The organism is Evansella sp. AB-P1, assembly GCF_029688925.1.
In the GTDB taxonomy this organism is placed as follows: Bacteria; Bacillota; Bacilli; order Bacillales; family Salisediminibacteriaceae; genus Evansella.
Genome location: NZ_JARUKY010000026.1, coordinates 1 through 57,671, shown reverse-complemented (window position 1 = coordinate 57,671; position 57,671 = coordinate 1). Strand labels below are relative to the sequence as shown.

51 protein-coding genes, 2 pseudogenes and 1 other annotated feature (1 of these 54 running past the window's edge) are annotated in these 57,671 nt (G+C 34.0%); of the genes and pseudogenes, 12 read left to right on the top strand and 41 right to left on the bottom strand.

From position 1 onward, the window contains the following. Positions 1-257, bottom strand: partial view of a class I SAM-dependent methyltransferase gene (locus QA612_RS20375; RefSeq protein ID WP_278285672.1) — the start only. It extends 448 nt beyond the left edge of the window; only the first 257 of its 705 coding nucleotides appear in the window; the start codon lies at positions 255-257; its stop codon lies beyond the left edge, outside the window. Between the two features lie 413 nt (positions 258-670). After that, entirely contained in the window at positions 671-1,684 is a 1,014-nt protein-coding gene (locus QA612_RS20370; RefSeq protein ID WP_278285671.1) for an LLM class flavin-dependent oxidoreductase, read from the bottom strand. Positions 1,685-2,037: 353 nt separating this feature from the next. On the opposite strand from QA612_RS20370, the gene QA612_RS20365 reads away from it, so the two are divergent. Beyond that, complete coding sequence (locus tag QA612_RS20365) at positions 2,038-2,628, top strand: molybdopterin-dependent oxidoreductase (RefSeq protein ID WP_278285670.1); 591 nt, start codon at positions 2,038-2,040, stop codon at positions 2,626-2,628. A 29-nt stretch (positions 2,629-2,657) separates the two neighbouring features. Continuing rightward, complete coding sequence (locus QA612_RS20360) at positions 2,658-3,617, top strand: LLM class flavin-dependent oxidoreductase (RefSeq protein ID WP_278285669.1); 960 nt, start codon at positions 2,658-2,660, stop codon at positions 3,615-3,617. Between the two features lie 79 nt (positions 3,618-3,696). On the opposite strand, the gene QA612_RS20355 is transcribed toward QA612_RS20360, so the two are convergent. The 7 genes from QA612_RS20355 to araD form a co-directional block, all read right to left on the bottom strand. Continuing rightward, positions 3,697-3,999, bottom strand: coding sequence for a hypothetical protein (locus QA612_RS20355; protein ID WP_278285668.1), 303 nt, complete (start codon positions 3,997-3,999; stop codon positions 3,697-3,699). Positions 4,000-4,546: 547 nt separating this feature from the next. After that, the gene (locus QA612_RS20350; protein WP_278285667.1) at positions 4,547-5,206 is read right to left on the bottom strand and encodes a phosphatase PAP2 family protein; all 660 of its coding nucleotides are present in this window, start codon (positions 5,204-5,206) and stop codon (positions 4,547-4,549) included. Between the two features lie 715 nt (positions 5,207-5,921). Next, on the bottom strand, positions 5,922-7,166 hold the full coding sequence (tyrS, locus tag QA612_RS20345; protein ID WP_278285666.1) for a tyrosine--tRNA ligase: 1,245 nt from the start codon (positions 7,164-7,166) through the stop codon (positions 5,922-5,924). A 41-nt stretch (positions 7,167-7,207) separates the two neighbouring features. Next, positions 7,208-7,418: a binding site (T-box leader), on the bottom strand. A 17-nt stretch (positions 7,419-7,435) separates the two neighbouring features. After that, positions 7,436-7,879, bottom strand: coding sequence for a MarR family transcriptional regulator (locus tag QA612_RS20340; RefSeq protein ID WP_278285677.1), 444 nt, complete (start codon positions 7,877-7,879; stop codon positions 7,436-7,438). A 369-nt stretch (positions 7,880-8,248) separates the two neighbouring features. Then, a complete protein-coding gene (locus QA612_RS20335) occupies positions 8,249-9,847 on the bottom strand; it encodes a xylulokinase (RefSeq protein WP_278285676.1) in 1,599 nt (532 codons plus the stop codon). A 94-nt stretch (positions 9,848-9,941) separates the two neighbouring features. After that, positions 9,942-11,426 carry an L-arabinose isomerase gene (araA, locus tag QA612_RS20330; RefSeq protein WP_278285665.1) on the bottom strand — a complete coding sequence of 495 codons (1,485 nt, stop codon included), beginning with the start codon at positions 11,424-11,426 and terminating at the stop codon, positions 9,942-9,944. Positions 11,427-11,548: 122 nt separating this feature from the next. After that, on the bottom strand, positions 11,549-12,244 hold the full coding sequence (araD, locus tag QA612_RS20325) for an L-ribulose-5-phosphate 4-epimerase (protein ID WP_278285664.1): 696 nt from the start codon (positions 12,242-12,244) through the stop codon (positions 11,549-11,551). 505 nt (positions 12,245-12,749) lie between these two features. Between araD and QA612_RS20320 the strand changes: the two genes are divergently transcribed. Continuing rightward, positions 12,750-13,871: a GntR family transcriptional regulator gene (locus QA612_RS20320; protein ID WP_278285663.1), complete on the top strand. Its 1,122-nt coding sequence runs from the start codon at positions 12,750-12,752 to the stop codon at positions 13,869-13,871. A gap of 475 nt (positions 13,872-14,346) precedes the next feature. Here the strand turns inward: QA612_RS20320 and QA612_RS20315 are convergent, their stop codons facing one another. The 3 genes from QA612_RS20315 to QA612_RS20305 all read right to left on the bottom strand — a co-directional run bounded on the left by QA612_RS20315 (position 14,347) and on the right by QA612_RS20305 (position 15,690). After that, positions 14,347-15,021: a hypothetical protein gene (locus QA612_RS20315; RefSeq protein ID WP_278285662.1), complete on the bottom strand. Its 675-nt coding sequence runs from the start codon at positions 15,019-15,021 to the stop codon at positions 14,347-14,349. Positions 15,022-15,156: 135 nt separating this feature from the next. Continuing rightward, the gene (locus tag QA612_RS20310; RefSeq protein WP_278285661.1) at positions 15,157-15,486 is read right to left on the bottom strand and encodes a hypothetical protein; all 330 of its coding nucleotides are present in this window, start codon (positions 15,484-15,486) and stop codon (positions 15,157-15,159) included. A 48-nt stretch (positions 15,487-15,534) separates the two neighbouring features. Then, positions 15,535-15,690 (bottom strand): hypothetical protein, encoded by a 156-nt coding sequence (locus QA612_RS20305; RefSeq protein ID WP_278285660.1) that lies wholly within the window; start codon positions 15,688-15,690, stop codon positions 15,535-15,537. A gap of 365 nt (positions 15,691-16,055) precedes the next feature. Here QA612_RS20305 and QA612_RS20300 point away from each other — a divergent pair. Together QA612_RS20300 and QA612_RS20295 are read left to right on the top strand one after the other, a co-directional pair. Continuing rightward, positions 16,056-16,490, top strand: a pseudogene (locus QA612_RS20300) (aldo/keto reductase); the annotation flags it as partial. 394 nt (positions 16,491-16,884) lie between these two features. Beyond that, the gene (locus tag QA612_RS20295) at positions 16,885-18,201 is read left to right on the top strand and encodes an SH3 domain-containing protein (RefSeq protein ID WP_278285659.1); all 1,317 of its coding nucleotides are present in this window, start codon (positions 16,885-16,887) and stop codon (positions 18,199-18,201) included. Between the two features lie 507 nt (positions 18,202-18,708). On the opposite strand, the gene QA612_RS20290 is transcribed toward QA612_RS20295, so the two are convergent. The 4 genes from QA612_RS20290 to QA612_RS20275 all read right to left on the bottom strand — a co-directional run bounded on the left by QA612_RS20290 (position 18,709) and on the right by QA612_RS20275 (position 24,125). Beyond that, positions 18,709-19,473 carry a class I SAM-dependent methyltransferase gene (locus QA612_RS20290; protein ID WP_278285658.1) on the bottom strand — a complete coding sequence of 255 codons (765 nt, stop codon included), beginning with the start codon at positions 19,471-19,473 and terminating at the stop codon, positions 18,709-18,711. A 390-nt stretch (positions 19,474-19,863) separates the two neighbouring features. Beyond that, a complete protein-coding gene (locus tag QA612_RS20285; protein ID WP_278285657.1) occupies positions 19,864-20,949 on the bottom strand; it encodes a hypothetical protein in 1,086 nt (361 codons plus the stop codon). Between the two features lie 309 nt (positions 20,950-21,258). Further along, positions 21,259-22,701: a serine hydrolase domain-containing protein gene (locus QA612_RS20280; protein ID WP_278285656.1), complete on the bottom strand. Its 1,443-nt coding sequence runs from the start codon at positions 22,699-22,701 to the stop codon at positions 21,259-21,261. A gap of 1,202 nt (positions 22,702-23,903) precedes the next feature. Further along, positions 23,904-24,125, bottom strand: coding sequence for a hypothetical protein (locus tag QA612_RS20275; RefSeq protein WP_278285655.1), 222 nt, complete (start codon positions 24,123-24,125; stop codon positions 23,904-23,906). Positions 24,126-24,350: 225 nt separating this feature from the next. Here QA612_RS20275 and QA612_RS20270 point away from each other — a divergent pair, with 225 nt between their 5' ends. Further along, entirely contained in the window at positions 24,351-25,115 is a 765-nt protein-coding gene (locus QA612_RS20270; protein WP_278285654.1) for a type II toxin-antitoxin system SpoIISA family toxin, read from the top strand. A gap of 489 nt (positions 25,116-25,604) precedes the next feature. Here the strand turns inward: QA612_RS20270 and QA612_RS20265 are convergent, their stop codons facing one another. The 5 genes from QA612_RS20265 to QA612_RS20245 all read right to left on the bottom strand — a co-directional run bounded on the left by QA612_RS20265 (position 25,605) and on the right by QA612_RS20245 (position 32,731). Further along, positions 25,605-25,892, bottom strand: coding sequence for a PhzF family phenazine biosynthesis protein (locus QA612_RS20265; protein WP_278285653.1), 288 nt, complete (start codon positions 25,890-25,892; stop codon positions 25,605-25,607). Between the two features lie 79 nt (positions 25,893-25,971). Then, positions 25,972-26,277 carry a hypothetical protein gene (locus QA612_RS20260; RefSeq protein WP_278285652.1) on the bottom strand — a complete coding sequence of 102 codons (306 nt, stop codon included), beginning with the start codon at positions 26,275-26,277 and terminating at the stop codon, positions 25,972-25,974. A 190-nt stretch (positions 26,278-26,467) separates the two neighbouring features. Continuing rightward, a complete protein-coding gene (locus QA612_RS20255; RefSeq protein ID WP_278285651.1) occupies positions 26,468-31,096 on the bottom strand; it encodes an AAA domain-containing protein in 4,629 nt (1,542 codons plus the stop codon). Between the two features lie 129 nt (positions 31,097-31,225). Then, a complete protein-coding gene (locus tag QA612_RS20250; RefSeq protein ID WP_278285650.1) occupies positions 31,226-32,206 on the bottom strand; it encodes a hypothetical protein in 981 nt (326 codons plus the stop codon). Positions 32,207-32,413: 207 nt separating this feature from the next. Further along, the gene (locus QA612_RS20245) at positions 32,414-32,731 is read right to left on the bottom strand and encodes a hypothetical protein (protein ID WP_278285649.1); all 318 of its coding nucleotides are present in this window, start codon (positions 32,729-32,731) and stop codon (positions 32,414-32,416) included. 746 nt (positions 32,732-33,477) lie between these two features. On the opposite strand from QA612_RS20245, the pseudogene QA612_RS20240 reads away from it, so the two are divergent. Together QA612_RS20240 and QA612_RS20235 are read left to right on the top strand one after the other, a co-directional pair. After that, positions 33,478-33,734, top strand: a pseudogene (locus tag QA612_RS20240) (HNH endonuclease). A 155-nt stretch (positions 33,735-33,889) separates the two neighbouring features. After that, positions 33,890-34,483 (top strand): GGDEF domain-containing protein, encoded by a 594-nt coding sequence (locus tag QA612_RS20235; protein WP_278285648.1) that lies wholly within the window; start codon positions 33,890-33,892, stop codon positions 34,481-34,483. Positions 34,484-34,861: 378 nt separating this feature from the next. On the opposite strand, the gene QA612_RS20230 is transcribed toward QA612_RS20235, so the two are convergent. Together QA612_RS20230 and QA612_RS20225 are read right to left on the bottom strand one after the other, a co-directional pair. Beyond that, positions 34,862-35,248: a globin domain-containing protein gene (locus QA612_RS20230; protein WP_278285647.1), complete on the bottom strand. Its 387-nt coding sequence runs from the start codon at positions 35,246-35,248 to the stop codon at positions 34,862-34,864. A gap of 39 nt (positions 35,249-35,287) precedes the next feature. After that, complete coding sequence (locus tag QA612_RS20225) at positions 35,288-35,488, bottom strand: hypothetical protein (RefSeq protein ID WP_278285646.1); 201 nt, start codon at positions 35,486-35,488, stop codon at positions 35,288-35,290. Positions 35,489-35,760: 272 nt separating this feature from the next. Between QA612_RS20225 and QA612_RS20220 the strand changes: the two genes are divergently transcribed. After that, entirely contained in the window at positions 35,761-35,979 is a 219-nt protein-coding gene (locus QA612_RS20220; protein ID WP_278285645.1) for a hypothetical protein, read from the top strand. A 59-nt stretch (positions 35,980-36,038) separates the two neighbouring features. Here the strand turns inward: QA612_RS20220 and QA612_RS20215 are convergent, their stop codons facing one another. The 3 genes from QA612_RS20215 to QA612_RS20210 all read right to left on the bottom strand — a co-directional run bounded on the left by QA612_RS20215 (position 36,039) and on the right by QA612_RS20210 (position 37,273). Beyond that, positions 36,039-36,452, bottom strand: a complete 414-nt coding sequence (locus QA612_RS20215; protein WP_278285644.1) for a hypothetical protein — start codon at positions 36,450-36,452, stop codon at positions 36,039-36,041. Positions 36,453-36,562: 110 nt separating this feature from the next. Next, complete coding sequence (locus QA612_RS22535; RefSeq protein ID WP_481804459.1) at positions 36,563-36,862, bottom strand: TIGR04104 family putative zinc finger protein; 300 nt, start codon at positions 36,860-36,862, stop codon at positions 36,563-36,565. A gap of 162 nt (positions 36,863-37,024) precedes the next feature. Beyond that, on the bottom strand, positions 37,025-37,273 hold the full coding sequence (locus QA612_RS20210; protein ID WP_278285643.1) for a hypothetical protein: 249 nt from the start codon (positions 37,271-37,273) through the stop codon (positions 37,025-37,027). 542 nt (positions 37,274-37,815) lie between these two features. On the opposite strand from QA612_RS20210, the gene QA612_RS20205 reads away from it, so the two are divergent. After that, positions 37,816-38,622 (top strand): hypothetical protein, encoded by an 807-nt coding sequence (locus QA612_RS20205; protein WP_278285642.1) that lies wholly within the window; start codon positions 37,816-37,818, stop codon positions 38,620-38,622. Positions 38,623-39,044: 422 nt separating this feature from the next. Here QA612_RS20205 and QA612_RS20195 read toward each other — a convergent pair whose 3' ends face one another. The 5 genes from QA612_RS20195 to QA612_RS20175 all read right to left on the bottom strand — a co-directional run bounded on the left by QA612_RS20195 (position 39,045) and on the right by QA612_RS20175 (position 46,466). After that, entirely contained in the window at positions 39,045-39,326 is a 282-nt protein-coding gene (locus QA612_RS20195; protein WP_278285675.1) for a spore coat protein, read from the bottom strand. 1,023 nt (positions 39,327-40,349) lie between these two features. After that, entirely contained in the window at positions 40,350-41,660 is a 1,311-nt protein-coding gene (locus QA612_RS20190) for a 5-methylcytosine restriction system specificity protein McrC (protein ID WP_278285641.1), read from the bottom strand. After that, a complete protein-coding gene (locus QA612_RS20185; protein ID WP_278285640.1) occupies positions 41,657-43,381 on the bottom strand; it encodes an AAA family ATPase in 1,725 nt (574 codons plus the stop codon). The genes QA612_RS20190 and QA612_RS20185 overlap by 4 nt, the downstream gene beginning before the upstream one ends. A gap of 99 nt (positions 43,382-43,480) precedes the next feature. Further along, a complete protein-coding gene (locus tag QA612_RS20180) occupies positions 43,481-44,563 on the bottom strand; it encodes a DNA adenine methylase (protein WP_278285639.1) in 1,083 nt (360 codons plus the stop codon). 10 nt (positions 44,564-44,573) lie between these two features. Beyond that, the gene (locus QA612_RS20175; protein ID WP_278285638.1) at positions 44,574-46,466 is read right to left on the bottom strand and encodes a TaqI-like C-terminal specificity domain-containing protein; all 1,893 of its coding nucleotides are present in this window, start codon (positions 46,464-46,466) and stop codon (positions 44,574-44,576) included. Between the two features lie 813 nt (positions 46,467-47,279). Between QA612_RS20175 and QA612_RS20170 the strand changes: the two genes are divergently transcribed. Then, positions 47,280-47,870 (top strand): hypothetical protein, encoded by a 591-nt coding sequence (locus QA612_RS20170; RefSeq protein ID WP_278285637.1) that lies wholly within the window; start codon positions 47,280-47,282, stop codon positions 47,868-47,870. A gap of 682 nt (positions 47,871-48,552) precedes the next feature. Here the strand turns inward: QA612_RS20170 and QA612_RS20165 are convergent. The 10 genes from QA612_RS20165 to QA612_RS20120 all read right to left on the bottom strand — a co-directional run bounded on the left by QA612_RS20165 (position 48,553) and on the right by QA612_RS20120 (position 56,119). Continuing rightward, positions 48,553-49,029, bottom strand: a complete 477-nt coding sequence (locus tag QA612_RS20165; protein WP_278285636.1) for a Panacea domain-containing protein — start codon at positions 49,027-49,029, stop codon at positions 48,553-48,555. 5 nt (positions 49,030-49,034) lie between these two features. Continuing rightward, positions 49,035-49,826, bottom strand: a complete 792-nt coding sequence (locus QA612_RS20160) for a hypothetical protein (RefSeq protein ID WP_278285635.1) — start codon at positions 49,824-49,826, stop codon at positions 49,035-49,037. Between the two features lie 656 nt (positions 49,827-50,482). Next, positions 50,483-51,187 carry a hypothetical protein gene (locus QA612_RS20155; RefSeq protein WP_278285634.1) on the bottom strand — a complete coding sequence of 235 codons (705 nt, stop codon included), beginning with the start codon at positions 51,185-51,187 and terminating at the stop codon, positions 50,483-50,485. 26 nt (positions 51,188-51,213) lie between these two features. Next, entirely contained in the window at positions 51,214-51,588 is a 375-nt protein-coding gene (locus QA612_RS20150) for a ubiquitination-like system serine protease family protein (protein WP_278285633.1), read from the bottom strand. Then, positions 51,539-52,741, bottom strand: a complete 1,203-nt coding sequence (locus QA612_RS20145) for a ThiF family adenylyltransferase (protein ID WP_278285632.1) — start codon at positions 52,739-52,741, stop codon at positions 51,539-51,541. Before QA612_RS20145 ends, QA612_RS20150 begins: the two co-directional genes overlap by 50 nt. Then, on the bottom strand, positions 52,716-52,961 hold the full coding sequence (locus tag QA612_RS20140) for a multiubiquitin domain-containing protein (RefSeq protein ID WP_278285631.1): 246 nt from the start codon (positions 52,959-52,961) through the stop codon (positions 52,716-52,718). Before QA612_RS20140 ends, QA612_RS20145 begins: the two co-directional genes overlap by 26 nt. Positions 52,962-53,270: 309 nt before the next feature. Next, positions 53,271-53,852, bottom strand: coding sequence for a hypothetical protein (locus tag QA612_RS20135; RefSeq protein WP_278285630.1), 582 nt, complete (start codon positions 53,850-53,852; stop codon positions 53,271-53,273). 71 nt (positions 53,853-53,923) lie between these two features. After that, a complete protein-coding gene (locus QA612_RS20130; RefSeq protein WP_278285629.1) occupies positions 53,924-54,805 on the bottom strand; it encodes a hypothetical protein in 882 nt (293 codons plus the stop codon). A gap of 378 nt (positions 54,806-55,183) precedes the next feature. Continuing rightward, the gene (locus QA612_RS20125; RefSeq protein WP_278285628.1) at positions 55,184-55,456 is read right to left on the bottom strand and encodes a hypothetical protein; all 273 of its coding nucleotides are present in this window, start codon (positions 55,454-55,456) and stop codon (positions 55,184-55,186) included. Between the two features lie 84 nt (positions 55,457-55,540). Next, the gene (locus QA612_RS20120) at positions 55,541-56,119 is read right to left on the bottom strand and encodes a recombinase family protein (protein WP_278285627.1); all 579 of its coding nucleotides are present in this window, start codon (positions 56,117-56,119) and stop codon (positions 55,541-55,543) included. 976 nt (positions 56,120-57,095) lie between these two features. Between QA612_RS20120 and QA612_RS20115 the strand changes: the two genes are divergently transcribed. After that, positions 57,096-57,335 carry a hypothetical protein gene (locus QA612_RS20115; protein WP_278285626.1) on the top strand — a complete coding sequence of 80 codons (240 nt, stop codon included), beginning with the start codon at positions 57,096-57,098 and terminating at the stop codon, positions 57,333-57,335. The last annotated feature ends 336 nt before the right edge of the window (positions 57,336-57,671 follow it).

The following is a 57,671-nucleotide window of genomic DNA, read 5'->3' as shown; positions in this document are numbered from 1 at the left end:
GAATCCAATAAATCTACACAAACAACTTTTCCTTTTTTATTTTTAATTTCTTGTGCAACTGGGATACTATTTCTCCCCACTCCTGAGCCTAAATCCAGCACTTTAGGACTCGGTTTTCCTATGAGTATTGGTAATAAATCAATTACTGTTTTAACTGGTTTATATAGCCATGAACCTTCCTCAAATAACTTGTAGTTTTCATAACAATAATCATGGTATTTCTTTTCTTCTTTACGAATAAATTCAAGTTTACTCATTAATTATCACCTCTTATGACTTCACTTCTTTTCAATTTTTTGTAAAATTCTGCTTGAACCCTTCCCGTTATTTCAGGTTTAAATCATTCACTGCACCTATTAATATATAACCAAATTTTAACATATAAACCTATCAATGTTTACATTACTTGATGATTCCTGACATCATGAAGTCAACTAAGAAAGACGATCACTTATAATGTAATCGTCCCACCTCGTCGGTTATTCGCTTGTATAATAGTACTACGAAACTATCTGCTGTTAGCAATGTTATTTATATATTATGCTTCGAATCAAAAAATTTTAAGCTCTATCATTTTCGTCTTACTAGTTGACCATTCTTATAATGCTAGAGAAAGGTCCGTTACAGACACACTATTAGGTGGAAATCAACTGGGACAAGGTCCCTGTCCCTAGTGGCCCACCCATGTCCCCCCCACAAGTTTGTGGGAGTGCAGTCGGGCATTGTGGTCATAGACCATTGTACTCACCATGATCTCATCCGCCTTCGTCTCATCTAAGAAGGATTGCAGCTTTGTCTTTACAGTGATAGGACTTCCGATGATCGTGGAACTTAATTGTTTTTCTAGAACTGCCTTTTCATATGGGGTCATGAGTTCATCCAAATTATTTACTGGTGGTTGTAACTGAGATGGAGTATTCCTCATCATATTCAGAAAGCTTTGTTTGATGGAAGTTGCTAAAAATTCTGCTTCCTCATCTGTATCCGCTGCGATGACGTTAACCGCTACCATTGCATAAGGCTCTTTATATTCCTCCGACGGTTGGAAGTTATCGTAATACAATTCCAACGCTGGAATGGTGTTTTCAGGTGAAAAATGACTAGCGAAAGCAAACGGCATCCCGAGCTGTGCCGATAAGCGGGCACTAAACCCACTAGAACCTAGTAGCCAAATAGGGATATTTGCCCCTTCACCAGGGATAGCTTTTACCGCTTCCGACCCTTGGAAATAGCCTTGAAGTAGTTCTAATTGCTCTGGGAAATCATCGCCATTGGTGTAGTTAGCCCCACGTAAGGCATGGGCTGTTCGTTGATCCGTTCCTGGCGCACGCCCTAATCCTAAATCAATTCGACCTGGAAACATCGCTTCGAGAGTTCCGAATTGCTCCGCGATAACCAGTGGCGAATGGTTGGGAAGCATGATTCCACCAGATCCTACACGAATAGTAGACGTATGTGCCGCTACATGACCGATGACGACAGATGTTGCAGAGCTTGCTATACCAGGCATATTATGGTGCTCTGCTAACCAGTATCGTTTAAACCCTAGTTTCTCTGTTAACTGGGCTAAATCTATGGAATGTTGAAAGGATTGTCTTGGCGTCCCCCCTTGTACGATGGATGCAAGATCAAGGACGGAAAAGGATATTTCATTGATGGACTTTGTCGGTCTATTTATTGGCATGGAATCTCCACTTCTTTCTTTTTAATTTACTTCGTTGGATAGGCCTTGGATATGTTTGTGATAGTAGTACCCTTACAAAAAGTTATTACATAACAATTTGTTTTATCATAACAGGAAGAAGAACGGAATTAAAATGAAATGACTTAGTTATAGACGTACGTTCGTACACTTCTTTTTTTTTGAATAGATCATTCATTCATCATGTAGTCTTCCGATGGATACTGTGAATCCTTCCCAATTATCTACCACACTAATAGAATTTCAGTTAGTTGCGAAAAAATCCTTAAATCTGTATCCTTTTTACTAAAGATAAGGATCCATACTATTTTTTTACATAGAAAGGATAAAAAATCATGACAAAATTACCTCCCGGACAATTTGAAACAGAGAAATGGCCTGTTTTGCATCAAGGTGAAGTATATGAGTTTAACGAAGAAACATGGAGATTTAAACTGTTTGGCGAAGTGGCAGAAGAGAAAACATTCAAATATTCCGAAATAATGGATTTACCTAAAACGATTTCTACGGTTGATATGCATTGTGTGACGACCTGGTCCAAATTCGGAACATCCTTTGAAGGGATTGCTTTGCGAGAATTAGTAAACAAAGTAAAGCTTCGTCCGGATGTCCATTATGTGAAAATATTCGGCTACTATAATGGAGATCCCTTTGGTTACTCCGCAAATTTACCGTTGAAGGAATTAATGGGGGATGATGCGTTGTTCGTGTATCGCTATAAGGATGTCAATGAGGAACAATGGTCGGAGATAACTCCAAAGCATGGGTATCCACTTAGGTTTATTCCCCCTGCCTCTTTTTACTTATGGAAGGGATCGAAATGGGCTACTGGCATTCAATTCTTGAAGGAAGATGAAGCGGGATTTTGGGAGGAGTTGGGTTATTCTATGACGGCGAATCCATTTAAAGAAGAACGGTATCGTTGATTTGAATAAGACAAGAAAGGATATATTCCATGAAGCTTAGCATTTTGGACCAATCTCCCATTACTCCTGGAAAAACTGCGCAACAGGCGCTAAAAGAATCCTTGAAACTAGCGCAAGTAGGTGAGTCCCTCGGCTATACGCGCTATTGGATTGCGGAACACCACAGCATGGATGGCCTTGCTTGTCCAGCTCCTGAAGTCATGCTCGGTTATATTGGTGGCCAAACTAACACAATACGTATTGGATCGGGTGCAGTCTTGCTTCCCCATTATAGTCCTTATCGAGTAGCGGAGACATATAATATGTTAGCAACTTTATTCCCTGATCGACTAGATTTAGGTATTGGTCGGGCTCCTGGGGCTTCAGCAGAAGCGACGATAGCTCTTTCAGGGAATTTCTTAGAGAAGGTGCATCATCTACCTGAATCGTTAAAAACGCTTATTAAATTTATCCATCATGATTTTTCCCAGGAAGAAATGTTTTCGAAAATCAAGCCAACACCGGTTCCTGAAACAGCACCAAAACTTTGGGTACTGGGAACAAGTGAGAAAAGTGCAAAGCTTGCTGCTGAAAATGGAACTGCCTATGCGTTTGGGCAATTTATGACAGATAATGATGGAAAGGCAATCATCCAAACTTATCGAAAAAACTTTAAAGGAAGAACACCGAATGAGAAACCAGGAGCCATATTAGCCGTTTCCGTCCTTTGTGCAGAAACAACGAACGTAGCGGAAAAACTGGCATGGCAAAGTTACCTTAGGAAAATTCAGCTTCCTAAAGAAGATAATAAGGTAGCATACGACGAACACCACAAGGATGAATTTGCCGCAATGAAAAAACGCACGGTGATTGGAAATCCTGAAGAGGTAGTAAAATCTCTTCGAAGTATGAAAGAGAACTACGAAGCAGATGAAATCATGATTATAACAATTACCGACAGCTTTGAGTCCCGAATACGTTCGTATGAGTTGATTGCGAAGGAAATATGACAAGGTGCCAGTCCCCCAGTGGGACAAGGTCCCATTGATAATAATAGAAGCACCTGGGACAAGTCCTGTCCCCATGTCCCTATTTGCTCTTTGCCCTCTTTGGCATTAGCTTTTTAATAATAAGATATATGGCTGTTGTAAAGAGGCTGATGATTAGTGGAATGGTAACGACACCTATTCCAGTTTGTTCTGTATAGCCACGTCTCATTTCTCCACCAAACTCCTCATATATGGTGTAATACCCTTTTAAATAAAAAATGCCATTACCTACTCTTTGTTCTAGTTCAAGGTCTAAAATGAGATGTGTGTAGATGACTACGAATAATAAAGCTATCACAAAATGGTATGTATAGATGTATAAGAATTTTTTTAATTTTATCATGTATTCACCTCGTGTAATATATCTAAACCCTTGCGACAGTCTAGACTAGAATTGTTTTAGAATTTTACTCAGGTAAATTTTTTTAGAATGAATCAGGATGGTTTTGCCATCTGAAAAGAAAAGAGCAATAAAATTCATAATCCAAAAAACTGATAATAACAGTACAAGTTCATTATAGATTACAAGAGAACTTACTGCCATCATAGCTCCAATAAAAGTTGGGATAAGTGGTCCCATAGCACTGACAATGATCTCTTGTTTAGGTGAAAGGGATTCCCTAGTAATCCCTACTGAAAATAAGGTGGAACGAACATATCCTAAACTTTTAATTTTGTTGTAGCGGTAAAGTCCGAGTATATGTGAGTATTCGTGCATGGTAACAGACAATATAAAGTTTATAATAATGAATATGTTTATAGGAATGCTTAAGTTTGTAGTGAAATAGATGAGTAGAAAAAATATACCCAGCCAATATATTATGTAGAACCTTCACTCATCCCAAGCATACTAGAGTTTGGCAACTAAACAGGTCATCTCCATGCCCCATCTACCCATTCCATATTTTCAAATTTGATAGAAGACGATTAGCTGAAAAATAGAACATTATCCAACTAAATGATACGAAATAGCCGCCAATAACATCTGTGACATAATGTCGATTAAGCATGATTTGTCCAAGACCAACTAGTAAAATGAGTGTGATAAAAAGAACAGTTATACTCGATTTCAATAATTGATCTTTCATTTCTAACTGGATAACATAAATCATAAATCCAAAGAATAAAAGACTTTTTACAGCATGGCCACTTGGAAAACTATAGGAGATAATATCCCCACCAAACCCCCAGAAATCCACATACGATACTTCCTCTGGTCGTTCCCGTGCAATATTAATTTTCATAAAAAAAGTGCCCACAATTCCAACTCCCATAATTATCATGAAATGAAAGATGTGTGCATATGACTTTCGAATTAGCAAAACTAAAATGGCTATTGAAGAGATTAGGGCGAGAGTTTTTGTATAAGCTAAATAAGTTATCGATTTCATAGTCTTCTCTATAAATGAAGAGTTCCATGAAGTAAACAAAGGTTGTAACTGATTATCCACCGTATACCAGCTACCATTATAAACGGTAAATGTAAAAAGTGCGGACAATAGAATTAAAATGATTGAAAATAGAAAAATATGTATTTCTTTTCGTTTCATAAACCGACCACCTTTCCAAGTAATGTCTGAGATAGCGATCCTGATTTCTATCTCTTAATATTTCATTCAAATGCGGAAATGCGGAAATAATAAGATCTGGATTAAACTCTTCTAACTCGAGGTAAAACTTGAGGCGTTTCAACATATCCGTATTCTTTCAAACTACTAGTCATCGGATATTGTATTCTACGCTATTCCACTTATCTGAATCATCCGTCCAATATCTTCTTTAATCATTCTTAAAAAGCGAAAATCGATAGTCGAGAATCGCCTTTTTGCCTCAAATAGAGTAAAAGGTAATATATCGATAAACCGTCTTCTCTTCATGATTAACCGCAAACACTAAACCATAAAATTAACTTATAATCAATACCCGCATTGCTTTTATCACCCTATACTAACTACGTATAATTAATGGAAAAAGTTTCAAAAAAGTGATGTTTAGTTTGTAAAATATGTCAATGTAATTAAAAATAACACTGTTTTCTAATATAGGGTCAGACCATCCGATTTTTAGTAAAGTTTGCTCTTGAATTCAAAGAGACACGCTGTCCCCCCTGTCCCCTAAGTAAAAACTCCCCCAAACTAAATTAGTTTGAGGGAACATTAAACGCACTTAATATTTAAATGATAACTTTCAAAACTTTTGATATGCTTATTTTTCCTAACAACGATACATTTGCATAACTTAATTTTCTTTTCCCAAGTCCCATTGTTACGTATTTATTTTTACAAACTTCCGCTTCCCAACTTGTACAACTAATCCTTCGGTAATGAGAACTCGTAACCCTATATCTTCAACTTTTTCTCCGTTCAATTTTACTCCTTTATTCTCGATCATTCTGCGTGCTTCACTTTTCGAGCTTAATAACTTGAGATCTACTAGAAAATCTAGAATTGGCACTTCTAGATTGCCTTTCCATTCAACAACTGGCATCTCATCAGGGATTACTCCTTTTTGAAAAACTGAAATAAATTGCTGCTCAGCTTTTTCTGCTGCTTCTGTACCGTGGTACATCCTTACGATTGTTTTCCCTAATAACATTTTTGCATCTCTAGGATGTAGCTTTCCTAAATCTATATCTGTTTTTACTTTTTCTACTTGTTCAGGAGTAAAGTCTGTAATTAACTCGAAGTATTTATTCATTAATTCATCCGGAATCGACATCGCTTTCCCGTACATTTCTTGTGGACTTTCATCAATGCCAATGTAGTTTTTCTTTGATTTAGACATTTTTTCAACGCCATCAAGCCCCTCCAACAACGGCATCAGCATCGCTACTTGCTTTTCTTTTCCAAACTTCTCTTGAAAATGTCTCCCCATCAAAATGTTAAAGTGTTGATCGGTCCCACCTAGCTCAATGTCACAATCTAAAACTACCGAATCGTAACCTTGCATTAATGGGTAGAAAAATTCATGAAGGGAAATAGGCTTCCCAAGAGCGATTCTTTCTTCAAAATCGTCCCTTTCCATTAACCTTGCTACTGTAATTTTTCCCGCTAATTGAATGACATCTTCAAAGTTTAATTGTGATAGCCATTTTGAATTGTAATGAAGTTCGATCTTTTCCATATTCATCACTTTTCCAAATTGCTCGAAGTAAGTTTTTGCGTTACGCTTTACTTCTTCATTTGTTAAAGGTTTTCTAGCTACCGATTTGCCTGTTGGGTCACCAATCTTACCTGTGAAATCTCCAATAAGCAATTGAATGATATGTCCGTTCTCTTGAAACTGCCTCATTTTCTTTAAAACAACAGTATGCCCAAGATGTACATCAGGAGCAGATGGGTCTAATCCCAATTTAATTTTAAGTGGTCTGTTTTCCAAAATAGATTTTGCAACCTTTAACTCTAATTCCTCCGTAGGGATAATTTCTTGCACACCTTGTGTGTATATTGTCATTTGCCTTTTGACTTCTGCTAATTGTTCTTCATTCAGTTGTTCCAACACGTTTTTCATCTTCATAACCTCCAAATAATAAATAAAACCATATTCTTTTCTAAAGGGACGTGATTTTCACGCGGTTCCACCCTTTTTGAAGAATATGGTCTTCCACTTTACGTTAACGGTGCGTCCGTCCTTGTAACAATATATACATACAAGGAAGCTCTAGGAACGTAATTCAGATTACCTTTATATCGATTCACAGCAACCATCGACTCTCTGGAACAGGGAGGTAATTCCTACTGATTTTCCTATCATCGCTTTTCAACTATTTATTTTACTAACTAAAATTGATTTTCTTTTATTACTCGCCTTAATGATTCTGAAACGTCCTTTTGTTCATTAACCGATAAGCTAGAGACAATCTCCACTTCTCCTTTATGAAATTGCGGATATAGCTCTTCCATTACCTTTTTTCCTTTATCCGTCAATGTTACATAAGTAATCCTTCTGTCCCTTGTATCTGTTCTTCTAAACACAAGTTCTTTCTTTTCTAATGTTTTTGTAATATTACTGATTGTAGCTTTCGAAACAGCAGTTAACTCTGCCAGCTTCTTCGTTTCCACTGATTTCCAAATCCATAAATCATATAAAATGGAAAAGGAAGTCCAGGAAAGCCCATGTTTTGATAAAACTTCTCGTTCCATTTTGTTTCTCAATCCTTGAGCCACTCGATAGATGTTAGTAACAACAGAAACAGCATCTAAATTAAGGGAATCCAAGGGCATTTTTGACAATCGATTAATCGTATCTTTCTCTTCTTGGAGCAGTTCTCCATCTTCATTAAAGGAATATACACTGATCACCGCCTCTTTAAACAATTTTCATAATCGTTAGCTATGAAACGATATTACCAAAAAAAATCAGTAGATGCAACAAGGATATTATTACTAAAGTCACTTTTCTTCTATCGCACACTTAAAAATAAAGTTATTTGTTGAAAAGCCAACTGGGACAAGGTCCTGTCCCAGCCACGAGTTAGTGGAAGTATAGTCTGACGTTGTGGTCATATACTATTGTACTCACTATTCTGCTCTAAAAATTTATAAACGCTTCTAGTGAGTTTCTCTACTATCGTGTTATAAATTTATACAATTTTATTTAAGGTTCTCTATTGCTGCTCGTTCAATTGCAAGTCCCTTAGAATAACGCTTCATAAATTTCATAAAGCCTTCTACATCTTTAGGATCAGGAGATATAGTCATACTAGCTTTTTCTGCAAATACTTTTTGATTTAAAAACTCTTCTAAACTTTCATTATGGGCTTTGTTAACCATATATGATGCAAGCAGGGCGATACCCCATGCTCCGCCTTCTTCTGCAGTTTCCATAACAGAAACAGGAACATTGAGAGCAGCGGCCATAATGTTCTGCCCTACACCTTTCGTCTTAAACAAACCACCGTGACCAAGGATTTCATCCAGCTTCACTTTTTCTTCTTCGAAAAGAATATCCATACCCATTTTCAGTGCTCCTAGTGCTGTAAACAAATGTACACGCATGAAATTAGGCAAGTTAAAGTTACTATTTGATGAACGAACAAACAATGGACGACCTTCTTCAAAGTGGGTAATGTGTTCACCTGAAAGATAGCCGTAAGCCAATAAACCACCGCAATCTGCATCTCCTTGAAGAGCCAAGTTATATAGAGATCCGTACAATTTATTGATGTCAACTTCCATACCCATTGCTTTTGAAAATTCATCAAACAAACCTACCCATGCATTCAGATCGGAAGAACAGTTGTTGGAATGTGCCATGGCTACTAGATTACCAGTAGGCGTAGTAACAAGGTCAATCTCGGAATATACTTTGGACAGTTCCTTTTCCAGAACAACCATTGCAAATACAGAAGTTCCAGCAGAAACATTACCAGTACGTTTTGCTACGCTATTGGTTGCGACCATACCAGTTCCCGCATCACCTTCTGGGGGACAAAGTGGAATACCAGCCTCTAACTCTCCGGTAACATCCAAAAGCTTCGCACCTTCATTTGTAAGTACACCGGCGTTTTCACCCGCAACTAAAACCTTAGGAAGAATATCTTCAAGCTTCCATGGTAGATTGTTAGGGGCAATTAGGTCATTGAATTGATCAAACATTTTTTGATTATAGGTCTTCGTATTCAAGTCAATTGGAAATACACCGGATGCTTCACCAACTCCCAGAACCTTCTGGCCTGTTAGTTTCCAATGGATAAACCCTGCAAGCGTTGTCTGGAAACTAATGTAAGAAATATGTTTCTCTTGATTCAAAATAGCTTGATATAGATGAGCAATACTCCATCTTTGCGGAATGTGATAGTTAAACCGTTCAGTCAGTTCTTTTGAAGCTTGTTCGGTAATATTGTTACGCCAGGTACGAAAAGGTACCAGCAGATCTCCATCTTTGTCGAAAGTCATATAACCATGCATCATCGCACTAATACCGATTGCCCCTACCTTTTGTAAGGTAACTCCATATTGCTGCTTCACATCGTTAGCCATCTTTTGATAGCTATCTTGTATACCCTTCCAAATGTCCTCTTCACTATAGGTCCAAATATTTTCCACATAGCTATTTTCCCAGTCATGGCTGCCAGATGCGATCGGCACATGATCTTCTCCAATGAGAACGGTTTTAATTCGGGTTGAACCAAGTTCAATTCCAAGTACTGTTTTGCCAGTTTCAATAGCATTTTTCACATCAAAGCTCATGTCAATTACCTCCACATAATGATAAATATTAGGGCTATTATATTTAATAGCCCTATCATCTTTGTTGTTATTTAAAATATCTTTATTTTTTTCATTATCGGTAAAGTACTTCATTCCAACGTAATTCATTATGGAAAGCATTGTTATCAGTGTCATCATTAATTACAACGATTTCGATTCCAGCTAATTCGGCAAAGTCCCTCAGTTGTTCAGTCGTTACATTGTAGGAGAAGCCAGTATGATGGGCCCCCCCTGCTTGGATCCAATTCTCAACAGCTTGGCATATAGTTGGCTGAGCTTTCCATAATACCCGTGCAACCGGAAGTTTTGGCATCTCTTTTTCCGGCTGTACAGCATCCACTTCATTTACAAGAAGACGGAAACGATGCCCAAGATCAACAATGGTTGCATTCAGTGCGGAACCACTCCTTCCATCAAATACAATTCGCGCTGGATCTTCTTTACCGCCGATTCCAAGGGGGTGAACTTCGATTTTCGGACGAGTAGCAGAGATAGTTGGACATACTTCAAGCATGTGCGCACCTAAAACCATTTCATTGCCAGGCTCAAAATGGTATGTATAATCTTCCATGAAGGATGTTCCTTTATTGGCGGCAATAATTTTCATTAATCGTACAAGTGCAGCTGTTTTCCAGTCCCCTTCGGCAGCAAAACCATAACCTTGTTCCATTAAACGCTGTACTGCTAAACCGGGAAGCTGACGTATTCCATGTAAATCCTCAAATGTAGTAGTAAATGCCGTGTAGCCCCCTTCCGTTAAGAACGCTTTCATACCAAGTTCCATTCTCGCTTGGTAACAGATAGATTCACGGACTTGTCCATCAATTAGTCCCTCATGAGTAATGTCATATTGCTGTTCATATTCAGTCATTAACTGATCAATTTCTTCTTTTGTGACATCATCCATACGTTGAACGAGATCTCCTACTCCGTATCCATTCACAGTCCAACCAAACTTGATTTGCGCTTCTACCTTATCTCCCTCTGTTACAGCTACTTGGCGCATGTTATCACCAAATCTAGCAATCTTAAGATTTTGGCTTTCATTAAATGCAACCGCTGTTCTCATCCAGCTGCCAATACGTTCTCTCACCTCTGGGCTTTCCCAATGCCCCACTACCACTTTACGCTTAATATTCATACGTGCCGCGATGAATCCATGTTCACGATCACCGTGCGCCGCTTGATTCAAGTTCATGAAATCCATATCGATTGAATCCCATGGGATATCACGGTTAAACTGTGTAGCTAAATGAAGATATGGCTTTTGCAATGAAGCAAGGCCAGCAATCCACATTTTTGATGGTGAGAACGTGTGCATCCATGTTATGATTCCCGCACAATTTTCATCCGCATTTCCTTCAAGAACTAGTTTTCGGATTGAATCGGAATCCTTTACTACTGATTTAAAAACGATTTTATATGGTACTCGAGTATCATCACCTAAGCCATTTACAATGCTTTTAGAATTTTCTTCCACTTGACGAAGTACATCTTCTCCGTATAATAATTGACTTCCTGTTACAAACCAGAATTCATATATCTTTGTCGTTGACAAGGATAATCCCCCTTAAGTATGAAATATAGTAGTTAAATAAGAAATGAAACATTATATAAACCAGAAAACCATACATACAAGTTAATTCAATTCAAATACGAATTACTTTCCTTCATGCATTGCTACTTTTGTCCATAGTAGGCATTCGCACCATGCTTACGAAGGTAATGCTTATCTAATAAAAATGGATCAATAGGTCTAGTATTCGAATTCAACTGGAGGGTATGAAAAGCCATTTTGGCCACTTCCTCTAAAACCACCGCATTATGAACAGCTTGATTTGCGTTTTTCCCCCAGGAAAATGGTGCATGTCCCGCTACTAGAACACCAGGCATGGCAATTGGATCAATCCCTTCACTTTCAAAAGTTTCAATAATGACATGACCAGTTTCAAATTCGTACTCTCGTTCAATTTCCTCTTCGTATAGTTTACGGGTACAAGGGATTTCTCCATAAAAGTAATCAGCATGAGTAGTTCCAAGCACTGGAATTGGAAGTCCAGCTTGAGCCCAGCTGGTAGCCCATGAAGAGTGGGTATGAACAATTCCACCTATTTCCGGAAATTTTCGGTAAAGTGCAAGATGTGTTGGTGTATCTGAAGATGGTCTTAATGTCCCTTCAACGACTCTCCCTTGTAAATCTACTACTACTAAATGGTCAATTTCTAAGTCTTCATACGGTACACCACTCGGTTTAATGACGATAAGCCCTTGTTCATGGTCAATCCCGCTTACATTTCCCCATGTAAATGTTACTAAACCATGCTTAGGAAGTTGTAAATTTGCTTCCAAAACCTCATTTTTTAATTGATCTAGCATACAGTCTCCTCCTTTCCCTTTCCTATCATTTTCTATACATAACCATCTAACATTCGTACGTACAAGTTATAATTATTTTATACTTATACGTATAAGTTAATTTAATCATAGCATCTATTATTTTTTTTTCAATTAGGCTGTGTTATATTTTCGTGTTGAATTCCACTTCATGGTGTTCCAATTCCGCCTAAGAGCAACCCACATCCTGTGGGTAACGGCTAAATGTCATCGTAGTGGCTCCTAAAGGAAACGCTTCAATCAGCCATAATAATAAAATCTACTATTTCCTTTAACAGAGACTTTCAATTAATAAATTTATTTTTCTTAATTCTAATAAAATTATCTTAAATAGTAGTTCAACTAAAGATACATGGATTTAAGAGAAGCAAGAAATAAATGGAGATATTTCATCTTTTTTTTGTTAACATATTACTTATGAATTATCATGTCGTACGTACATTTTTAACAATAGCAATACAAGCAACAATTGAAAGCGGTGAATGCAGTGGCACAGCCAGCAAAATATATTTTAATTAAAGAAAAGATAAAAGATTGGATCACAAGTGGGGATATTAAACCTGGTGAAAAGATATATTCAGAAAATGAACTAATGAAAATGTTTGCCGTTAGCAGACACACGATTCGCCAAGCTATTGGAGGATTGGTTCATGAAGGGTGGTTATACAAAGAACAAGGATCTGGCACATTCTGTTCTCACAAATTATCTGAAGATACACCTCAAACTTTACAACCATTAAGGTCTATGAAGGAAAAAAATATCGGTGTTATTACAACATATATCTCTGACTACATTTTCCCCTCTATTATTAGGGGAATTGAATCCTATTTAACAGCGGAAGGATACACCTTAACCCTTGCTTGTACAAACAATGATGTTGAAAAAGAACGGCATTGCTTACAAACGATGTTAAACAGAGACATTGATGGCCTTATCGTCGAACCAACAAAAAGCAGCAATTACAATCCAAACATTCCATATTATCTGGAATTGGAACAAAAAAACATTCCATACTTAATGGTTAATCAATTTTATTCACAAATAATACCTCCACACATCATAGTAAATGATGAAAACGGTGGATATCTAGCTACTGAACATATCATTAAATTGGGACACGAGAAAATCATCGGTTTGTTTAAAACAGATGACCTCCAAGGAATCAATAGGATGAGAGGCTTTATTCGTGCCTTTAGAGAGTCTGGATTGACGTTTTTTCCAGAGATGGTCATTACCTATACAACAGAAGAAAGATATGACAAGTTATTAAAGCGATTAGAAAAATATTTGAATACTGACCAAAGGCAAACTGCAATTGTTTGTTACAATGACGAACTTGCCATACAAGTATTAAATTTACTAAGGAATCGTGGTTTACGTGTTCCAGAGGATGTTTCTATTGTTGGTAATGATGACTCTTTTTTAGCAGAAGCTACCGAGGTTAAGCTTACTACAATCACCCATCCAAAAATGCAAATGGGTATTGATGCTGCAAAATGGATGGTTTCTGCTGTTGAAATGAAAGGTGATCGTCCTCCATCCATAGTGTATGAACCAAAAATAATCATCAGAAATTCTACTACATCATTTGAAAAGATACAAAGCTAATCTGCAAAACGTAAAAAGGCAACGCCCAATAGGGTTAGTTGCCTTCTTTTAAAATGAGTTTCGACACGACACTCAACCTGGCTTGAGTAGTGGTCGCAGAAAAAAATGTAAAGTAGTGTTTCCCAATTAAAGCTTAATCAAAATAGTAGCATATCTTTTTTTAATAAGTAACCAGTCACCGTTAAGTATTAAAAGTAGGATAATAAATGTGTAATAATCAATTATTTTCTTTAACAAATTCATCTTTAGTTAATCCAAATAAAATTTCATCTATATAACGCCCGTCACTATAAACCATTTGTCTACGAACTCCTTCTTCTAAACAGCCGAGTTTCTTTAACATTGTTGCTGAGGCAATATTAGGTTTAAAAAGTCATTGTTTGTAATTACTATAACGAAAAGTTACCAGTCCCCCAGTACATTAAAGCTTTAGAATGCTGGAGGTCTGGCACATAACCAAAAAGAAATGCTCTTATTACTTAAAGTCTCTTGCTGCACAATATACCGGATACTTTATAGTGACTTTTATACAAAAATAAAGGGATTCTAAAGTCAACTGGGACATGGTCCTGTCCCTATGTCCCATTTCCTTACTCCCACTTGGATAATCAATTGAATCGGCAATTTCGACTAACATTTCAGCAGTGACTTTTTTTGAAATTCTTTTAGGAATACTAAGCATGTATTGCCAATTATCTCTTTCAAAGACAAGGGCTTCAAAAGATTCAGAAACGTTAATAAAGTTTGCTTCATTTCCGTTTTTTAACTTAAATCGTTTAACAATCCGCTTATCTTTAATTGGTATTTTATGCTCAATAGGTCGAACAAAGATAGAATAGTGATTTTCTGGTGAATTATCATTGATAAACTCCAATTCAAGAGAATCGTTTATTTCACCTTCAGCATCTGAAAACCTTCCGAAATGATGTGTAAAATGTAAAGGTGGGAGCCTGAACGGTAGATTTAAATCTTGTTTGAAATGATTTTCAAATTCTTTAACAGCTTCTTCAACCGTTTTATAACCAATTTCAGGATATATTTCTTCAAAAGGTCGAGACTCACCGATTGTATTGGCAGAAACTGTTACATTGTTTCCCACACAAATAAGCGTACTAAAAATAAGCATCATAAGAAAAATATTCTTCGTCAATTTACAACACCTCAAATTGTATTTAGGTATTACCTTTACCTGCGAATTAACAAATATACATTTTTCCTATACCAGTACGTTACAGCATTGGAAATAACATCATCCACTACCACTTCCCTGTTGGTTATTTATCTACTACCATTCGTCCAATGCGTTTAAATTGTGTATTACTTCTTCATCTTTATTTAATGCCTGTATTTCATAATCCGTTCCTGGATGTTCATCGTAGAAAACATACCAAATCCGCATATCATTATCAGTAGCGACTATTTTTGCGTCCTTTTGTTCAGGCTCTACTATCTGCACATGCTTAATATTAGAATTAGTTATAACTCCTCCTTGATAATAGAAAGAGTTTGGAACTGTGTTAGATGAATGTCGTGATATACCAATTTCAGTGTTAACATCTGCATTTGCAGCTCTATCGACATACCTTTCACCTTGCTTTTTTTGAACAAAATTCATGTGCATCCCGTGTTCTGATAGGTAAAAAATTAGATATCCACCGTTATATTATTCTGTATATATGATTTCCAGAATAAAATCATTTTCAATATGTTCATCTTTTAAAAATTTAATAGCTTCGTTCTCTGTAAAACTATTATCTAAACAAGCAGACAATATTGATAAGAAGAAAATCAATAAGAAGATGGTCATACGTTTTTTCATATCATTCCCCTTTCAAAAGATTAATTTCTTAGCTTCTTTAAACAGATCTTTTCGTAAAATGAAAAACCTCATAAATCCTTGCATTTTCTATTTTCATGTTAACATAAATTTACCAATTACCAATTAATTCGTATTAAATTCTTCCATAAAGAAAAGCACGGGTATTTTCACCAGTGCTTTGAATTGATTTTTCTCTTTCGCAACTGGACCACTTTGGAAATGGCTGCCCAGTACCTGGTACTTTAAAGCTTTACTCAACTAGGGGTCAGGCTCTTCGATTTTAGTCTGGAAAAAGGTGCCAGTCCCCCAGGACATTAAAGCTTTAGCATGCTAGGGGTCTGGCACCTTAACTCTTTAACTCTTTTAAACAACCGATCGTTGCCAACCAGCTTCAATTAAGTATTACAAACACAACGATGATCTCCAGTGGGATCAATGTCAATATGGAAAATGAAGCTGCAGTAAATCGCGATGGTAGTGTGCTTGATTACTGCAGATTAAAGGATATAACAATCCAGCCTTGGTCACCTTTCCAGTATGGTTTTTTTGAAGGCGTATTTCTCGGTAACGAAAAATTCCCGGAATTAAACAAAAAAATTGATGAGGTTGCTGCAAAATATGACGTATCAAATACAACGATTGCTATTGCGTGGCTGCTGCGCCACCCTGCGAACATGCAGCCTGTAATTGGAACCATGAATGAAGGCCGATTATTAGAATGTATAAAAGCAAGCGTTGTTCACCTAACCCGTGAAGAATGGTATAGCATCTATCGTTCCACAGGAAACATACTCCCTTAATTTGTAGTAAAGGGACAGGGCTTTAAGTAAGCTACCTCGTCCCTTCGCTTCCCCTTAGTGATCAAGCACGTTCCACTAACGTATAGCTTCCATCATGACTATGCAGTCAGACCCCCGCTACAAAGAAACTATTCAACAGAAAATATATCCACAATTTACGCGATAGAAGAAGACTAAGACTAGTACTTTAGTCTTTCCTTATTCAAGAAATGCCCGATTTACTTAAAGTCTCCTGCTGCACAGTATATCGTTGAAGCCAACTGGGATAAGGTCCCCCATGTCCCACAAAGGAAGAAACTACTATTGTTTTTAACTAGTCTTTATAATACTATTTTAATAATGTAAGCGGTATGATGTTCTTGGATTGATATTACATAAAAAAAGGGGTGTCGGAATGTCGAAAAAAGCATTATTCTTTTTTGCTTTATTTCTAGTAATTTCTATTAGTTTAGTAGGGTGTAGTAACGAAACAACGTCACCAGAAGACAATGACTCAGCTGATGAGGTAGAGTCAGAGAGTAAGGAAAACAATAACGAAAATGAAGTAGAAGAACAAGACGAATCAAAAGAAGACGAGAAGTCTGAAGAATCAGACAAAACAGATGAAACAGAAGAAACTAGTGAAGTGGAAGAAAATGTAGAAGATAATACAGTCCAAGATAATGTCGCTTATGTAAGTGTAGACAGGTTGAACATTAGAGCAGACAGAGATGCCCAAGGTACCTCACTTGGGATCATCACGAAAGGAAAACAAGTAAAAGTTCTGGAAGAAGTAAAAGATGGAGAAGACGACTGGTTAAATATTCAAGTTGTGAATGCAGATAATACGATTGAAGGTTGGGTTTTAACACAATATACAGTGAAGGATTCTAGAGAGCTTTTATCAAATCCAAATCTTTTTGAAGATGAAGAAATGAATGAATTCTTTACATCTCCAACCCTTTTTGAAAATAATACAGTCGTATCCTATTACGGACACCCTAATTCGAGATTAATGGGAATTGTAGGACGACACTCTGTTCAAGAACTCATTCCTATCTTAAAAAATACATCTGAAAAATACGATTCTGTAAATGGTGATAAAGGGGTCATCCCAGCAATTTACCTTATTTATGGAACCGTTCAGCCAGGTGGAGAAATTGGTGTATTAAATTACGACCAAATGATATCCTACATTGAGGAAGCCTATAAGAATGGTGTCTTAGTCTATCTTGACCATCAAATGGGAAAATATCATCCTATTGATGCCCTTAATGAAATCTTGCCATTTCTGAGATATCCCAATGTTCATCTAGCTCTTGACCCTGAATGGCGCACGAATAATCCAATGAACGAGATTGGACATTTAACCGGTGAAGAAATAAATCAAATTCAAGAAACAATGCGTGAATATATGATTTCCAATGACATTCCAGGGATACGACAATTTGTTTTCCATCAGTTTATTGAAAAAATGGTTCATAATATTGAAGAGGTATCCGTTGACTACGATCCCGTGTTACTGGTGCATAATACGTCAGGGTGGGGTCCTCCTTCTGGAAAAATAGCGACACATGCGACAAATTCAAAGGCAACGAACATACCATACAAAGGCTTTAAATTATGGTATTACTATTCTGATATATCGGGGGTCCACTATGATAATCCGCTAATGACTCCAGAGGAAGTTATGGAACTCAATCCGAAACCGGGGCTTATTATTTATCAATAACATGCACGAAATGAAAACATTGAACTTCTTCTTGATATCCTGTATAAAGGATACTACTATATTGATTCCTAGAGAATAAAGGGCTGCAAAAGTCTTTCACTTATAAGATATGAACGAAAGAACATCCGTCCTATTACTCCGTTGTACAAGGATACGATTCAATAGAAATGACATACCATAATTTACGCGATAGAGGAAGACTAAAGTCTAGTACTTTAGTCTTCCCTTATTCAAGAAATCGCCAATTAAATTAAAGCCTATTGCTTCGCCATGTACTTTACCACCGAATGACAAGGATTTTACCACACATAGCCAAGACATTTATCAATGAAATAAAAAGCACTCCTCTGAGTTTTTCCTTTTTTCACCACACATGTAGACCCGTTAATCACAAGGATGGTGGTTTTTAATTAAAATTTCAAATCGATTGTTAGGTTAGTCAAGTTTAATTTAAAACCTCAATCAATTAGACATTACGAGTATATATCTTATGATGCTTACAAATGCTTATACATTTCTTTTATGTGCTATAAATAAAAATCGGTGTTCAACGCTTTCGATGTAACCATATGTTTCTATTTGTTCTTGCAACATTAACAACTTATCAAAGCATTTTTCTACGGTGAAGCCTGGAAATTCCCATTCAATTATTTTTGCAAAATAAACGAGTGCCCCAATATCAAAATAATATTTTTTTGGGAAACATTCATGACCATCTAAAACTTTAAAATTTGATTTGTTTAAATCGTTCAAAAGTGTATTCAAGTTGAAACCCTCTTCAACAATTTCTAACTCATTTTCTAATAAAAACTGTGATAATTCTTTGTTATTTTGGTCACCAACTTGCTGAGTAATAAAGGTCCCACCTGGTTTTAAAATTCGGTATACCTCATCAGTATATATTGATTCATGTCGATTAATGATTAAATCAAAAGAATTATCCTCATATGGTAATTGATATTTATTAAATACTCGACGCACATCAATTCCATATTTAGGTAAAACCTTCTTGCATATTTCATAATTTGGAGGGTATCCTTCCGTTGCAAAAGTTTTTCCTTTAGGTGGATTTAAAGATAATAGAAATTCTCCACCGCCTGTCCCCATGTCGAGAATTTCAATATCGCTGTTCATATACGATAATACAATATCTTTATAGTTCCATGGTAATTCTCCTCCAGATGTTCTGTCTGCAATATAAGAAAAATCCCACCCCTTAAATGTCTTCCTTTCTTCAGATATCCAGTAATGTTTTAACTTTTTTGTATCCATATTGAACCCCATTTCACATTTGTTTTTTTATAAATGTTTTAGGGTGCAGTTGGCTGATAATAAGTTTTATAAGCTCGGTACAATCTATTATCAGATTATTATCAACTGCACCGAGCAGTTATCTCGTTTCACTATCATAAGAGTATCCTCCTCATAATATATTTAAGCTCTTGAACGAAAACCAGTATATAAAAAGTTAATACTAATCATTAAACAATATTGTGTTAATAATGACTATTGTTAACACTTTTATTAGGATATTAGGATAAGGTGCCAGTCCCCCAGGATATTAAAGCTTTAGTATGCTAGGGGTCTGGCACCTTAATCTAATCCTACTTCCCTCACCGAAATGACCTTCACTTTACAATCCACCTTTAAGTCTCTTGCTATCTACTTAATCCTTTTCCAGTCCGACTTCATATGAAAAACTCCATTTTCTTTATCTTGAATAGATGCTGTCCATTCGTATGTTGTAGGCCACTTTTTAAATATTTTCGCTACTGTGTAGAGAAATAGAAGGGAAAATTTAGTAGGGCGCGGTTTCCAGCCACTTGATGGTACCATTGAGATCTTAATTTCATCATTCTTTTTCTCAAGTGTATAGTGTCCTCCTATTAGTCCTGTGGAATGATGTCCTTCAATTTCAAAGCTTCCTTCGAAACTAATATCGTTCCCTAAAGTTCTAATATCAGGAAAAGCATCTTTAAAAAGCAATGTAACTGGATGGATTTTATTATTCCGGATAATACGTTTTATAGCAGGTTTATTATTATTCCACTCTAACTCAAAATCATATTCTCCAGAACTTATCTGCTGTTCTTGTAATTTCACTTCTAAAGGTTCTAATTCAGTATCTAAAGCACGGTTAAAAGTGACGATTAATGGTTTGGTACTGTAGCGTGAATAAAACATCTTTTTACCATCCATTGGTAAAGGTAATTCATCAGGTTGATGCAATTTACCATTTATGCTTATCTCAACTTCAGTATGTTTTTTTCGTACAAAATAAAAGTCATGTAACAGTACTAAAGGCATTGCTGAAGGGTTTTCTGCTGCATCTCCCATAGGAGCAAGCAAACCAAATGGCTTTCGTTTTTTAGAATTATTTTCTTTGATTTTAATCTTTACAACTCTATTATTAATGTCTTTAAATCGATAATAGGCCTGCACGCCAAAATTATTGACTTCATAAGACGCTTCAGATAATTCATCTTCAACCATATTTGCTAAACCCTTACCTACAATGTCATATCCTGCTGGATCAGGTTTTAGGCTCGGCTGATGGTAGACATCTACCATACCATCCCGCCTCCACCCAATGATTAGATGACCTTTGCCAATTATGGCATCATTAAATACCTGAGGCTCAAAAGCAACATAAATGTCATCTGGACTTTTTTCGAAGTTTATCAATAATAATCTTTCCATTGGTTCTATATTAATCTGAAAAGGATTAATTATATGTTTCCATCCCATAATCTCAACCTCACTCCTTATATTTTATTATAATCTTTCGCTATCGAGTCTCTTCATTTCATTACGTGTTAATGGTTCCTCCTATTCTTCGAGCATCTTATACGTTATTAAGACTCTAAAACTACTAATTGGTATTTTTGGATTAACTTCATTTATTTCTATATTAAATTTTACTAGTTCTCCTTTTCTTTTAGTTTTATCAATTATGTACACTCTGCAAATTTTAATAATTTTAAAAAGTACCTGATCCTCCTTGCATTAAAACATCATCACACTGGGGATCACGCACCTTCTACCAGGCACCTAAAACTAAGAAATGGTAACCTCATGGCATTTACTGTCCTTGTCAGAGGATATTTCTTTAATAATAAAACCTATATGGATAGCTGCTTCCACTAAATGAACCCCTACTCCTAAGAACAGCCAAGCAATAAGATCTGGCGAGACAAGAAATGCTAGCTCCCAAGTCATCCCTCTTCCTAATATATACGGGCTGAGGATGGGGATGAGTAAAATAACGGTGAGTGGAATTGTCGTATTGAGAATGGAACCTTTTATCCTTTGTTTCATCGTTATATCATTCCTCTGTTTAATCATCTTAGCAGCATTGTAAACATTATAAAGTAACGTTGCCACAAACAACACTAGCAAAACCCTTACTATCCAATAGTAATTCGCTTTTGATACTGGATCGCGATCCATAAGAATCGAAATTATTCCATCTGTTAAATCAGGATAAAACACCATGCCATTTATTAAATGATTTTTGTTTATAAGGTAAGAAATGTTATATCCCTCTTCATTTAGAATAATGGCTTCTGAACTGTAACCAGGGAGAGATCCACCGTGATGTACAGCCTGTGTTCCCCCTACATTAGATACGATCCAACCCATACCATAGTTTGCAGAGTTTCCAGTCATCATCTGAGAAACACTTTCTTGAGAAATCCCCAATTCTGTTTTTCCGTAGGCAAAAGCGTCTAGGAAAGTTACGATGTCTTCTGCCGTTGAAGTAATATAACCAGCTGGCAAATCATAGTTCTTAAAGGGCTCAGTTCGTTTTATGGGAATACCAAAAAACGACACATGACCAGGAGTGTCTACCTCACCTGAAAGAGAAGTATGATTCAGCTGAAGGGTATCAATAATGTGCTCTTTGATATAATCTGGATAAGTATATCCGCTTACACTTTCTATTATGGCTCCTAGTAAACTGTAATTAGGATTAAAGTAAAAAAACGCATCCCCAGGCTCGTTCGATAGTTCTAACTGATTCATATCTTCAATTAAATCCGAAAAATGAGCATAGGGAGGAAGCTTAGATATATACTCTGATTCAGACATTCCACTCGTATGTTGTAACAAGTGCCGGACTGTAATTTTTTCGGAAACAGTAAAAGCGGGCAGATATGTAGATACTTTTTCATCAAGTTTAATTTGTCCACGTTCCATCAGTTGCATTATCGCTAAGGATGTAAAAGGCTTAGTGGTGGAACCAATATAAAATTGAGTTTGCTTATTTATATCTTCTCCAAAAACCTGACTATACACGAGTTCTCCTTCATATGAAATTGCTATGGATAATCCAGGAATGACTAGCTTATTCACCGTTTTTTGAATATACGAATCTAACTTTTCATTTTTATTATTACTAATAGGGGATTCATTAGCTTTAAATGGGGTAGTGAGTGTAATAGATATAAGTAAAAGAATAAAAAAAACACGTGAAAACAGCAATTTTCTGAGCATCATCTTCCTATCTCCTCATCCAATTCAATTTAAAGGTAAATGGGGTGGTTCTAGTAAACGATATTTGTAATACATTAAAATGTCTTCTAGATTCCCTAAGCCAAATAAATTTGAGAAACCAGAAGCGATACTATAATGCCTTCTTTGTATAGAGATTCTGTAACGATTTATTTCATCATTTAAAATTTACTCTCGCTAGACTTTGTTAGCTGTTCATTGCCAACATTCTATATCAGCGGATTGGTGAACTAGCATCTAACATGTTACTCTTTTTCTCTGTAAGGCATAAAGTTACGTCCGAATCTTTTGTCCTTCTCATGCGGATGGACCAACTACTCATACTTTTCTTGACGATATACTCTCCGTGGGGGCCTCCTCTTTCGTTATCAGTGTATAATCTAATTGAATTTTCTCCTTCACTTTACTCACCTAACTATCATTGAATTTCGGGACATTATTGACAAATAAACTTGGCTGTACGTAGGATGGAGTCGTTCGAAGTAATGGTGAAAAATCCAGGAAGGTTTGACCTTTGAACAATTCCTTCAAATCAGTGTTTATTTTCTGAACAGACTACTTTTCAGATATTAATTTCTCCTAATCATTTTTCAAATACATAAGAGTTTTAAACACGCTTTACTCGTATTTCATTTCCTATTTTTTATAAAGATACACGTCTAAAAAACACCCACAATTGCTCTTACTGTAGTACCCATTATTTTTCACCATCCACCATATATCTACTTCTAGAATACAAGAACATATGGAGTGAGAAGGCATAAATTATGTAATATTTCTGAACACTTTGTGACGGTGCTGGAAGGGACTTTGGAGTGGAGGTTTGACCAAATCACAGGCTAACTAATACAAAAAATATTAATTTGAAAAAGACGATCACTTTGAAAGTAATCGCCTCTTAAGAATGGGGACTGTTCTAACTTTCAATTTTGTGAAAGGTAGCTAAATTAATTTCCCGAAAATAAAAGAAGAGTTTTTCATGATTAAAATCAATACACTCTTCTTTGGTCAAGTACCGTCCCCCGTTGGTTTTTCATTGGTTTTAAGACTGTGTATAGTTACTCATTCCTCACGTTTTCAGCAAGCTAACTACACACTAAGTTTAGTGTGCATTTCAATGTATCACCTCTTTTCATGAGAAAAAGACATCCGATTATGAACGTCCTTCGATAGAAATCTTTATCTAGTTAATTTGTAGTATCATTAGGCTTTTGGTTTTTCATACTTTCTAAAACGGCCAAAATCTTTCCTAGAGTTATTAATACTGTTCCTGTAACTAATCCACCTAGCAAACTAATAATTGCGTAGAATAAATTAACTTCAGGAACAAAAAATAAATATAATACAAAACCAATGACAGCTAAAGCATTTAATGAGAAACCTAATAATTGAGCAAAGTTATCTTGCATGACCATCCCCCCTCCCCTAGCCTATTCGACAGGAAGGGTAAAAATCCTTTTTTTATTGCGCTGTCCCCTCCTCTGGCTACCATTTCGTAGCTCATGAACTAACTGATTCAATAGTTCATATATCATGTAATCTCGAATCTTTAAATTTCCAAAAATTATGATAATATAAAGAATAATAGGTTGATTTATACAACATAATAGATTGCTTTAAAAGGGGGACATTGATTGGATAACTTCATTAAATATACTCCTTGGGTATTATTCTTATTATTAGTCATTTATATTTTCTTTTCTTGGAAGTATAGAGAGTTGATTTACAAATTTACGGAGCCTATAAGGAAAACCTGGTATTCTTTATTTGTTTTATGCAGTTTAATATATTTGACAGTTTACCCTGATACCCTTATCACTCACTGGATAAGTTATGTCATAGTGTTTGTTGCATTCGTTTTAATTGATTCATTTATTTTTTTGAATCTTCAATTTAGTAAAATAGGTGGACAAGAACTACAAAGCACAAAAATTCAGGTAGGGATCACTCAAGAGGAATTGGATCAATCAAGAAAAAAGATGGGGCATATTCCACTTATCTTGACTACCTTTGACTTTCCAATATATACTGAAAATAAGGAAGATTATATAAACCAGCTTGATAATTTATTGAAAAAATATGAAAATATTGAACCTTTAGACATTCATATTTTGCCTTATAGCACAAAAAAAGAACAAGAGGAATTATTGGAAGACTTAGGTTATATTAAGAAGAATAAAGTAATACGGTCATTAAAACAAAATGAAACTATTACTATTAATAAAGATACAATAGGATTTTACCCCTTTAAAATTTTAGATGATTCATACGTTATCCGAGTAGAACCAACAGACAGTAAACTAAGAATTACAGAGGATGACGGAAATGCGATAACAACATTAGTTGTTACTTATACTTTAGCAGTTCAATATAATGATGGAAGTGGTGAGGAAGTGTGAGTCCAAATCCCCAAACAAAATCAATTAAATCCAAACGCAAAGGAGTTACTATTTCTGCTCACACGAGAAAAGCTGCAGTTACTATACCTTACATCTCTGAAAGTAGAGGTAGCAAAATGCTCCGAGAAAAAAATAAACGAATTGTTGGGTCCGTAAGAAGGCATACCCGTCTGAAAATTGATTAGTTAATTCTAGAAGTGCGAATTCAGCACTTCTTTTTCATATCCTCAAATATATTACATAAGATAAGACATAGAGGTGAGGATATGGAAAAGTTTAAAAGGGCCCCTGTAGTTATTCCTAGAATTACTCCTACAAGTTATTCAATTAAATTAAGAAGTGAAAACGAACGAATAATCAGAAACCTTGAAAAATTGAAACTTAGTTCGTTAGAAAATAAAAATTCAACCAATCAAAAGTAAAGCTTTGCCTGTCCCCAGCACTGTACACATTCACCATACTGGGGGTAGGCACTTTTAATCCATCAATTCAGAAGTATACATGGAAGGCAAGCTCATCTAAATTTTTTTTTATTTTTAGACACCCCTCCACTACAATAACTCCATCTCCACGAATCAATAGTTTATTATCGATTAATTCCACTCCCATGAAACCTGTTCGCTTTGACGCCTGAAATGATTTCATTTTTGTCTTACCTAATTTAGATGACCAATATTTCACTAAGAAGGTATGAGTTCCACCCGTAACTGGGTCTTCATCTGTGCCACTCCAAGGCCGTGAAAAGGTGCCTGAAAAGGTGCCAGTCCCCCAGGACATTAAAGCTTTAGCATGCTAGGGGTCTGGCACCTTAATCTATCATTCTTCAACCCCTCCACCTCATACTCCAACCGCTTCATCACCCCAACCCCTTTGCAATCTCCCCCGCTAATTTATGGGCAATCTCATCAAGATAAACAATATGTTCCTTCGCTTCATTTACTTCCCCCTCAAGTCTTTTCAACGTTGATTGCTTCCTCACTTCCCCCTCTCGCTTTAAACGATTATCCTCTGAAATAAATGCCCTCCCCCTATTAATAGATGCATGACAATCAGCCTCACTGATCATCTTGGGGAAAGGTGCCAGTCCCCAGTACATTTTGCATTTGATAAAAAGTGTTACGATTATCGTAGAAAATAGATATAGATCCTCCCCCCCCCCCAATGCCCCATCGCCTCGTTAATGGACTATATGACTTATAAACATAATATCTTTATGGATTGTCGTTATTTGGAAGAATTTATCGATAGATTTCATTTACTTAAATTTTTACTTTAAAAACAACGAAAAAGCAAAAAACTGCACAATAAAATTGTTTTTCACACAACTTTTTTTGAACAGTTTAATGAATTTCTTAAATTAACTCTAAAGCTTCTGCTTTTAAGTACCATGCAGGTAAATTTTTTGTTGATTTACTTCCTTTTGGTGTAAATCCAAACACAATACCATCCTTTTGCAATGGCTTTAACACTGTTTGAAGCTCTGAACCGCCTATTACCCATAGTCGGCCCCCTTGCTCTCTTTTATCAATTGTTACAAGACCCTTTTTTCTTAGAGCATCCGTTACAGGACATTTATTTGGCTTTTCAACTACCAATTTTGTTTGAGTAACGTTGGTTTCCGTCGGTTCATTGTTCAGTTCAATACTAGTATTATTTTTATGATCATTAGGTTTAATTCCTAATGTTTCTAACATCTCCCATAGACTCTCCATGGCTTTCCTGCGGTTGAAGTAAAATTCCCTTCCACGTACTCTCCAGAATTTCCAACCGGCCCTTTCTAATGATTCCTGTCTTTGCATATCTTCTTCAAACTTTTCAGGACCATGCCACTTTTCACCATCACACTCAACAGCTAGTCGATCCCTCAACCCCTCTACGACAAAATCTATACGATAATGCCCTACTTTCACTTGAGGGGTAACTCTATAGCCCCTTGCGACAATCATTCTTAAAACATCTAGTTCAAAAGGAGATTCACATTTTTCTTCAAGATTTTCAATAATATCATTAATCCGTGTCGGATTTTTACAATAGCTTAATAGCTTATAACGTAAGTCAGTTGTATTTAGTTGCTCCAAATCAATAGAGTGATATAGTCGCATTTGATTTTTTGCACGACTAGCTGCTACATTAAAACTTTGCTTGAAACTTGGTCTGGTTAACGCCATAAAATTCCTACCTGGGGCTACTACCATGGATAAAAAGATAATGTCCCTCTCATCCCCTTGAAGAGTATAAGCATTACCACATATCACCCTTCTTTTAACAAATTCTTTATCCCCTATGAAATCTCTAATTTTTGTTTCAAGAAGTTTCGCTTGTTTATTGCCTTGTAGTGCTATGACACCAAACGTTTGGTCTTCATACTTTGGATTGTCTATCATAGTCACCATGTCGTTAACAATTTGCTCTGCCTCCGGTATATTTATATCCTTTTCCCTTTCATCGTTGTAACCGTCTTCGATTTTAACTGCGACAACTGGCGGATCAATTTTCTCTTCTTCTAGAGGTAACCTAAGTGGAATCATCTGCCCACTATAGCTTAGATCATTTGAAAATTGTATTATTTCAGGTACACAGCGAAAATGTTCCCGTAACATTAGCTTTCCTTCTTTAGGGAACGTTTGCTCTGCTATTTCATAGAGAGAGATGTTTCCATCAAATAAATTTCCATTTGGAATATCTTTTAAATGTCTTCTCACTAATTCATGAACATCCTCTAGATTAGTACCAATAGCTTGAGGACTAATTTGTTCATCATCACCGACAACTATAATTTTCTTCCCACGTAATAGTACGTTTATTGAAAACAAATCGCACTGACTACTTTCATCAAAAATGACAACATCAAACTTCTCATTTGTAATTGGGAAATTTTCGAGTACCTGGTTTACCGGCATTATCCAAACAGGAATTGCTGTTTGTGCTGTTTTCATTTGTTCTCTTGCACCTTGTAGATTTACATGGGCATACTTTCCACTGCCTTTGCCGAATCGCTTAATATAGGATTTCCAAGCAGACAAAGCACGTTTCTCTCCATCTGTTATTCGTTCAATTTGATTTTTCCAAGTAGCTTTGCTTACAATATTTCTAATTAACCTCTTTTGTTCTATGTGTTCCTCTTCTATTTCTTTTTTAATTTTACTTACATTCATATCCTTTGTTTCATCTAACCACGTTTGTAATTTTTGATTTTCAAATGATGTTAGGAAATCATTTGGGAATGCTGCTTCATGGCCGACAGATAATTCTAATGATTTAGCTGTTAGAGGTAATGTTATTTTCATTTTACTGATTAGTTGATAAAATCGTATGACAGATTGTTTTTTATGCTTTAGTTCTTGTAAATGCTTAAGAAGCATTTCCCATTTAATAGCGTCTTTATTAGCAAAAGCTTTATAAAAATCATCCCAAATTTGGTTATTGTAATTTGTTGCCCATTCTTTCAATTGTTTGAGCTCTAAATTATATACATTAAACCATTTAGAATAATCTTCATAACCTATTGCAAGGGTTAAATCATCTATTAGTCTCTGATAATCCATACTAGAATAAAAATCAAAGTTTTTAATTTCGTAAGCAATGACTTTCTCTTTAAACGCATCTATCTGGGTAATACTGTTCAATATAATTTTGATTTCTTTCATACGTTCCTCTAATTGATGGGTAAACCTTTGGACACTATTATCCAAGCCGTCAATTCCGATATCAGCCATATTCCCATTGAAGACACGAGTAACTTCTGCTTTTCGCATCTCATATTCTAAATGGGTTTGAAGTGTATCAAGATCCCCCACATTAGTAATGGGACGTTCGTCAATAACCGGAGTTTCAAATAAATATTTTGTCCGTTTACCTTTCGTTAGGAAAAAAATCATTCCGGGCTTGTTTCCTGCTTTTAAACGTTCCTTTACTAATTCGATATCTTCTTTTATATGATTTAATGGTTTATTTGGAAGTTTTATCGTGTGTATGACTAAAGTATGGTGTAGTTTAAAGAGTCGTTCTATGGCGTCACTCATTTGTGTACTAAACTCTTGCCATCTTGACTCGCGTAGTCCACCAGCTTTGCAATCTTCCACCATTTCTTTTAATTTTGTGTTTGATAACACACTTAGACATGACAAAATATTTTTAGCCTCTTTTAATAGCAAGACTAACTTTGATTTATTCTTTTCAAATCGATATTGTTCAATTACTTGTTGACCACTAGGGTTATACTGTTCTAACTTTTTTCCTTCTTCAATAAATGACCTGAATGCGGTGCTGTTCTTTAAGTGGTTGTCTACAATTGGTAAGTCGTGATTTAAAAGGGCAAGTTCTTCTGGTCTTAAGTGCGTTTTTAATTGCCACAATTCTTCAAAATCAGAATCTTCTAAAGGGAAATTTGCATTCATCATGATGTTATCTTGTATCCAACTGTAATTGTTACTTGTTTCAGATAACCTTTTAGCTACATCGTATTTAAATAATTTCTCACCTTTATAATGAAGTAGTGTCCCTTCTTTTTCAGCATAACTTCTCAATAAATTTTTTAATTTTGCCTCTTGTCGCTTACTTTGATCAAGTGATACTAAATCCCTTGTAATTTCAATCTCTAATCTGCTTGAATCCAACTCCCCTAATTTTTCACTAATTACTCGAATGGATTGTTCAATTTCCTGTAAAGATTCTCTTCCACCACCTAAAACAGGTACACAGAGATGCCTTATTTCTTCTGGAATTTTATTCTTTAGGACTTTTAGGGGACTCTCCTTTTGACTAGTTATTAATATTTTTTTGCCTTGAGTCAAAAAATGCGATACCAGGTTCGCAATCGTGTGAGTCTTCCCAGTTCCCGGTGGTCCTTGAACCGTAACACCATAGTTACGATAAATTCGATTAATAATCTCTTTTTGCTGTTCATTTGATTCTAGGGGGAAATATAAATCATTACTTTTTAAAATCAACCCTTGTTGTTCGGTATTACTATTATTTAATTCCTTATTTTCATTATCGCCAATAATGCCTCTCAAAGATTCTGTTATCTCTAGTTGTTCATCGCTAATACCTTTTATTATTTGCTCTAAATCATTCCGTAGGACCCGTACATTCTTTCTCCTTAAAAAGAAAATTTCACTCCCATAAATGACTGGATAGGATTTGGGATTCATTTTCTCTGTTTCTCTCTCCAAATATTGACCATCAGCGTTTATTAAATGTATAAATTGGGTTAAAAAATCCGTTTGATCTTCTGTTATAGTAACTCCCTTTAAATCTCTTTTTAGCATGTTTAGCCTTTGGATATTTGGTAGTTTAATACCAGAAAACATTTCGTTTTCGACCGTTATTTCTTGTTCCACTTGCCTCGCTATAATAATGCCTTTATCTGCATTCAAATCTAATTCTAATTTGGTTGTAAGTAATGGGGCGCATATAATTCCATCCTTCTCATCAGTAAATTTCCAAACTAATATTCCTTTACCAAACAAGAATTCGAGGGCTTCCCCTTCTTTTTCCATTTGTTGTATTATTTCAAAAAAATCACTATATAACTTTTGAACAAACTTTTTTTCACTTAAATATCTTGCCCATTGTTTCCATTCCCTGTGCCAGTCTTGATATGACTTCACCCTAATTGAATCCTGTGAAAACTCTTCAATTTGTTCTTCCCCATTATCATCCAAGTACTTATTCTGAGAAACAACAGTTATATGGCTTCGTTCATCTGTGTAGTTACCCTTAACCCATTCTTTTAGCGTTTTAGGTGGATTAGGATACAATAAATCCTCTTTTGTTATTTCCGGTCTATGTATTTCAAGAAGTATATCTATTTCTTCACAATCCTCTAATATATAACAACCTTCTAAACGATTTAGCTCATTAAGATGCCAACTTTTCTCATAATCTTTGTAATCTCGTGTCACCTTTCCTACTAAGTTATTTAATGCTAACAAGTATTCAAAAAAGCTTTTCACTTTAGTGGCTATAATATCGCCCATTAATCCCCCTCCTTCTATAACCATTATATTACATTTATGAATCTTAGTATCTAAAAAATGAGGATGTATTACAAAATTTTACAAACAAAATTTACTGCAAAGGATTGAAATTTTATGATTCAATACCGTTTACAGGATGTCATCATTTTTTTCCTTCATTTTAAATCTATACATCATGCCACCAAAAGATGTTCGTTCCCCATACACCCACTTTATTCTATCCAAAAACTTAAAAGTAGCATTTTTTAATCGTCTCTTTTGTATGGAGTTAACATGTTCAGAAATATCATTAGGGATCATTTCATTGATAGCTTCAATTTCTTCGCAAAGATAAATAATCCATGGATGAATTAAATCTTTATTCTCAGTAGGATCTCGTTTAACAACTTCATTTAAATTTATTAATGAGGCTGCTTCTTTTGTAAATTCAGTTTGTTCTATAGTCTTTAAAATCACTGATTCTTTTCCAACATTATCTAATCGTTCATACCACTCAGCACTAATTACTCTTTTTATGGATGTAGCATGTATTGTTTTCAATTCTCCTTCTCTTAATCTATCTAACATATTATCCACAAATTCTTGGCTTGTATCTAAATGGTAAATAGTTCTTAGCGCTTCCTGACTTCCTTTTAACATAGCTATTTCCATTCTAAGTCCCTCAGGAACGCTCTCACCTTTTCGAATTCTTCTAATAACTGAAACGGTGACATTAAATCGTTTAGCTAAATCCCTTTCTGAAATACCTTCATTAATAGCATTTTCAATATAACGTTGCTTCTCAAAACCTGTCATCTTGCTGCTATAAAAAGCATCCCCTAAACGTTCAAGATTTCTCTCTAAAGGAGTTGTTATCTCTTTATTGACTACCAAACATTTAATGGTTTTAAAACGTTCGGGATGTTTGTCCCTTATTCTTTTAATAGCTTCACCCCGTAAATAACCATCCTTTAAGTAAACAAACCCTAAGCTATCTGGACCCTCTACTTCTAATGGTCTTCTCAACCCATTTCTAAACAAATCATTATAAAGAGCTTCACTATAGTGTTTTACTCTGGGAACCGAATCATATTTTATTTTATCAATTACAAATTCACGTATTTCTTGCATCATTCCCACCACCTTTATAAAGGTGTATGCACGGTAAAATTTGTCCAATTACTTAATAAAAATAAACAGCTATTTTAAACACATTAATTATTAAAATTTAAAAAGGTTCCACCCTTTACCACATTACAGCATCAACGTTGTAGGGGACAGGAACCTTTATTCTGCACAACGTGGCAAGATGGAACAATCCCCATTTGCCTCTTTTAATTATGCCTTGTTAGAATCTTCCACTTTATTTTCCTTATCTTCTTTAACTTCTTTTTTATTAAAATTGAAAAGTCTATTTTTCCCTTCGTTTTCACCGCTAGTTTCTTTTTTATTGAAATTAAAAAGTCTACTTTTACCTTCGTTATCTTCACTTGTTTCTTTTTTACTGAATTTTAAACGTTGTAAGATTCCTTCTTCTTTGTCTTTGTTTTTTTCATTTTTTACAAAGTTGAAAAAAGTACTTTTACCTTCTTTATCTTTTTTCACACTTTCCTTCTCAATGTCATCGAAGTCTTTTTTGATATCTTCCACTTCCACTTTTCTATCATAGAAGAAATATGCCTCAGCAGATTTACCTATAGAGTAGGTTGCAGCACCCGCAATACCACCCGATATGACAGCACCACCAACAGGAATAAATTTTGTTAGTTGACGGGCACCTTCCCTTATTCCAAATGCAGCACCTACATTTACACCGGCAGCAGCTAAATACTCATGAGCTGTTTCCTTTGATACTTCTCTTCCTGATAAACCACCAATGATCGTTATGAGTAAAAGCTGTAAGGGGGTTAATATAGCAATATCTGCTATTGGTATCGGGGTGCTACCTACCCCACTAGCGATACCAGTAAACCTTTTGATTAGTGATGATGATATTTGCCTAAGTTGTTCAGTTCTTTTTTGTGCTTGGAAAAAATCGAATCTTGCCTCTTCTGAAAGGTTGTTACCAAGGAAAAGGTGCCAGTCCCCCAGGATATTAAAGCTTTAGCATGCTAGGGGTCTGGCACCTTAACTCCTAAAAAATACAGAATTCGAAAATGACCATTTTTTCACTGGTTCCGAACCATCCCCGTTCTCCCCCACAGTATATCGCTTACTGTGCAGTAACTGTTATACAAAATAGAGGGACATCAGGACAGGTTGAAGCCAACTGGGACAAGGTCCCTGTCCCTATGTCCCACTTTAGGGTGGCTCTTTTATTTGGAGTGATACACATGTATGAAATAGGAATTACTAAACGATGTTCGTAACCATACCATTATTAATTACATGGAGATTTACAATTGGAATATAAAACAAAGGAACAAAAAAGACGATTCTACAATTCTTCATTGTGGAAGGCATTACGGGAAAAATCATTAAAACGAGACAGTATGAATGCGAGGAATGTAAACGCATTGAATTAAATGTACATCATATTAAGGAGATCGAAACGCTTCCGAGTTTGCTTTACGCTTAGACAATCTAGAAACGTTGTGTTTATGAGATACACGAAAAGAGTTTTGCTGGTAAACAGAAATGGGATGATGAGAAATGGTAAATACCCCTCGGTTCAAAAGTTTTGGAGAAATAGCATTTCTCTAAACCGTATAAGGCCTTAAATAAGCAGTCATATCAAAAATCTTTATCCCCTCCCCCATATAGATACACTAAAGGCAGGTGATTAATTTTGATAAGCAAAAAGTTGGTTTCAGAATGCGTGAAAAAAGACAAGAAAAAAACCTTACACAAGCTGCCAGACTAAGAATTTTACTAGATGACAATTGGAAAAACACGCTAGGGGTCTGGCACCTTAACCGCAAAAAACTGGGACAAAGTCCCTGTCCCTCCTGTCCCTCTAGGAGAAGCATGTACAAGAAGCTAGCGAATCAGCTCGAAATAAGCGAAAATAATGCAGAAGTTTTTTCCATTATGATTGCGGATATTGATGATTTCAAATTGTTTAATGATCAATATGGACATGCTTGTGGTGACCAGGTTCTCTTGGAAACTAGCCTGATCATTCAGAGTCATATTAATGAAAGAGGAACAGTCTCTCGCTGGGGTGGTGAGGAATTTTTAATATTTTTACCAAAAACAACAGAAATTGCAGCACGAGAACTCGCTGAATCTTTACGCAATAAAATTAATGACCATTTGTTTACCTATGAAAATTTCGACTTACAAATCAGACTTACATTAGGAGTAGCTGCATACGAAGAAGAACAATCGATATCAAGTATTATTAATAAAGCAGATCAAAAGCTACTTATTGGGAAGAGGAAAGGGAAAAATCAAGTTGTAAGTTAAATAAAGACGGTTCTTTTTCTTTCTTTTATTATGCAAAAGAATATAAAGAACCGTTCCAATTTAAACCTGTTCTTGATTACACTTGCTTTTTAATAGTTTGAAATCGTTTATTGTTAATCCGTGAGCTCCACTAACCCATCTACTTCTTTCTCTTTTTTTAACATTCCCTTATAAATACGAACCTGTCCTTTCTCACGTCTTGTTCAATATCTCGGCTGTAATAAGAAGTGATCCCCCCATAATTTTCACTCTCCTTAGGTTCATCGATTTCACCTCATAACCTGTTAAAATTACTCAAATAAATTCAAAAAAAAGGCCTGACCTCCAGTACGGTAAAGTTATACAGCACTAAGGATCAGGCAACCACCAATTCCGCTCCTAATCGGAACTATTCACCATTATTTCGGCCACCTGCTCTAGTCGGTAATAAAATGCCTTTCCAGCAGGAGTATCATGAATCCCAACTTCTTTAAATGCTTCTTCCATACATTTTAACCAGCAACGAGCTCTTTTCGGAGTGATTTCGAAAGGCAAGTGTCGTTCTCTCATGGCTGGCGGACCAAACTCTTCACTATAACGTGCAGGCCCTCCCAAAAATTGTGGTAAAAACATACACTGCTTCCTTTTTATTTCCTCCATATCACCTTCAAATAGTGGTCTTAACTCCGGATCGGCGTACACTCGAGGATAAAAGGCATCTACTAGTTTATCAATTGTTTCTTGCCCTCCGATTTCCGTAAATAATGTATGATGTTTTCTTTCCAAGTTTCACACCTACTTTCTGGTAATGAACCACGATCATCATTAAAAGTACACGAAATATAGTATTGTTAAGATGACCGCTGGTACAAACGCAACTATGTAAAGAACAGAAAGCTTAATAAAATGCTCTTTTTGTTTTTTGTTATAATCTTCCCCTTTTGGATTTATCCCAATCATGACCGTCGTTACCAAGCCAATGATACATAATAAGCCAGTGACAATTAAATACGGTATTAAATTCAAATCCTATTCACCACCTTTGTTTGTTTCATAAGATCTGCTAACAAAATTATCCACATATACATAAGTAACTTTTCAACTGTACCAATAGTATAAAGTAAACTCCGGTTCCCCCGATGTGATCTATATCACTGAATTATTCGAATTTTTAAACATTACTTTCACAAAGCCAGAATACAAAATTAGTTTCACAATATTATCGAACCTTTTGAAGTATACTACTAAGAAATATCAAAGCAACGGAAGCTTTAAAAGACTGCAGCAAAGGAGAGAGAATGACGAATATCGCTAACACAGTCGACCTAGGAGAGATAATAGTTGTTTCTATGGTTTTCAAATTAAATACTTATCAAGTATTTAAATTACTAGAAAATTGTGTAATGGAAGTATTTGAAAATAAAAAAGACTTTTTGAAAAAATACGTGGAAAAGGAAGTATATGACGAATTAGATGATTGGTGTGAGTTAAGTACTGGAAAGTCTTTACGAAAATAGAATAAACAAATGAAAAATCTTCAAATACCGTCAAGAACTGAGTAGGCCAAGAATTATTTTCATTGTGCCCCTTTTACTTTTTTCAATAAAGCTTTTGCTAATAGTATTTCTACTGTTCCAAATAGAAACATCAATAGCTGTAGCCAACTAGAGAGCCCCATCCAATACACTTGTGCAATAATCCATATAATCAGTGTTATACCTAAAGCAATACCTATGTATGCAGCAACCCTACTCTTAGAAAAGGATAGGACTCCTCCTGTTAGACTCCCAATCCCATGAATTAGTAAAAGAATGAATCCTGGAAGTAAATAACTTTGAAAAGGGGATGTTTCAATCATAGTAACAGACATTCCAAGTGCTTCTCCACTGGGATCTATGATAAACATAACTCCTGCTGGGATTGCCCCGATACCGATGAAGACTTGCAGGCTACCTAATCGCATAAACAACTTTGAGGATTGACTTTTCATCTCTTTCCCTCCTGGGCTAACTAAGATGGATTGGACAATTATTGTAATTATTCTCCACGTGAGGAAGTGAATCAATAGAATGACGAGTGAGGGAGCCAGTTTACATTGCTTTAGGTGTACAAATTCGTTTTTTTCTCAAATTGATAGAAAAAAGGGGTGACTAACATAGCAGTAAAAAACAACCCGAAACCAATAGATACATAAACGATAAACTCCAAGTCTAAATAATATCTAATGAAATATCCAGGCAAAAATAAAATGACGATCATTGGGATCATTGTTCTTAGGCTACTAGATGACGAAAGATGCTGCGTTTTCCCACATTGTGGGCATTCTTTGGACCAAAAAAACTTTATTGCTTGTATATAGTAATATGAGTGGTTACAAGACCAACATTTTGGCAATTTCACAGGGAATTCCTCCAGTATATTTCCGAAGCTGTCATAGTTCTATACTCTATTAAACTTCCTAAATCTTATATCATTATAACATGAGGTCCTAAATACATATCTACTAGCCTTACCTTTGTTGCAATCCTCTAAAATCAAAAAAGCACTAACTACTGTTAGCCCCTAGAGATAATACCTGATTTTTAATGTTGCTCCTTTTCCTTTATTGGGAGCATGCAGTATTTCATCTTTTTCCTTTTTCAATTCATACATTGCATCGCAACAACCTGGCATATTATGGATCCTTGATGGATAACCTCCTACTTTCTCATGAACACACTTAGACGTAATATCGATAAAATCCTCACCACTTTCTAAGGCCTCCATAATAAGGTTTTCAATTTCAGTTTTAAAGTCCGATTTAGATGGCATTTCAGTATACCCTAATGATAAGAATATAATTCTACTTTCAAACTATAAAACCTTTCATTAAACAATAGAATTTATATATAACACGAAATAACACATCTATCTTTTTTATAAAACAATAGATTACTAACAACTATTATATTTCAATTTACCTATAGTTCCAATGTTAAAATTACATTTATTACAAAACTGGCAAGTGCAAACCGTCCCCATTTACCGCGCTTCCTTCGTTTAGCAAAACGAAAGAAGCAAGAGGTCCGTCCCCTCGCTTTTCATTTTACTAACTATCCCCACCTTAAATTCATCGTTAATGTACAGCATCTTGATTCGACTGGTGCATCTGCGTATAAGTTGAGGGAAAAGGTGCCAGTCCCCCAGGAAATTAAAGCTTTAGCATGCTAGGGCTCTGGCACCTTAACCGGGACAAGGTCCCTGTCCCTCCTGTCCCTCCCTCGGATGCATAGAACACTTTGAATAATCCTATCCTATTAATGAAAAAAAGGAATACGTTCGTATGCCAATAATCATAGGAGGAACTAAATACTTTGGATTTAATTGATAAAGACTTTTTCAAAAAAGTGCTAATAAATAATTCCGATGATTTTATCAGTAAAATAGAAGAAATTGTTAGTCAGGCATCAGCAATCAGAGGAGGTATTGGAAAAAAAGAAAAGATGTCCCTTAGACGCGAAGCCAACGTGCTTACAAAATTATTCTTTAGAGATACCAACTTAGAAAATGCACATGCAACGCATAGTGATGAAATACTTACTTATACCTTTGTGGAAAATTTATTGGATGAGACCTCTCAAGAATTTGAAGAATGGTTGATCATGAGGGATGATTTATTGGAAAATATCCCTACATTATATTATATTTTCCTTAGATGTTTTGAAGTTATAAAATCATTGGAAAGTTGGAACCAGGATCCAATAGTTCGTAAAAATAATGAACCTATAAATATAAATTTATTTAATTACAAAGAATATAATATTGAAACTTTAAGCAGAGATCTATCTAATAATCTTAAAAACAATAGCATTTCATTTATATGCAATGTACTACAATATTGTCATGGTGCAATTAAATTATATCAAAATGACATTGATTTAATTTATGAGAGAGAGATTAGTGAAGCCAGGGTTATTGCAGAATATTGTTTTGCTAGAAGTATACCCACCGATTGGTTTGGTAAAGATTTGCTAACAGATTCGAACATGAAGGAACTGATGATTTTTAGCTCTAGCCAGTTAACGGATTGGTTAATAATGAGGGATACCCTTTTTGAAGACAATGAAAAAGACTTATATTATGAAATTGTCTTTCTTTTGGCAGCTGCTTTAGACGTCTAAATGGACGAACGGGGACCGATCTACTTCACCAGTTTTGTAATAATTGTAGTATTATTTATTTTCACAGGAAAAGGTGCCAGTCCACCAGGATATTAAAGCTTTAGCACGCTAGGGGTCTGGCACCTTAACTAGTTGATTTACCATAAGTCCGCAGTTAAGTTCATAGCTAAATTAGATAAAAACTCTCAAGAGAGAATTATAACAGGATTAAAAGGACTTTTATCCATTCCTCCTGAAGGAGACATTAAGAGCCTTAAAGGGTATAGGAGTTTGTATAGGTTGACATAAAAAATGGTGCGTGACCCCCGGTACTTTAAAGCCTTACTATACTGGGGTCACGCACCTTACTTGTCACTAAATATCGAATCATAAGAACCGTCCCGCTGATTCCCCGCGATTCTTCCTGAAATTCTTTAGTAAGTTTAGTAAGCGTAGTATGGATATGGTTGATACGGATATGGCCGATAATAAGGGTATGGTCGTGGTCTACCATATCCAAATCCAGGTGCTAAAAGTGCACCAGTTGCAAGCCCCCCTAAAAATCCTAAGCCTAATCCCACTCCAGGGCTAACAAAACCATAGCCAGGTCTTCCATATCCAAATCCCGGTCTACCGTATCCAAATCCTGACCCACCGTAACCAAAAACAGGTCCCCCCACTCCTCCAAACCCTGGGCTGATAATTCGTTGATCATTTACGTCCATTACTTGCTGATTCATTGCATCTGGTAAACGATGATATAAATAGTCATAAGTCAAAACAAAACCCTCCTAATTATGGTTATACACTAAAGGATATGCTTCACTTGCCTATTGGGTTTGGGGATATGCCTTATGTTAACAACAATTTATTATTTACACCCGAATGATTCAATAGGATCGCAGTTAACCTTCTTCTACTTATACAAATCTGTAATTTCACCTGATCCATCATCATTGGGGGTCATGCACTTTTTTTATGTAATACGTTTTTATTTGAACAAGTCACTAAAAATAAATTTAAGACATGCACTATCCTAATGGTAATTTTCATTTCAGTGATGCAATACCTAATCCCTTATTCAAGAAATTCCCGATTTACTTAAAGTCTCCTGCTGCACAGTATACGGATACTATGAAGTAGCTTTATTCAAAAAAATCTTGATTAAATGGACATCAGGACAGGTTGAAGCCAACTGGGACAAGATCCCCATGTCCCACCCAAGTCCCAAGGATTTTAGCTGAAATCAATTTCATGGAAATACACCTTACTACCTCAAAAGGGTAGTCAAAGGGTAGTCAAAAACATTAAATAATTTTAAAGCTGGCGGGCAATATAAGGGGAAATGTTTCCCTGTTTTCTATTACTTGAATAACTAGTAAGCAATTATACATTGTACATCATTAAATAAAGATTCTTGTGGTTCATTAAATTAAATTTTTCATCATTTATTATTATAACAAGAGATTGTATCCTCAAGTATCTTTAATAAAAATATACATCAATTTTTAAGAAACCCCAGATTAAAGGATATTTATTAAAAGGATAGGATGATTTATATTCCAAGGAATTAATTATATTTCACTATGACAAATATTATACATAGGAACATTGATAGACCAACTTAATATTATATTGTAACTATTAGAGCATTGTTTTAACTTTCGGGTTAAATAAGTGTAGATTGAGGCTAATAATATGCTATAGGTTATCCCCAACCTATAGCAGGTTTATTCATTAAACTCATTCTAATTATAACAGTTTGAAAGAACGTTCAAATCCTTCTCGAATTTATCGATTATTTCATCTAATCCTTTTTCAGAAGCAAGTTTTTTAATATCAATAAAAATAGTTGATATTACTTTAGGCATTCCTTGCCCCTTAATATTATATATAATCGTATCCCCATTCCTATCTTCAGGCAATGGATATACAAGTGCAGACAGAGGACACTTAGTAACTCGCGACCCCGCCATTACTTGATAGACATCCTCATTTTTTGGTTGCTTCGACCATGTCTTATACTTTGCATCTAGTAAAAATTTAGTCTGTTTATTTTCAAGTATTCGAACATCAGGTGTCGTATCTATTAAAACTTTTCCTTGCGATGTTACTCTACTAGCCATTTGCATTAAACTTGTTGACTCATCTGTAAAAGAATACTTTTTACTCCTTAAACAATAAGTCCATATTATCAGTTTCACTAATTTTTCAAAAATTGTGGAGGAGTCCCATAAAAATCCTTTAATTTTTAGGTCGCCCTCGTTATGCTCCAAACCTTTATTCGAAAAGACTAACTTCGCAATTTGAAGAGCATCGCTTAAATAATTGTATTGAGGTTGGAGGACTATGTTCTCGAGCTCAACTTTATTAGGAATTAGATAAGTTGCATTAAACCTGTTACCTAGCTGCTCTAACCTAACTGATAATCTTGAAGAATATACTGTTTTTGCCAATTCATAACAAGCCACCATAAGTGACTGATTTATCTTATTATCCGTTGTAAATTCATCAAATTTACAGGGAATTAAATGAGGCTTTAATAAGTGTTCTGTAAAGCGCGAAGAATCATAAGTACCTCTGTAAAAAGGTAATGCTTCTCGAGTCTCTGTATATGACCTTGGTAGACCAAATAAGAAACCTTTCTCGACTGAATTAATAAAAGTTTCTGCCATAAGATCTGGGAGAAGCGAATCACTACTTCTCGAAAAGGTGTAATCATCGTCAAACAAATTCTCTTGATCAGTTAAAAATAAAGCTCTTGTTAAAGCTATTCTCCATTTATTATCTTTACTAGAAGTTGATAGAAACTTGGGCACGACCTCTACTTGCAGCTTACCAATTTTTAAAAAACCAGTTATTCCTTTAGCGGCTAGTAATAGGCTTTTTCCCAGTACTGTAACTTCGAAAGGATTATTCCTTAAGCCTAATTTTTTTTTCCAGGTCTCATTTGTTTTGCTTATTTCTAAAAGAGCCTCTGTTAACTCAACTTTTGTTTCAAAACTAACAACAACCGGATTTTTTGAATACTCCTCTAACTGGACATAATCGGTACTCATTTCGCTAGAAACCTCATTATTTCCGCAACTTTATCACTATCAACATTTTTTAGTTTGACCATCTCAATAACCTGAAGTGTATGTCCGTCTCTTTCTCGATATGTATACGGATAAAAACCCGAGACACTAGAATCCGAAATCGCATCCTCAATTTTTAAGAATTTGTAAAGTTGAGATTCTTTATTTGCAAACCGTTCAAATAACTGGGGCATAATTAACCCTTCCCATGAAGACGCTAGCCTTTTGAATCCGTCTTTTTCATTAGAAGCATTGCCAACATCAAGTATATAAGAATGACCTAATTCAAATTCTTTTCCCAACATATCTGCTATAAAGTCATTTACTCTCTTTAAAAGTAAGTAGGCAGATACTTTAGAATCCCAAGATTTCGGTTTAGTTAAATCAATTGTACTAGTATCAATTTCAAAATGTCTTTCAATAAATTCATAACTCGGAGCAAATTCAATCTTTTTAAACCTTCTGGCTAACGCAGTGTCTAAAGGCGCTACCGCTCGATCAACGGAATTCATACTAGCAATTATATATATTGGGAATGGAAAATAATAAGGATATGGTAACTGAAATTTATTACCGTCCATCAGTATAACTTCTTCTGTCTTATCTGCATTTATTTTTAATTCAGGTAAAGGAATAGGTAACTTCATTGAATTATCATATCCGTTCTCATCAACTTTTCTTTTATCCGCATCTAAAAACGTTAGGACTTGTCCAAAAATCCTTGAGACATTTCCCCTGTTTAACTCATCAATGAACAGTATGCCTCTTTTGTATTGACCTTTAGGGTCAATACTAACAGCTAAATCCATTAATGTTCCTAATTTAGGTACTAATGTAAAACCACCAGCCACTGGTTCCATTTGTTTACCTATAACGAATTCTTCATAACTTAAGTTTTGATGGAAAGTAAGCCATTCTAACCTGTTATCTCCTTGGAAAAACTTTAACGGACTCTCTATATCTATAAGTTCAAATGGATTTGAAAAATCATGTTTAAATATCAGAGCTTTCTTAGCTGGTTGCTTTAAGTGTTCCCAGAGCCATTGCATAGCAAAAGTTTTTCCAGTTCCTGGCGGACCATATAGTAGTACATTCGGTGTATTCCGTAGTTCTTCTAGAATCTCTTCTACTTCTCTTGGTATGTCAGTATCATCATGATCAAAAAATATAACATCTGTTCTGTTACCAGTAAACATTTCTTCAAGACCTACACCCTTCGGCCAAGTTGTTGGCATCACACTGCTATCAATGTATCCAGCATGATATTCTCCATCTGTTGTCCTAATAATGTAAATTTGTAAGTAGTCCACATTAGTTACACTAGCAGCACCCACCGCACCCGTCGGAATAACCGGGAAACCGTTCTCTGTATTACTCCATGCATGGTGCCTATTTTTGTGTATCGCTTGATTACTCAATTTGTAATCGTTTCTATCCTGTCTAGGATCAAACTCAATATCTGAAATTTTTAAGGGCTGTCCAATTGTATCAGCATTAATGGTAATAATATTTCTTAACATATGATCACTAGTTTTCGGAATGTGATCGCCATATTCCAAAAACTCAATTAGTTTATCCTCATCAATTGCTAGGTTGATGTATGTTTGCCCACCTCCTCCAGCGACAGTACCTTTGGCTCTGTCTATATTCCATAGGTCTCCTGGAGTAATTTTTTTAAAGAAAATTGCATCAATAATCTTCATGATAAATTACCTCCCCCTTTTTCATAAGATATTATTACTACATCCAACATTATACAAAAATTACTATTTATAAACAAAAAATAAGCTATGAAAATTTTCTCATAGCTCTTTTTTAATCCAAAACAGAAATTCGTTTATTTTATTCTTGAGTTTGCTATTATTACTTCTAAATCTTTTATAAGTAAACTTACGTAAACTGACTTCGCCAAACTCCGAGAAAAGCTCAATTAACTCCTCTTCTGTTAATAATCCATCTTCACTATAACTTATTAAAAAGTTTGGGCAGTCCATGTTGCTAAAAATTGCCCTAAACGATTCACGTATCTTCACCTTTGAACAAAAGTTTGAATATTGATCTCTCCAAGGACGCAAACCACTTACCCCAACTGCCTCTGGTTCGTCTCCCCTTGCCAAAGTCTCTAGTATATGATAATTAGCAGCATACTGTCTTTTCATATACGGTGGGTCAATATAACATAAATCGGCTTTAATTTTCTTTGATACTTCTTCAGCGTAACCTTTGTAAACTTGATGTTTCGTTAAGCTTCCCCCTGTTTGAGCCAATAAATCCTGCTTAAAGCTAGGTTTAAACACAAAATGATCTAAAGCTCTTTTAATAAATTTAGCGTGATAGTGTCCGTATGTTCCAGATATGTTTGCAAAAGGATTTACAGCTAAAATTAAATCATGCCTTAGTAAGGCATTTTCATGTTCATTTATTAGATTTCGATCTTGCCAATCATTCAACTTTTTTAGTATAGAGTCTATTTTCATTGCATTCTCACTTGAGAAATATTTTCTAGGAGCTTCTCCGTTAGCTGGTGAACCACCGGGTGAGAATTCTTTAAAGAAATAACCCTCAATTGGCTTTAGATTATCTAAATAACGAATAACTTCCTCATAATGAAACTCCTTAGAAGTATCCCTTAAGCTAGGAACTTCATTCGCTAACTCGTTGAACCTAGGTGGCTCATCTATTAATAAGTTTACAATTGCATGGTAATATGAATAGGTCATAACATCAGATGCAATTACATTAAAACCTTCATTTTTTAAAGCAAGTGAAACACTTGCTGTGCCACACATAATATCCGCTACAGTTCCCTCAGTTCCAATTATATTCTTCACATCTTTTATAATTTCATGAGTAAGCTTTGATTTATTACCTATATATCTGTACATTCTTGTAGCCTTACCTTCCCTGTTTTGAAACTATTTTCGGAACAATTTTAACATCCTGAGGTAAAGTTAAAGCACTTATAGCCTTTAACTGTTCCGAATCGCGTATTCCGTTATTTATTAATATACAATCATTTGAATCAAGTTTGTATAACCCCGCAACTAGACTTTCTAATTCTATATCCAAATCATAATCATAGGAATTTATAAGTTTAGTTACAATTTCATGTATAGCAATTAACTGTGCCCGTTCATCCTTTTCATCTTCATTTATAATTGGTATGGGCAATTGCTTGACAATTTTCTGAGTAATATACGGATGAGATTTCCATTCGTTGTCACCATACTTTTTTAAATAATAATACAACATCACTCTAGAATTTAAGATTCCTAAAATAGATTCATGTGTGTAAACTGTTTGAAGGTTTTTCTTTAATGTAAAGTGAAAAACTGTTTGTGATGTTAAAAGTCCTTGCCTGTCCAATGTGGCATTAATTCCAACCCCAGTCTTTCGAATTAATATTTTCTCATTGTTCAAAGTCTCATTTTTGTAATTAACACCTTTAACATTCGGTTTAATGAAGTGTTTGGGAATACTTTTATATCTACTTACGTCCTCTCCAACAATTAAAGGAATCCAACCATATTTATTATTACCTTTTAAAACTATTGTTTTTTCCTTAAACTCTTCAACAGGTAATTCATTCTTACAATTGTAACAAATCACTTTTGTTTTGTCTTTTTTAGGTTGTGGTCTAGTTTGTTTACAATTAGGGCATTCTATAACTAATCCTTTTTTGGAAATCTCTACACCTCGACCTGTATCAAACATTTTATTCCAATCATTTTTACTCTTTTCAATTTTAGTTACTAATAACTCTTCTTCTTCTCTTATATCAATATCAAATCTAAATTCTGGATCAGCATAAAATCTTCTTTGATTTACAGTATGTCCTAAAGTCTTCTCCGCTTCACTTAATTTTAATTGGTTCATAAAAATTTTCTTTCTTATTTCTTTATTAAGCCTTACACACTTTGTTACACTGTTTTTATCAGGCTTTCTTTTTTCGACAATGATTACTACACAAGCTCTGTATACTTTAGGGAAGAAGCCTTCTCCTAATCGTGCTATCATCTTCAATTGGGTGTTTTTTAGTAATAATTCACGTAAATTTTTGTGTTCGGGTAAGAAAATAGAATCAGGCAAAATAAAAGCCATAATAGCACCTTCTTGAACAATTTTCAAAGACAACTCAACAAAAAGGTCATAACTATCATATTGTCCTACTGCTAATTGATAACCAGCGTCTTTTAACTCTGATCTACTATTTAGTATAGAAGCTCCCCAAGGGGGATTGGCAATTAATCCTTGTAATCCGGAACCACCTAAACTTTCTTTTAAAAGCTTACTCCACCCCATAGAAGTACTATTTTCTTCAATAGGTTTAATACTATTTGTATTTAATAACCTATAATTTCTATACTGATTGATATTGGAGTATTCTTTAATAAAACGCTTTTCAGCTTCCAAAACAGCATCATAATCAATATCTGCACCTAAAATATCATAATCTCTTTTATTTATAGACTCTGTGCAAAAATTGAGTCCAAGGTTGTGGTTCAATAACTCTTTTAATTTTAAGTTAATATTCCGTTCAAATGCTATTAGTAGCGAGGCGTCCCCACAAGCAGGATCCAATATTTTAAATGCCAATAATTTTTTAAATAAATATTCATTCTTCATATAATTATCTCTAGAACTATTACCCTTAAATAAGTTATTTGCTTCAACAGTGTATTTCTTTACAATATACTTTAATTGTACTTTTGCAACATAGTCTGCTAAATCATCTGGTGTATACACTGCACCTAAATGTTCTTTTTTATCTTCTAAGTTTAATAACATAAGCTTGCCCCTAACAAGAGTAATAATTAATATAATACTTTCTATATATCTACAAATTTCTTGTATAGAAAGTCAGCTCCTAACTAATATAATTATAGAACAAGAGTTTGCTTGAAGCAATAAAAAGACACTTATAACTGAAGTATTGAATAGATGTTTAGCGCAAATAATACAATAAGTACTTATACAACAACTCAATATTGAATAGAGGTTAACAATGAGTGACTTATCTTTGATAACGTTTTTTTAGGAAAGTATATAAAGGAAATTGTTTATAAGAGAAGATCAATTTTAAGAAGACATAAAGAGAAATTACTAAGTAATGATTTTTTCTTATACACCAAGCGTGAACAAATACATTTCAAAAGAATAAGGATAAATCGTAAAGTTACTTGCATTATGAAACTACGAGCATATAATATGCTAAATAAAATATGACAAATTATAAAAATCACAGAAACTAATATACCTTGTTAGGTGAAGTAATTAAAAATATCTTGTAAAACTTTCAAACATTAAGCCAAATTCCTCTTCATTATGAGGTTTGGAACTAAACGCAGCAAAAATTATAGATAGTTATTACACTTAGATACTACACAAAAAAGCGTTCTTTATTAACTCCCTTTCTACAAAAAGTGTTCATTTCAATTTGGCCTTAAGCCTATATCCATTAATACTTTTTCATTTATTGTATTTATGCAGTTACCATAATATTAATGATTATTGAGGTATTTTTACCTTGGAAAATGTTATAATATTCAATAGAGCTTGTCAGTGAGTTGTCTTAAATTATAAAATAATAGGAGGGATATCTTGAAAACTGATATTCTAGCCAAAATAGAAGAAGAAATTTTTGACTCAATAGATAGATATAAATCAATCCTTACTTTTCCTAGAACCAACAAAACGTTAACTAAGAATATTGAAGATATTATTGTCTTGGTTAATAATAATAAAGAAATTAGCAGATCAAACCTAAACCAAAAATTTATTGAAAACTATAATACCTCTATTAATACAGTACGGACCATAAGGCCAACCCTAGAAAAAGCAAATTTACTAATGACAGTTGATGAAAAAGTAAAAATAACTAAAATGGCCAGTGAATACCTAGTATCAAAAGATGTAGGTTACCTTTCTAAAGGATTTATTTACAATTATTATGGATTTCTAGAAATTCTTTATTTAGTACATAAAAAAAAGCCACAAAAAAGATCAGATATTTTAGAAGAATGGGTAGAACTATTTGAGGAGGAATTCGGGAAAAGATCACTGAACACAAATAAATTACAGTTTTATAAAATTTTCAAAATGCTAGAAGGTTTCAATTATATAATACTATCCGAAAAAAAAATGGACTTAAATATAGACGCTTTTCTACACTTAGAGAACATTGAAATTTAGTTATTAATATAGGTACAAAAAATCCCAAAAATGATACACGCTATATAACTATATAGCGTGTATCATTTTACTATCAGTATTATTCGGCGTTTTCTCAATTCATTTCCTTCCAATTCACAATGTTAATTGATGATACGAAAACGCCTTCAGTCCCCTATAAACATCTGTTGACTTTACTGAACTACATTTTGAAAATTATAATACAAACGGTTAAGTTCAACCATCAAAACAATCATCTCGCATTTCTAGCTTCGACTTTCATCTAAAAAATTGCAACCTTCCATAATTCCACAGCAATGAGAAATAAGAATTATTTTACCTCCCCAAATACACATGAACATTTTATTTGTATACGTTTTAAGTAAGAAACGAAGATGCCTCTACTTGTTATTTATGTTTTTCTTCTCCCCATAATTTTTTTAGAATTAATTTTCTCACATTATTCAACAATCAGAACACAGATTTGTTTATTACTAATGCAATGGTATTTTGAAGCACCATCTAACTGTTGATAAAAAGATGGAAATGGTACTATTTATTAAACGTTATTAATGTGTATAAAATTTCCTACTACCTTTTTAGACGTATTTATTCTTTTGTTTAAAATGACTATATTTAAGTTTTCTCCAAATTACGCACTTAACTACTTCTTACAATACTCACTACAAACGGGTAGTGAGACTTAATAATTGCAATTAGTTTCTTTTGCCAATTGTACTAAATTCAATTGGTTATATCTCTTTTGTGAAGTTATTGGGTATGTTGAATAAACATGATTTATGAAATCATTCCAATTTAAATATTTTGTATCCTCAATTATTTTATCAAGGATTGCCTTTTGGTTATCATTTAGAGATATATTAGTAGCAACATTACCATTTTTTTCTGTTAATCCAATACTTACTTTAGGCCTACCGAATGGTGTATATCCTGTTATAATACTTAATTTTTTATCTTTTATAGCAGTCTCATAGACATCAGGGACAAATGGCCCATAGTGATCAAAGAACCATTTGATTTTTGTAATTTGCTCACCGTGTCTTAAAGAATTCTCCCAGTCAGCTAAATAAACCAATTTTGTAAGTCTGGTTTTTGATAACTCTTCCTTATAGGGATAGTTTATTAGGAAATAATAAATAACATCTTTAATTTTTGCCATTTTTATCATCCTTTCCCCACTGGTAAATTATTTTCTTTTGATTCAAGAAGTAACTTCCCGAACTGACCATCCAAAGCGTCTCCAATAGTCTTCTTTTTGTCTCTAAAAGATTTGTCAATTGTTTCGAATACAATGACCGCAACAGGAGAGTTTTTATGATTAATAAGTTTTCTACAATAATAACATCTACTTTTCATTGATAATTTCCTAAGAACACCTTTTTCTATATTGGACAATTTAGAGACTCTATCTATATAATGATCCAATGAGTTATCGGGTTTCGGTAAATTTTCTTTATAAACCTCTTCTCCAGCCCAACATTGGCCTATAAACCCTTTATCCTTAGGATATGAATACCTACCCTTTTTATTAAAATCAACATTCAAAGAATGTCTTCCTATATTAATAAATTCATCATCGTGATACCTATAGATTGTAATTCTATCTTTGGAGGTTAGTCCAATTTCTTGGTATAGATGATTAACAATCATTGTTGGAGTTGCTTCTAAAGATTCAACTAGGGTATCTCGCTGATTTTCTACCGCACTAAGTTTTCTTTTCAATGCCGATATATTTCTTACAATTCTATTGGAGTGTAACCATGCAATAACTACAATGATTATCACCAAAGCTATAAACCAAGGGCTTTGTTCTATATATACGTTGACAGTAGGCAATGAAACAAGAATTGGTACAATTAATATTACAATACTTCCCCAATTCATTTTCCATTCTTTGAATACTTCAATTAACAGGTAGAGTTGACTCCACAAAAAGTAAATGGATTTTTTAAACATTAATATTAACTCCCAATTTTTCTAGTAATTTCAATTATATTATACGATAAAATAGGAATGTTTTTAATTAAAATTGTAGAAATTAGCATGTTATACTGATAATATTAAGCTCTCACAAATACCATTTGAAAACTTACTTTTTTGTATTTCGTATAAACTAAAGCTGGTTCTACAATATAATAAAACCTTTATACTCTTATTTGTGCCAATCCTCTTTTTAGTTATTACGAATTTTGAAATGACAGTAAATTTTGTTAGAAATTTAACAGCATGTTCTCAATAATTTTTACTGTGCTTTTTTGATTTGGCCCTCAATATCTTCTCGCAACGTTCTTTTGTTCAATTTGAAGTTGAAATTCCATGCCTTAATGAACTTTTGACAACACTTTTGCATTTCCTTAGTTCATAGGCCTCCCCCATTCTCACCATCTATTATGATAAATCGTTTTTGGATTTACGCCTTTGTACATATCAATTTGATCGCTGTTTCAATTACCTAATACTAGCATTAGATTGAGTATTACACATATTATCATTTATATATAGTTTCGTATTCTGTATCTCAAATTATTGCTATTTAGTAGTGGTAGACTAAATTTTTTATACAACATGCCAGTTTGAACCAGTTTATGGTTATATCACTCCCACAATATACTCTATTCTTTGTTATTAGGATATTGAATTAACAACTCTTCTAAATGAATGATTATATTGGTCAGTCTCTGCCTTCGACTATTGAATATCTCTTCCTTTAAATCATTATATAAATTTTTAATTTTTTCTAGTGACATTGCAAATATAATAATTAGAATAAATCCTATAATAGCAAAATTTATCGCTTCTTCTATTACCGTACTTCTACTGAATAATATATCAATTAGCTTAATCCATATTGGTAAAAATAAAGCTAAGAATACACCAGGTGGAATAAAAGGTGATACTTTGTTTTTAGCATATTCACGATTACACAAATTAATAATTAAATTTAATTTCTTTTCTGAATATAAATCATTACCTTCTAAGTAAGATTTGAGTAACTTAGTTTTCAATTTATAAAAATCGTTATTACTCCATAATAAATTCGAGCTTACAATTCCGTATTTTTTTAATAAAACATTTTTTGCATTCTGATTAATTACGATAATCAAATAAATATTTATTACCAACAAAGTTAACATAAAATAAAGACTTGGTAAAAATATTTTTGTCTGAAATGAAAAAGATAATAGAAATACTATTACAGAGCCTATAAAAATACTAAATACAATCCAAAATACACAAAACTTCCTTTTAAAATATTTGAATACAAGACTATAGTTACTTAAATTTTTCTTATAATATTCGATTAATTCCTCTATCATAAAATATCACCTCGCAACCGGAAGACTTATTTAAATAATTTCTTAATAAATTTAAATAAACCCCTCTTATTAATTTCCTGTTTTCTCTTCTCTTTTCCCCTAATTTTATTCACTTTTTCTTCTGTCCAGTTTTCTGCCCATTCAATATAACCGTCTCTAATCCAATAATGTGATCTGCAAGAATATGACCAATTACCAATTGAAGGAGAAAGCGAAACACTTTCTCCATTATAGATTAGCTTCCAATCACTTGGTGAAATTGGCGTTACAACCTCTTCACCACATCCACAAGCACACTTATGGATAGCCGTATTATAGTCTAGACTAATATATATCTTATTTTCTTGTAGTTCATCTTGAATAATTGTTTGAAAAACGTGGTTGATCTTCTTTGTCTTCATTTATCAGTTCTCCAATATTTATAGAGTAGGTTGAATCATGTTCTTTTAGTGCATCTTGATAAAAACCATTAATCTTTTTCCATTTAACAACCGCTAAAGCAGCATTTAATGCATTAAGTTCTGCTATTTGTATATTCGTTGAGTATGCATCCCTTGCACTATCTACAAAAGAAATTCTGTTTATTAAATGATCATTTTTCTGAGATGTTCCAGTAGTAACCCTAACATCGCCTATTAAAGAATCATTCACTGTTTGAACTCCAATGCCAACATCAATAAAAGATATTTTGTTTTCTAATAAATAATCTATTATTCTTTTTTTTATTTCTCCATCATCAATCGAGATAAAGACAAAATTAGTCATTAATAACTCTTCAATATTTTCACCATTAATAAAATAACTATGGCAGATTATGTTCTTATGCATATTGCTATATATATTACTAAAATACTCTGCCTTTTTTTTCTGTTCTTTTAAAGAATCAATAGTTGGTGCTCCAGGAGCTCTAAATGCATTATGCTGCAAAAAAGTGTCCCCTTCAAAAATATGAATCTCAGAAACCGGTGTCTTGCTAACCAGATCTAAAATGTATCCTCCCGTACCACCAAGTCCAACAATACCTATTTTCTGGCCACTTAATTTTTGTGATATTTTTTCAATGCTTGCCCTACTTGAATTTGTATCTAAATACTTAAAAACTGACTCTTCACTCGATACAATCGGTTTATACGTTCTAACTTCGACTGATTCGTTTAGTGAATAAGCTGGAGCCATTAGTATATCGATATAGGTCGTAAATTTTTGGTAGCAATCCTTATATCCATCTTTTGGTTTATTTGAAAACGAATGATTTATTGTAATAGATTCTGCCAGAGTTTTGTAGATTGACTGGTGTTTTATACCAGTTAGGATAGACCCTTGTTTATCACAAGGGTGTTCTCCTTTAAAGTAAATTACATGACTATCCGGTCTTGTTGTTTTATCTCCCACTAAACAGAGGGTTGATACAAGTACTCCATACTTAATTTCTTGATTTGAATTAACATATGGTACATGGTGAATTAGAGCGTAACCACCAATAATTTCAAGTTCATAACCTTCGTCTCTTAACCTTTTTAAATCTGTACTACGATTTATCAGTTCTTGTGACATTGATAATCATACCTTCCTTTATTGTGATGACATCTCCTTCTACCATTGATCCCTTATCTTCATGCTTACCTTTAGAATATTTAATTGTATAAACAATATTTTGATTGTCCTCAATGCTACCAAAAGCTAGTTTTATAATCTCTTGATAAGTCATTTTTTTAACATCAACCTCTTTAATTCGACCATTTATTATAATTGAATTTCCTTTTTTTTTATTCAATGTGATCCCTCCGGAAAATTTATTTGTATTTTCTAACAAATTATTGTAAAATTAAGCTAATAATTTTTTTATATACATAACTTTTTGGTGGGGAGGTCCTTTTAGGATTTTATTTCCCACTTTTTTTTAATACGAATTTTTTGACTCTTCATTCTCGCTATCGCTATCGATGTCGGTTCTCTGCACTTCGTTTGGCATCTCAAACTTCTCCCCCCTCCTCTACAGGTGTTCAATTTCAAAATTGAACACCTGTATCTTAAATGTATTCAATTTCAAAATTGAATACACGTTTTATATAAAACCTGTTTGTTAGAACAGGCTTTTATATACATATTGTCTTCCACCTTCTGCAATTTGAACTTCTTCTCTAGAAATTAAGCGTTTTGCATGTAGCTTGGAAAGTTGAGTACTTGCAGTGTTTAACTTTTTACCAAAATTAATTACAACATCTCTAGCCGTCACTTCTTTTTTTGTATAAACAAATTCAAGTATTTCATTGAGTGCATCTTTTGTCCCGCCTAAATAACCTATAATAGAATACGACTCTCCAACTTTTGCAACGGTACATAATTCTTCAATTATGAATGTACTTTCAATATTATATTCATGGTCAAAATCATCTTGGGAACTTAAGTTATCCAAAAATAAATATTTATCAACCTTATATTCTTTATATTGTTCAATCATCCATTTAACTGGTTTAGCAATTACTTCATCTATTCCTGATGCATTTGCATCACCTATTTGCTTCATATCTAATCTAAAAATAGTCTTAGAAGGCGCCTTGATAATCTGATCCATTACTAAGTTATTAACTTGTTTTAATTTTGGACGACTTAACAAGTTTAACGGTTCTTTGGAATTATTTACACTCAAATCAACAGTATTCATAGTTTTCGCCCCTTCGACTTCAATTACATTTTTGAAATCTATCTTTATTTAATAATATAAATTAATTATTGTCAAGCAAAAGGATAGGTAACCTTCAACTGAAAGAAGGTCCCGAAATAAATAGTACCTTTACTTATAGGGGTAACTCCATTTTCGGTAATTTTATAAACAGTATTATTAGTACATAAGTTTAATATTACCTCATTTGATGGATGAAATGCTTTTCTTTTAACATCCATTAAACCATTCCCTCTTCCATCTTTTCCAAGTCTTGAAGCCTTTGTCATAATAGCATCTCTTACAACTTCATCCGGAGACTTTCCTTTCAAAGTTGTTTTTAAACTTTCATAAATACCTATTCCACAATCAACCACAGCAATCTCCATTTCTTTTTCCTCAGCATTATTCTTGATAGATATAAAACAAGGTGACTCAGTGTGATCAATTACATTATTACCCAACTCCGTAATAAATGTTTGTATATTAGAAAGTTGTGGTCCTCGTAATCCATTGCTCCTTAAAATCATTTTCACAGAATTATTTATATCTTCAATATCATCATTATTAAAGGCTTTTTTTGTTTCCAATAATTCTGTTTTCAAATTGGACCTACTTCGATTGTAAATTTCTCCCATAATCATTTGCTCTTCAAATTGGGATTTAATATTTTGACTACAAACCTCAAAAAAATTCATTCTTTCCATATATTTAACAGGTCTTTCATCAATAGGCACCTTAATTTTTACTTCATATTTCCCCTCAAGAAAATAAAATATAGATAGTAGGCTAGTATATCCTATGGGGGTTATATACCTTAACCCACTTAAATCTATTAAAAGAGGTTCCTGTGGTTCCATATTATTAGTTACTACAATTAATTTATTTAGAACGTCATGGATTGCATCAACAGTAGAGAGCTTATTAAATGGTTTTATCTTCATTAAAATAGCCACCTTCAGCTTATTATCACCATCCAATTATACCATATAGTATATAATCACTCTTACCTAACAATGCTCCAAATCGGCAAAATTATGAGCTTACTTATCTATGAATTATTATCTGCTTAGGATAATAAATGATCTTTTATATTTATGAAAATTTTTTTAAGTAAAAATTCCAATGATAATTCTAGATTGCTATAAATTATCTTTTTCGACTTGATCTAGAAGTTGTTCTAAAGAATAGTTAATAAACTTTGTTTTAAAACCTTTAGGTTGTTTTCTAGCTAAGATATCTAGACGTTTAATGATATCATTACGAATTAGAAAAGTTTTTCTTGTATGAGTCTCCTCAATAGTTTGCTTACTTTTTTCTTTTTCAATAATACTCTAGAATGAGATTTGTTCTTCATATTGGCAATCTATATTAGATTCAGCATCTTTACGGGTGTTGCCACCTATATTTGTTCCATTTAGTTCTAATAACTTACTAGCATCGTTGTACTCTACATTCTTTTCGGCGCCTAGAAATTCCCCCTTACTATTTTCTGAGTATCTATCTAACAATAAATTGGCTGCTTCTTCAACTGAACAATCTAGCAGTTTACTAATCTCCATTAAAGTTGAAAGTGTCCTTTTGTCTACAGAGGTATTTATACCCATATTAAAACCACCTTATATTACGTAATATTTATATTTAATATACTAACATAATATACTTGGCTACAGAAATGTAACTTAATTTATTTATCTAACTTTTTTAACCTGTTTATAAATTGTGCTTCTAGGTACTCCAGTTAGGTTTACAATATCATTAACACTCATGCCATTTTCTTCTCTTTCATTAAATAACTTTAGTGCCCTATCAACATTTTTATCAGGTTGCCCTGGTCTCCCCATATGTTTTCCTTGCTTCTTCGCACGTTCTCTGCCCTCCGTAGTTCTTTCAACTATTAGTTCTCTTTCAAACTGGTCAAATGATCCTAAAATGTTAAAGAGCAATGTTTGGATACTGTTAGTGTCATTTCCAGCTTTAAACTCCATGTTGTCTTTTAAGAAGTGAACACTAATTCCTTTTTCATTTAATTTTTGAACTATGTTATTAAGGTCAATAATTGAACGAGCCAACCTGTCAATTTTTGTGACAACTAATGTATCTCCTTCATCCATAAAGTCAATCGCTTCTGCAAGTTGCTCTCTTTTAACAGTATTCGTTCCCGTTACTTTTTCTACAAAGATTTTCCTGCAGCCCGCTTCTGTCAATAGTTCTCTTTGAGTTGCCAAGTCTTGTCCAACTGTAGAAACTCTAGCATAACCAATTTTCATTCCTGAACCTCCTGTCTAAAAGTTTATAATCTTTTATATATTTACTTATAGACTAACTTTTAGACATTTTTGAGTATTAAATATGTATGTTTTGAAACAATTTTATTAAGTGTCTAAAAGTTAAAACTTTTGAACACTTATTAATGTAAAAAATTGTTATCCGTATGACGGATAACAATTTTTAATAGAAAATATTTTGTTAGCTAAACATCTTTAATAAAATTTATTAATGAAATTAACCTCTACAATTTAAGTACTATAATATGTTCATTAACTTTTAAACTAATGCATCTGCTTTTTTAAGAACAGATGTGTCACTAATTCATGGAGAATGTTATATTACAACTCATTATTTAGTAAGTACGTTACTCATAAGGGAAACAAATATTTGATGGAACTTCGTTAGTGAGCTAGATAATTCTATAGGATTGAAAAAAGATAAGCCCCCAATACTATGAGTTAGCCACTATAGTGGGGTACTTATCTTCCCTACTGGCCAATCCCCTTTGTGTAGGGATAAGCTATTATACTGACCGATAGTGTTGAGACCACTGTCGACCAATTATTTATATTATACCTTATAATACATTAATTCCCAAAACTTTTAGTGGTCTCACACTATTAAATATGTATTTATTCAAAAAAATTGTCATTTTTTTTATAAAATGTAATTGTTTTTTATAATATTTTTATTAGCTAATGATCTTATAATCAGAAAGGAGTGGATCATATGTACTTATAATTAAAAAGATTGAAAAAAGTTCTTTTTCCAAAGCAAACTATTTCGTGATTAAACTGTAACCTATTTTTGAAACTTAATTTTCCTATTGCATCTCTTCTGCTTCGTTCTTTACTTACCTCTTTGAAATCATCAAAATACTCTCTCAACTTAGCTTACCAATCTAACTTATCTTATTCACTTCATTTTTTTCATGTCATTTAATAAAATTTAATAAAAGTTATTGGAGGATTTTAAATGGAAGTAAATAAACCAATATTTCTAACTGAAAAAGATCTAAGTAATATTATAGCTAAAATGTTAGAAGAGTCTCACGTTAAAAATGAAATTGAACTAGCTAAACTTTTAAAAGCAAATAAGATGGCACTGCGTCGGTTATTCCAAAAAAAAGATGCAATTACAACAATTCAATTTTTGTTATTAGCAGAGAGATTAGGTTACACCGTTGAGCTGCATAAAAACAAAGCAATACTATAAATCACAAAATTAAAATCTTATTTTGATTTTATTTATCTGTTGCTATAGACAAAATAAGTCTATAGGAACCATAATTAGCTAGTAATTGGGTTTATATTAGAAATCATAATTTACCTTATGTAAGCTAGCTCCTTTAACTTTAAAAGATCGTTTTAATTCTCAGCATTTATACGCGGATATTTTATTGATACACGGTATGATGATAATGTCCCCTGCTTTAAATTACTAACCTAAAATGGGGGACACATCTACCAAATCCTTTTGAAGTAAATTCCTTATATGATACACATCATACCTAAGAGAAACCTACGATTTCATTATCCTACTGTCCAAAAT

Excerpts from the sequence above, each read along its gene's own strand:
- QA612_RS20275 (WP_278285655.1), bottom strand. The coding sequence starts at position 24,125 with ATGCAAGATAACTTTGCTCAATTATTAGGTTTCTCATTAAATGCTTTA.
- QA612_RS20215 (WP_278285644.1), bottom strand. The coding sequence starts at position 36,452 with ATGAAAAGTCAATCCTCAAAGTTGTTTATGCGATTAGGTAGCCTGCAA.
- QA612_RS20220 (WP_278285645.1), top strand. The coding sequence starts at position 35,761 with ATGACGAATATCGCTAACACAGTCGACCTAGGAGAGATAATAGTTGTT.
- QA612_RS20360 (WP_278285669.1), top strand. The coding sequence starts at position 2,658 with ATGAAGCTTAGCATTTTGGACCAATCTCCCATTACTCCTGGAAAAACT.
- tyrS (WP_278285666.1), bottom strand. The coding sequence starts at position 7,166 with ATGAAAAACGTGTTGGAACAACTGAATGAAGAACAATTAGCAGAAGTC.
- QA612_RS20305 (WP_278285660.1), bottom strand. The coding sequence starts at position 15,690 with ATGAAAAAACGTATGACCATCTTCTTATTGATTTTCTTCTTATCAATA.
- araD (WP_278285664.1), bottom strand. The coding sequence starts at position 12,244 with ATGCTAGATCAATTAAAAAATGAGGTTTTGGAAGCAAATTTACAACTT.
- QA612_RS20160 (WP_278285635.1), bottom strand. The coding sequence starts at position 49,826 with ATGTTTAAAAAATCCATTTACTTTTTGTGGAGTCAACTCTACCTGTTA.
- QA612_RS20210 (WP_278285643.1), bottom strand. The coding sequence starts at position 37,273 with ATGCCATCTAAATCGGACTTTAAAACTGAAATTGAAAACCTTATTATG.
- QA612_RS20355 (WP_278285668.1), bottom strand. The coding sequence starts at position 3,999 with ATGATAAAATTAAAAAAATTCTTATACATCTATACATACCATTTTGTG.
- QA612_RS20285 (WP_278285657.1), bottom strand. The coding sequence starts at position 20,949 with ATGGGATGGAAACATATAATTAATCCTTTTCAGATTAATATAGAACCA.
- QA612_RS20155 (WP_278285634.1), bottom strand. The coding sequence starts at position 51,187 with ATGATAGAGGAATTAATCGAATATTATAAGAAAAATTTAAGTAACTAT.
- QA612_RS20265 (WP_278285653.1), bottom strand. The coding sequence starts at position 25,892 with ATGTCCTGGGGGACTGGCACCTTTTCAGGCACCTTTTCACGGCCTTGG.
- QA612_RS20370 (WP_278285671.1), bottom strand. The coding sequence starts at position 1,684 with ATGCCAATAAATAGACCGACAAAGTCCATCAATGAAATATCCTTTTCC.
- QA612_RS20250 (WP_278285650.1), bottom strand. The coding sequence starts at position 32,206 with ATGCAAGAAATACGTGAATTTGTAATTGATAAAATAAAATATGATTCG.
- QA612_RS20340 (WP_278285677.1), bottom strand. The coding sequence starts at position 7,879 with ATGCCCTTGGATTCCCTTAATTTAGATGCTGTTTCTGTTGTTACTAAC.
- QA612_RS20195 (WP_278285675.1), bottom strand. The coding sequence starts at position 39,326 with ATGGACGTAAATGATCAACGAATTATCAGCCCAGGGTTTGGAGGAGTG.
- QA612_RS20150 (WP_278285633.1), bottom strand. The coding sequence starts at position 51,588 with ATGAAGACAAAGAAGATCAACCACGTTTTTCAAACAATTATTCAAGAT.
- QA612_RS20295 (WP_278285659.1), top strand. The coding sequence starts at position 16,885 with ATGTCGAAAAAAGCATTATTCTTTTTTGCTTTATTTCTAGTAATTTCT.
- QA612_RS20280 (WP_278285656.1), bottom strand. The coding sequence starts at position 22,701 with ATGATGCTCAGAAAATTGCTGTTTTCACGTGTTTTTTTTATTCTTTTA.
- QA612_RS20180 (WP_278285639.1), bottom strand. The coding sequence starts at position 44,563 with ATGTACAGATATATAGGTAATAAATCAAAGCTTACTCATGAAATTATA.
- QA612_RS20145 (WP_278285632.1), bottom strand. The coding sequence starts at position 52,741 with ATGTCACAAGAACTGATAAATCGTAGTACAGATTTAAAAAGGTTAAGA.
- QA612_RS20120 (WP_278285627.1), bottom strand. The coding sequence starts at position 56,119 with ATGAAAATTGGTTATGCTAGAGTTTCTACAGTTGGACAAGACTTGGCA.
- QA612_RS20135 (WP_278285630.1), bottom strand. The coding sequence starts at position 53,852 with ATGAATACTGTTGATTTGAGTGTAAATAATTCCAAAGAACCGTTAAAC.
- QA612_RS20115 (WP_278285626.1), top strand. The coding sequence starts at position 57,096 with ATGGAAGTAAATAAACCAATATTTCTAACTGAAAAAGATCTAAGTAAT.
- QA612_RS20290 (WP_278285658.1), bottom strand. The coding sequence starts at position 19,473 with ATGGATACAAAAAAGTTAAAACATTACTGGATATCTGAAGAAAGGAAG.
- QA612_RS20235 (WP_278285648.1), top strand. The coding sequence starts at position 33,890 with ATGCGTGAAAAAAGACAAGAAAAAAACCTTACACAAGCTGCCAGACTA.
- QA612_RS20165 (WP_278285636.1), bottom strand. The coding sequence starts at position 49,029 with ATGGCAAAAATTAAAGATGTTATTTATTATTTCCTAATAAACTATCCC.
- QA612_RS20350 (WP_278285667.1), bottom strand. The coding sequence starts at position 5,206 with ATGAAACGAAAAGAAATACATATTTTTCTATTTTCAATCATTTTAATT.
- QA612_RS20335 (WP_278285676.1), bottom strand. The coding sequence starts at position 9,847 with ATGAGCTTTGATGTGAAAAATGCTATTGAAACTGGCAAAACAGTACTT.
- QA612_RS20310 (WP_278285661.1), bottom strand. The coding sequence starts at position 15,486 with ATGAATTTTGTTCAAAAAAAGCAAGGTGAAAGGTATGTCGATAGAGCT.
- QA612_RS20175 (WP_278285638.1), bottom strand. The coding sequence starts at position 46,466 with ATGTTATTAAACTTAGAAGATAAAAAAGAACATTTAGGTGCAGTGTAT.
- QA612_RS20185 (WP_278285640.1), bottom strand. The coding sequence starts at position 43,381 with ATGAAGATTATTGATGCAATTTTCTTTAAAAAAATTACTCCAGGAGAC.
- QA612_RS20125 (WP_278285628.1), bottom strand. The coding sequence starts at position 55,456 with ATGGGTATAAATACCTCTGTAGACAAAAGGACACTTTCAACTTTAATG.
- QA612_RS20190 (WP_278285641.1), bottom strand. The coding sequence starts at position 41,660 with ATGAGTACCGATTATGTCCAGTTAGAGGAGTATTCAAAAAATCCGGTT.
- QA612_RS20365 (WP_278285670.1), top strand. The coding sequence starts at position 2,038 with ATGACAAAATTACCTCCCGGACAATTTGAAACAGAGAAATGGCCTGTT.
- QA612_RS20255 (WP_278285651.1), bottom strand. The coding sequence starts at position 31,096 with ATGGGCGATATTATAGCCACTAAAGTGAAAAGCTTTTTTGAATACTTG.